Origin of the sequence: Leptolyngbya cf. ectocarpi LEGE 11479 (assembly GCF_015207065.1) — a bacterium.
GTDB classification, from domain to species: Bacteria; Cyanobacteriota; Cyanobacteriia; order Phormidesmidales; family Phormidesmidaceae; genus Leptothoe; species Leptothoe ectocarpi.
The window spans coordinates 1-55,988 of the sequence record NZ_JADEXP010000002.1; the positions used below are offsets into that span (position 1 = coordinate 1).

Consider the following 55,988-nt stretch of genomic DNA (forward strand, 5'->3'; position numbering starts at 1 on the left):
ACATAGCCCCATGTCAGAAACTGGCAGCCCTAGACTGCAGCCAGTTCAGGGGTAGGACGCTTACTGTTACGAATACTGCTAACAGCTTCAGCATAGTCTGGAGCATTAAATACAGCAGAGCCCGCAACAATTGCATTAGCGCCTGCTTCTAGTACTTGCCAAGTATTATGTGCTTTTAAACCACCATCAACCTCAATCCATGGATCGAGACCTCGCTCATCACACATCTGACGGAGCTGACGAATCTTAGGTAGGACTGCCGGAATAAATTTTTGTCCGCCAAAGCCAGGATTGACACTCATAATCAGTACGAGATCACAAAGCTCCAACACATAGTCGATTAGCTCTAAAGGTGTCGAAGGATTAAGCACTACACCCGCTTGCTTACCCATATCGCGAATCCGGCTTAGGGTACTGTGTAAATGGGGTGAAGCGTTATGCTCAGCATGGACAGAGATAATATCAGCTCCCGCCTCAGCAAATGATTCGATATACTTCTCTGGCTCGACAATCATCAAATGGACATCGAGGGGCTTTTGTGTGAGTGGTCGAATAGCTTTAACAATTAATGGACCAATGGTGATGTTGGGTACAAATCGACCATCCATTACATCAACATGAATCCAATCCGCACCAGCAGCATCTGCTGCCCGAATTTCATCCCCCAATCGACTAAAATCAGCCGATAAGATAGATGGGGAAATAACAACAGATTTTTTTGATTGCGTCATGGGAAGCCTCTCGTAATCACCATTCATAGTGACTATCGTAACAAAAACTTAGTATCAAAATCGTTACAAACTGCTCTAGCTGATGCTATTCATCGTCTCAACGTACTTTTTATGGGAGTTTTTATGGGGATTTTTCAGCAACTATCAGGTAGAGCTTGTGCCCTCGGCAACACTCAGGTAAAGCATCTATTGTCTCCCATCGCCCTAGTAGCAGGATTTATAAGTGGGATTCCAGCCCTTGCACTTTCTGTGTCTGTTGGAGCAGATGGCATTGATGCTCGACGTTTACATGAGGCACCTTTTAATCTCACAGGTAAAAAAATTGCCATTGGCCAAGTTGAAGGTGGACGCCCAGGGTTATTTGGCCTAGACAAATTGTCCACCGCGAACAATCCGGTCACCGTCAACCAGGTTCTACAGCTTGACGGCCCTGCTGTCGCCGATGATTTTGTAGATAATCATGCTAATCATGTAGCAAGCGTCATGATTAGCCAGGATAAACGATTAATCGGTGTAGCACCCGATGCCACTCTGTTTTCTGCCGCAATCGGCCCCCTGACAAGCGAGTTGAGCGGTCAGCCTCAAGAATGTGTCACCACCCAGCACATAGCCCTTCGCAACAGCGGGGATGTGCGCGCCATCAACTTTAGCTTTGGTGAACCTCTAGTAAGCGATCCTCGCCCCAATGCCAGCCTCGATGGCAATGCATTACTCACCCAATGTGTCGACTGGTCTAGCATCGTCCATGATGCCCTGTACGTGATTGCTGGCAACCAGGGGGGAGGTGGAATTCCTATCCCTACTGATAACTTTAATGGCATTAATGTCGCCTACTCCACTCAGGTAGAGGGCCGCTTTGCCAAAATTGACTATGCAAACGCGGGTAGTGAGCCTACATTTAATCCTCGTGGAACAGCAAGCCCTGAATCCAACGATGGACCTCGGCGCTCGATTAGTTTAGTCGCACCCGGAGATGACATCAGCCTGCTAAATCCTAATGGTCAAGAGGCCTTTAGCAGTGGCTCTAGCTTTGCGGCTCCTCACGTAGCAGCAACAGTTGCTTTACTGCAGGAGTGGAGCGATCGACAAATTCGCTCAGGGCAGCCTCGCTGGAGCTTAGATGCCCGTGACCCGATGGTAATGAAAGCGGTATTGCTAAATGCCGCCGATAAAATCCTGGATACAGGGGACGGTCAAAATTTAGGGATGGCACGAACCTTATTAGATGAAGCTAATCGTACTTGGATTGAATCGGATGCTTATAGCAATCAGCAAATACCTCTACACAATGAGCTAGGTACAGGACATCTCAACGCCTTTCGAGCTTACGAACAATTTAATGGCGGTCAGTGGGCACCTGGAAATGTAGCGATTCAAGGTTGGGACTATAACTCTCTGCCAATGGCCACCCCATCTGAAAATGGCGGCCCTACTTATGTCGAATATATTATTGAGCAGCCCCTCAAATCAGACAGCTATTTTGCCGCAACCCTAACGTGGGAGCGCCAAGTTTACTTGGCAGACGATAATAACAATGGTTTGTATGATAGCGGTGAAAGCTTTAGTAATAGTGGTCTTAATGATCTCAACCTGTACCTGATGCCGATCGATGAAGATGACATATCCAAAAGCATTTGGTCCTCAGTCAGTGAAGTAGACAGTGTTGAACATATCTTTCACAAAATCCCCCAGGCTGGTCGATATAAGCTGAGGGTTGTTTATCAACAGCGAGTAACCTCTGAAACGCCTCAAAGTTACGGTTTAGCTTGGTGGGGTGTGGGTACGTCAGCAGAAACCATCAGCAACGCACAGCCATGAATGCTATCCAAGTTACACATCACCCCCATCAGTCTGATCTAGAGGCCATGGGAGTCTTTTCATGGCCCATATGGCAAAAAGAAACGTCAGAATTTCCCTGGCATTATGATGAGCCAGAAACCTGCTACTTTTTGGCTGGGGCGGTTACCGTCACGCCAGACGATGGGGAGCCCATATCCATAGGGCAAGGCGATTTGGTCAGGTTTCCTGCAGGAATGAGCTGTACTTGGCGCATAGACACTGCTGTCAGAAAGCACTATTCGTTTGGCTAGCGAATTCCTAAACGTTCAATATCTCTAGTATCAAATATTTAACAAAGTTTGGTGCCTGTAAAAATGCCCCTCTAACGTTGCGCTGCGAAGGGGCATTTTTCGTTACTACCACAACCATATCAAGCATTCTTGAGTAAATGCTTCACCAGATTGTCCTTAACCATCATCTGGCGCATGACCTCGAGTACATAGTTCTGCGCATCCTCGTGGGAAAGATTACGTACTTGCTCTTTTAAGACCTGCAGCTGGAACTGCTGCTCTAATGTCAACTGACCGGGCATATCCATTGGTCACTCCTCCAGAAATCACTATCGATAACAGCCGTGTTAGTCCGCTGTTGTTATGGTGATCTTAGCCACGCACTAGTTAACCGTCAACCTGTCAAGCAATAAATAATCAAAGAAATATTTATTTACAAAGACAGTTGCGTTTTGGTAGTGAAATAGGCAGAAACACCTTGTAGTTTATTGGAGCTTGAGTAAATCTACAGGCGGTTTCTTAGAATTTTCAAATACGTTCTCATAAAAGGTGCAACCATAGCTGGGGCTGATAAACAGGCTTTATAAAGCTGATTGTTTTTAATTATCTAGCAAGAGAATATTTTCAGGCATTCCTTTTTAGCCGGACTTCGACTCCGCTCAGTCCTCTACTTGTACCGTTGAGGAATATGAATTTTATTGAGTCCTCTGTCCTTAGCTAGGAGCCTTATCCAAATAGAAGAAAGCTTGGAAGACTTACAAGAAAAATAATTAATTAGACGAGCTATCTACAATTCCTATATTGTTAGACAAAAGTTGTTCTTTACTCAACGAAAAAGCTTCATCGCACACATTCTGAAGTTCTCTGGGCACTGGACGGAAAAGCGATAATACACCGGTCTGACAACCCAAATCCTGTACCCGTTCAATGACTGGCACAAACTCCTGGTCGGTCGTCACTATCAGCGCATAATCATAGTTCTTCATCGCTGCGTGATACACCATATCTGATACGAGATGCACATCAACTCCCTTCTCGCTATAGTTGCCACCACCGATAGGAATTGCAAATCCTAGGATAACTTTTGAGGTTTGTAATATGTCCTGTTCGTGCTCATTTTCAAACCATGCTAAATGAGGCTCACAGGTATAGAAAAACGTCCTGATTAACTGACGTCCTTCCAGAAACATTTCACCGATCCAATGAATCGGTTTGATAATTTTAATTTCGGCTCCATTAATGCAATATCGAAAGTTGGTGCCATCGATAAATACCATCGCTTTTTGAGCCTGCAGCTCAGCTGTTTGCAGTCTTATACTGCTGCCGTAGGATTTAGACATAGGGATGATTCCTGAGGTATCAAGGTATCAGAACTTGTTACCGGTAGTAGACATAATTGAGAAGCAGGCTGATATCTGACTGAGATCCAGGCTTCAATAAGAGGCGAAGTACTGGGTGGGAATTCATCTGCGATCGCACTTAGGTTTGGTCGTTTTCGTTGTAGATGCTGTAGTAACAACCAAACTGCTTCCACTGATCCAGCATGTTCCATGTCCCACTTTCTGTACGAGTGGTTCCTATATAGACCAGGCTGGCCTCTATGAGGCCAGGCCGGATAGAAAGACGGCATGAGGGAGCATTGTCGCTGCACCCTTTAGCTTCTGTAAAGTCGTATAGAAGCATCTCTGTCTCTTATCAGAGAGGTAAATTCCAGATATATCAACTTGAATAATTAGCCCCAGCGCTCTCTAATTATTCAGCCCACCTGGAAGGTATCTGGTCAGCTATTAAGGGATAAAGGATTTTTACGCGAAAGCGTACGCTATGACGGCCCTGAAGAAATCCTCGATGACGCGATCCCGTTTGAAGGTGCGATCTCACGTCTACTCAGTCGGTGCCTCGTCAGGAGTGAAGACCATGACGAACTGAACCTTGCCTTTGGTCCAGTTACCACCGGGAGACAGCACCTCGCATGGTGTTCCTGGGTCAGTCCATGGCTTCAACTGCTGTTGTTTGCTCATTACTGAACCCATAACCTGAGCTGCTTGGGCACCCATAAAAGTTTGACCAATATCAGGTGCCAGGTTTTTATCATTGAGCCTGACCACGGTGTCTGGCTGAACAATCTTGGGCTTATTTTGAGGTTCACTCATAAACGCTAGAAGCCTTATGTGATAAAGCCTTCAACGAGAATTGAACTCGTGACCTCTCCCTTACCAAGGGAGTGCTCTACCGCTGAGCTATGAAGGCTGGTGGTGGGCCGTGTTGGATTCGAACCAACGTAGGCGTAGCCAGCGGATTTACAGTCCGCCCCCATTAACCACTCGGGCAACGACCCACAATGCCGGATTATCCGGCGATGCCAGGAGGCGGACTTGAACCGCCGACACGAGGATTTTCAGTGCTGTCTGCCGCTATTGCCTTCATAGAAAGGATTCAGCTTATAGCTTCCTAGTTCTGACACGCGATTCGGCGCTTCATCCGGAATACTTTCGCTATTTGCGATCGCGCTCTATTTCCCAGATAGCTCGCTGGGCACACCACTCCAGGCTTCTGTTTGGATGCCTCGTTTTGACACCCTGAATTAGGCGTTGAGTGGTAGCAGAGTCGCGAGTTAAGACGTTTAGCTGCTGCATTGAATAATCACTGGCTCCATCTTTGATGCCAGGATTGTGAACCGCACGATTAACGCGTCTACCCCTTTGTTTGCGTTGATGTGCCCTCCCAAGGCTAAAAAACGGACGTCCTTCCCGCTCACACTTTTCCCATTGGATGCAAAGAAAACTAATTGATGCAGCAATCAAGCCAGGTAGCAAAAAACGCATTTTGATTTTTAGTGCGGTTTCTTTTTATTCACCCTAATTGTTCACGGACTGGGCATTGTTGGGCTCAAATTCATATACTTCAAGGTACGAAGTTCTAGAACATTGAACTTGCCTACAAAAAAACAGGAGCGGAGCTATGTTGTTTCAAGCGTCACATATTCCATCTGATATCGATACTTATGAAAAGCTAACGTGTTGGGCATGCACGATTCTGAATGCCCATGGCTACGCTCTTGACTACAATGAGCGGCCTGCATCAGTCGTTACTGGTGATAGTGGCATTCAACCAATATTTGAGCGCAATGGCCCGATTGTCAGTCACCAGAAAGACCAGCGGTTAATCTTTCGCCTTTCATTTGCACTTGAAGATGACCACAGCGGTGGTTCCTACTCTATGGAGTACCAAGCAGCCAAAGAAATTCTTACCACACCTGTAAACGTTGATTACATCGCTTAAATATGCCAGTCCCAACAACAACGTCTGGTGCTAGGGAAATGCTGGGGGCTGCCTATAATGCCCCTTCGGCCAGCCCTGCTAGTGCGATGACTGCCAGTCAAGCCAAGCAAATAGGGCAACTAAACAAAGCAGCTGGATTTAATCAGCCGTCCAACTTTAGGCCACTAGCTAGGGCACTAACTCCGAGTCCTAGGCCACTGGCAAATACACCTACTGGTCGAGCTGCTATCAACGGTGCTGCATCGGGGTTAGCCAAAGTTCAAGCTAGTGCTCCTGTCGCTGGAGCACTGAGAGCTACAGCCCCTGTCGCTAAAGCCGCTGGCAGATTCATTGGTCCTGCTGCTGGTGGTGGTGTTATCACAGCAGGGCTGTCTCTAGCTAATGGTTTAGCTGACCCGAGCACATCTGCAGGTGCAGCCGCCACTGGTGCAACCGGTGCAGGTGCAGGTGCGTATGCTGGTGCATTGCTTGGCTCACTTGGTGGCCCAGCTGGCGCAGTTATTGGCTCTATAGCTGGTGGCGCAATAGGGCAATGGGCAGGTGATAGATTGGGTCAGTCACTATTCCCCCAAAGAAGTGGACCCGCAGATGACTACGACACTAAAGCTTCTCCGTTCACTGGTGGCCAAGAGGGCGGGATAAGGTACAGGTTTCAGGCACGAGGAGTAATTGATGGCAACCCTAGCAATTGGGCAACATTGACAGGCTTTGGCCCTATTGCAATTCGTTACTTTGGGAATGTCCAGGGTGGCACGAACTACGAAATTACTGGCAATGGTAGCCGTATTACTGGAGGCGGTGCAGGTGACCCTGATGTGATCGTAACAGCCCAAATCCGCAACATGGAAAGGCTGGACGGTGAACCAGATACAGGTGGCAACCCTATCCCAGTGACATCACCTGTGCCTGGTGCTACACCGACTGGTCAGCCTAACCCCATAGAGGAAGGTAACCCCAACTTCCCTGGTTATTTAATTCCTGGTGCTGTTGGCCTAGGTGGGGCAGCGTTAGGCGGCGCTCTAGCCGGTGCTGGTGCCAATAGCCCCACAAAAAGCCCTAGCCTTGCTCCTAGTTTTGGCGCTGGCCCTGCCAATGCACCTAGACCTGCCAATAGCCCTCGTAAAACCCCAGGGCTAGGTAGTACCCCAAGGGCCGCCGGTTCAGCTGGCGCAACTGGGGGTGGAACAGTAGGTGGCAATACCAGAACGAAACCTAAGCCTAAGTGCCCATGCAACAAAGGCTTACTTGGTAGTATTGGCAACCTCCTAACCGGCAATGTTGGTCAAGGCGCACAGCTGGGGTTGCTGGGAAAGATTGACGCGACCACCACGGCCACCAATGTCACCACCGCTGCCAATGCCGGTCAACTCGGTGCGATCGCAACCAAGCTCCAAACCATGCAAGCGTTCGCCGAGAAGGCGTGGAGGAACACACACGCCGACAAACTTATCAACCTGCTGACCCTAACCACGGTCATTCACAATGGGGCGATGATCAGTCGTGACATTGGCGAAACTCTGGGCTACGTGGTGAGCAACGGCCTGGCTGTAGTCGGTGTTAAGGACGAGGAAGGTAACGCCCTGGACATTAATGGACTGGTTGGTTCAAGTGTTTCGAACTTCATCAAGTCAGTGGTGGGAGAGGATGTTTACAACGACACTCGTACCGCATGGCAAAAGGCAAACAGAGTGCTTCAAGCCGGGTCTAACATCATCTGGACAATCCGAAATATCAATGACGCCACTCAAGATGTACTGGAATGGACCGCCGAAAACACGGGCAAGATTGGCAATGCCTTGATAAAGTACGGCGTTGTAGGAGACCGTGCCTATCCATTCATGTCTGAACGGGTTAAGGCTCAGGACTTCTACCGACGCAAATTCAGCCGGGTATTTGACGGCCTGGAGTCTGCTGAAAATACAGCAAGCAGCTTGGCGGTCGTTACGTCCAACGTTCGCGAAATTCAGGAAGAAGTGAACGAACTGGGCGAGGCTAGGACTCGGTTCACTGATGCGGTGAGCGACTTTGGCCCTGAAGATATCCCAGGGTTACCCCCTGAAAATCAGTTATCTAGTAGCTCACCTGAAAACCAACCTATTGCAACAGCAGAGGCTGCAGCGGAGGCTGCTAGCCAGAGTCCTGATGTTGCGATCTCAACCGACGCTAACCGAGGAGACCCACCGGACGATGCCACTCCCTGATAACTTCAGTCCCGTAGAACATTTGCAGGACACCATTCGACGCACATTTAGCCGTGAGGTACGCGAATGGTTTCGCGATATCGATCTGGATGGTGACCTGGACATCGCCACGCCTCGCAGCAGCTTAGCCTTGGCCTGTGAGCATCGCGACGATGACAGCTTCAATATGACCATAGGGCGCATTCTCTTATTTGAAACGCTGCGTGGTAGGTTTGCCGATCGCCTGGTAAACGCTTCGAGTGGTGCTGGCTCTACCACTTACAGAACAGATGTTCGACGGCGGACACGCCCAAAAATCAGCCTTTACTTCATTGAGGATGCCAATGACGTTGAGACCGGGTATGCACCAGTAGACGGGACTATCAGCTTTCGATTGATGGATCACACACCTAGCAGCATTACCCCAGTGATCGCACAGACTTACGCCCAGCGAATTAAGTCAAACTTTGATATAGGCGGTGGTTTTGTCTGGAAGAAAGGAAAAAACATGTACTCATACAGCGACTGGCCCAACGGGTATCAGTTGCAGTTGCTGTGTAGGACTGACACCGAAGCACGACGGATTGTGGACGCAGTGCTGGATGTACAAAGCCACGTGCCTGACTGGTCGTACTTCAATGAAAAGATCAACGCGGAGCCAGCCTCGGCATTCCCAATTATTCCGGACATAGATCGTGCGTATGGGGAGCAGCGACGCCAGCCTAGGCGACGACCTGTGGCAGATGTTCGATTTCAGTATGCAACGCTCGAAGTCCTAGGTGTCGCCAATCCAGTTGTTTTAGTCGATCGCAGCGGAGTATTGCCAACAGCGCTAGTTAGTTGATTTTTTAGCACTATTGCCTAGGGTTGACAGGATAGGTTAAGCCCTTCCGGCTGAGTTTATCAACAAAAAAAGGGTGCTAAAACAGCGTTAGTTATAGCAAGGTAGGCTCCCTATGAGCAGATATAGCGACATTCGCCGAGGCGCACAACTGAAAGACGCCCAAGAGAAATATATTGCGCACATCAGCACCCCGCGAGAGCCAAACATCGGTTCCCGTGGTGCCCGTGAACCTCAAAAGGTTGTTTTTGTCGAGCCATTCGGATTTGACTTAGCTGTAGACCAGGTGGCTCAGGTCAACAATAACACCCAGGGTTACACGGATTTGAGTCCTCGAATTACTGCAGCTGACGGGGCACAGGTGACTGACGCTCTTGGTGCCAAGACAGCCGCTTTTGTTGTGGGTTTCAGGCCAGCTCGTGTGGTTTGGAACCGGGCTGCCGCTAAAACCTTGGTGAGGAAGGTTTCTGCGGTAACAGGCCAGGCTTACGGCGCATATGAAAACGTCAGTCGCAGTAGTTGTGCTTTCGGGCGCGCGGCAGCGACTGACGACATCCATGATGCTTTTAGCGCCATAAAAGAAGAAATTCTTACGGGTACCACAGGTTTAGCCCTCAACCGGGTAACCCTCACTCGTGAGCGCCGTAGTTACCGATAGGAGCAAAAAATGCAAGTTCAACACGACGTTATCGACCCATTCTTAACCTATCTAGACCAAAACCCGGAGTATGGCCAAAGCGATAAGGCTAAAGCTGTTGAGCAGCTGTCTGTTCGTCAGGGCCTAATCCAAGACTGGCTAGATGGAAAAGAATACGTTGACGCCGTGTTGGACTGCATTGAGGAGCATGGTTTAAATGCAGCCGGGTATGTTGAGGCTGTCACAGACGCTGTAGATCACTTCATCTGTAATGACGGTGCTTACTACATAACAAACGAGAGTGGGGTGCTGCTGCCCGCCCATATGAATCAATGACCTGGCGGCTCATCCAAGAGGTTAGTCCAGAGTTTGAGTGGACGAGGTTGGACCAGCCGATCAGCGGTGAAACAGCGCTCAAGATAGAGCAAGACTGGTCGTATGCCGGTTCATTCCCTGGCAAAGCTTATGTCCTACTGACCCAAAACTTTCCCGATGGCTCGTGCTATGGATTCAAAAAATTCTATCCATATCGGCACGGGCGGCTCTTCACCACCAGAATTCCAGACTTCTTAGAGACCGCAGGCTGGGGCACCTACTCTCTGTCGATCAAAGTAAATTCGTGGGGCCGGTGGCAGGATGATGCAAATTGGGTGGTGCGTATCTATGAGTGGATAGGAGAGACGGCTCCACCGACAGAGCCGGACCCAGGACCAGGTGAAAACGAACCAGAAACCCCAGATATAACTTATGACGGCGGGCAAGAAGTTTGATGTAGTCGTATTGGCTAGGCGAGTTGAGAACGCTGAGGAGCCTGCCGGAATAAAATACGGCGAGATAGTTTTCTGCCCAGACGCTGCAGAGGGTGTGGGGATAGTCTATATCGGTGGTAGGGACGGCACAGTTCGGGTTTTATCCATCTTGCCTCCCGTAGTTGATGGGGCTGGTGGGTTCCTAGATGCCTTCCCAGGGGGGAGCGTTTTTGCGTTGGAGCAAGTCTATACGCAAATTAAAGCCCCTTTTTACACCGAGAAAGATGGGGATGTGAACCTGATCATCGGTAGCCAGTACTACGGCCTACCTGGAGATGGAAAACTGTCCATAGCTAGTGGTGGCCTGATAGGGCAATACGAATATACTCATGTTGAGAGTTCCTCAAGCATAGAGGTCTCGGCAAACCGGCTTGTAATCGGGGTTTTGTCTATCTCCTCTACCTTTGGAGATGTGAGCGATCGCCTACAAGTCTGGCTTGATAGTGAGCGCATTTTTCAAGTCAATGCCGATAACACGATTGAAGTGTTTGCCCCCAGGGTTAACGGCAGTTATAGCGGGATTAATGTGGGCCTGGCTCCACCGGACGATCAGTTTTTTTGCTTTGCCACATTGGTTGAAGGAACCAGTGTTAAGTGCTGGATAAACGGCTTGCAAGTGGTGAACCAAGAGACACCAGAGGTCGCTAGTGCAATTGGGTTTTTGAAGGTTTATATGCGTGGCGGTTCCTGGAAATTCCTGGGGACTTGGAGTGATGAGGCTATCCCTGCTAGCCCGCAGCTCTGCATCAATGCCGTCGTGGCTCACTACGTATGAATCGCCTAGACCCGTTAATTAGAACTCTTCCCTATCAGCAATTTGTACTGGTGTGGCCGATTGCGGAGGCTAATCTTTGGGGAGTGATCACAATTGATGGTGACCGCAAGGATTACTTCATGGCTGAATCGGTGGAGTCGATTCAGCCCCATGACACGTTCTGTCAGACCATAGACCGGTTTAAGTTGATGGGTTTTTGTTATCCAGCCTGCAAGGCTGTGGCTCATGGGTTTAAGGCGATGGTGATCAGCATCACCGATATGAGTGAGCTGTACGAGGTGAAGTACCTGCCGCAGGGGTGGTCGGAGGGTGCAAATGCTTAAGCTGGTTGAGTGCAGGCCGGGAAAACCACAGATTGAGAAACCGATCGATCCATCTAATGGACCTGTGACGATCGGGCGTGGCAGTGTGGCAAACATTAGGGTGGCTTTGGGAGTAAACCCCAGCCTCCTTTACGTCCAAACTTTGTCTAAAATCCAGGCCACTGTATATGAGAAAGACGGCGCACTATTCATCAAGGACGGTGGTACAAAGCCCAGTTCTAACGGTATCTACTACAAAGGTCGAAGAACCTACGCACCAATTGAACTGTATCAAGGGATTGAAGTAGAGCTGTTTCCCTTGGCCGGTGGCTACCATTTATATGTTGCTTGGCCATTCAAAAAAGAGGGAATAGTTGAGGCCGACACTCTGATAATAGAGCGCGAGAATTTAGAAATTCAGCTCGAAGGCGCGGGAGAAGAAGTGACCCGCTTAACCTTGGTTGTGAGTGACCTTGAGACGAAACTAGACAAGACAGTTCAAGCCTCACATACGCTCAATAGACGGACACAAGTTATCTATGAAGAGCTGAGAAAGCAGCAAGAGTCTAAAAAGACCTTAAGCAAGCAATTAAGGCTTCTCAAAAAACTACTAATTATCTTCTGCGTAGTTAGCTTTATTGTTGCCTGGCTGATGCTAGGAGGCGACCAAGAGACATTAGCTGTTTTAGGTAAGGCGATAATAAGTGTCGCCAGTATTATTGGCTTTATTTTTGGCATTAAACCAGGGGATGTTGACGCCTAAAAAACAAAAATCTCTTTCTAATTAAAGTTCTTAAATATCGTTTGTGGACTTTTTGCGGACTTTTTGTGGACCGGTTGTGGACCTACGGTGGATTAGGGTCCACAGCGCTTTGTTTTGTAATTGCTACTCAAAAATCTTGTGGCCCGGTCCACAAACGGTATATCAATGGTTTTAGCGTTTTTGCGGACTTGTGGACCAGTCTCGGCCACACCTAAAACACCCCGAAAAAGGGGGGTGTTGCACCATCACCCTGGTGGAGTCCACAAAACCTTGAATTGAAGCTTGCTATGGTACTCACCTGAGTCAATTTGAATGACCTTTTTCAGTGACTTACTTGATAGCAACCTATACACATCTTGCACGGATAGGTCGTGGTTCTTCCGCAAGGAACTAGCTCCCCTATAAAAAGAGGAGACTGTATAAGTTGAACCAACTTGAAGCTCGAACAACTTCTTGGCACAGTAACGAAAAGCATCGGTACTTATACCGTCTGGAATATCCAGTTTGCTGATATCACTTTCTGGCTGAGGCTTTACTTTTTCAACCTCTTTTTGGCGCTGAGTTCGGCTGTACATCTTCCAGTAAAGAGCATGGGTAATAGGGTCTTCGTAGAACTCTCCATACCCACGTGTTTCAAGTACCTCTAAAGCCATCTCAAGCTGGCTCATGTTTGTAACAGCTGACCAGCATCTTAAAGGGACTCTTAAGTCTAGTAAACCAGTGCCATCACTGAGGATTTCCGAATTCTCTTTGAACCATGAGAAGAAGTCGATAGCCAGCTGTTTTTGTTCGGGGCTGTAGCAAGCGAGTGGATCATTTTGCCGAGTGGCATCAACAGGCAGGCCAGGCTGGATCTTAGGCACCTCCTCTACTTTGGTCGTATCTTCAAAGCCGTAGTCTTCATCTATGGCCGGGTTAACCACGCTGGGGGTAATCGACTGAACGTCCCAGCTTTGAGGGAGTACGATCAGCCGCCACTGGCCACCGATATTGGTTAGTGCTAAGACCACATTCACCGGAGAGCCATTAGCGTTGTGCTGCTTCAGGTACTTGCCATACTCCTCTTTGAGAGCCTCGCGGGTGTCCTTCAGTGTGATGTAACGATTGTCAGACAGTAGTTTTTCAATCGAGCCGTAAATGCCATTACGCCCTAGGGCAATGGTGTAATTTTGGTTGCGGATCTCGGCGGTAATTCCTGACTTGTTGGTGGTCATGTGGCCAAACACCACGCCACGAACACCCTTGCTACGGCCATCAACAATGAGAGTCTCAATGAAGTCTGAATAATCCTCTTGCCAGGTGGGTTTGTCCGGCTTCACTGGCTTACCCCGGTCATCTTGCGTGGTGTTCATCTCAACATAGCGGCGAGCGGCTTTACCCAGTGCCTTGGTGCCCTCGTTACCCTCGTCAATCAGTACGAACGACGGGACCAGTGACCCAGCTTCAAGTAGTGCCTCTAGGGTATTGACCCTAGACATTAGGCGAACGGTCGCATCAATCAGTTTCTGACCCTGCATTGTATTGGTGACGGTGTAAAAATCCTGGGTCTTTTCTAGACCCGCCATGGTGACCGTCTCCCCACGAGCTGCATTGCCAGATTTGTGGGTCACGGTCACAAAGTCTGTGGACTCATCCTTCTGGTAGGCCGCGCTAATGATGGCTTCCAGGAACGCTGACTTACCCACACCGGTCGTGCCATACCCCAACAGACTCCGATCATCTGCCAGGAACCGGGGAATGGGATTCTCAATCGGTACGCCACACCACTTGCGTTTGCCTTTCAGGCTGACACACTGCTCTGTGGCTTTGGTGGTTGAGTTTTTGCGAGTCGTGAACTCGAACCCGTTGATATTGCCCTTTCTAAACCCCCTAGTTTTGGTAGTGGTGGTATCGCCATCACCATCGGTAGCACCCATAAGAGCTTTAAATTCTTCCAGCTCCTTACGCTGTGCGATCGCAGGGTCAACTAGCCCCGGTTCCTTCATGTGGGCAGGCAGATTGGCATTGTTTTCCAACTTGATCTCAGACACCGCTGTGTATAAGCGGCTGACTTCGGTGTCTTGGTACGCCTGGCGTTTGAGTTGATGGACGAATTGGTGATCATCCTCGGCCTCGTTCAGCTCGTTCTGATAAAAAGTCAACCCAGCCTGGGCAGCAGCAATCAGCGTTAGACCCGTGCTGGCCGCCAATAGTCCTAGTGCTGGTGGCCAGCGATAGCTAAGCCCCTCATCGGAGTAATACCCTCGCTCCACTGGGGCAAATACTAGAAATGCCCCTGCGATCGCACTTCCATATAGCAGTAGCGCACGTTTCGGAATGACTTCCCAAGCTTTACCCAGCAGAGAGCCTGATGCGTGGGCCAAGCGGTTACGGACGGCGGGTGAGAGTAGGTCGATGTCTAGAAAATTGCTATCCATGTAACAAGGCCTCCCATGATAACGGCAGTGACGACGGAGCTAAATTGCAAAATGCCAACGGTGCTGGCTTCAAACGTGAGGCGCTGCGCCCAAGAGCGACTGCCCAGGATGCCCTGAAACTGTAGTGCGAACAGGCCGACAAACATTAAGAATGCGATTACGGCCGTAACGATTAATGCAATCTTGAGCGGCTGCCACAGGGCCGCAAGCTGAACGACGGCGGACGATGCGCAGGTAATAAATAGGAACCTAGCGGCTTGAGCCCCTGTGTGGTGGTTAAGGTTCATGGCAATTCAAAAGGGGGCAGTGCCCCCTGGTGCAACGACAACGTTTAGATCATGGGAAGGAATCGCCGTTCTAGGTGAGATCCTTCGTGTGTTCCACGACGGCTCAGGTCGGTACTGGACTGCAGTTTGTGCCGAAGTCCACGGTCAAACTGGGCATAGGCGATGTTGGCCTGCTCGACGTCGGAGGCGTGTTGCAACCCAGCTTCTTTACGCTTGAGATTGAGCGTGTGATTTAACGTCTGGTACTGGGCAAACGCTTCCTCAATCGTTATCTCCAGCCTGTGAACCTTTTGCCGTAGTTTTTGCAGTGCGACTTGGTAGGCCTGCTGGCAGTCAATGTAGTGACTGCTGGCCTCGATGGCCCTGGTTGCTTGAACCAAGGCCTCAGACTCTTTTGTGATTTCATCAATGAACTTATCGGCGGCAGCTTCAGTGCCACATTCCGTGATGAAATTCTCAGGCAGTCTACGAACCTCGGTGAACTTCAAACGCTCCAGGTTACTGGGGTTGATCTTCTCGTCGGTTAGTGACGATTTGGCCCCGAGGGCCTGCTCTAAGTTGCCAGTTAGGTTAAATGCCATATTGCTTGCGTAAGTAAAAGGACTCATCGATGATCATGGAAATGCTTGCGTGTACTGCACATCACCTCCCTACGTAGTCGCGGTTTTCAAGGTAGAAGTCTCGTAGTGGAAGCACCCGATAGTGGCTGTGGATGGTGGAGAGGGCGATCGCACCGGCAAGCGTTAGCAATACCAGGTGGGTTAGCGTCAGTCGAAACTGTTTCAGCCGATTCAACTGCTTATCCTGACTGGCTTGTTCAAGGGTCAGGCGGTTGACGTGGCTTTGGTTGCAGTCAACCAGGTCCCCCAGCTGGTTGAACGAACCCTTGAGGGACTCAATGTCTGACTGAGTTAACTTCTCGCCCGTCTCCAGTAGCCCCAGCTGCTTATTGATGGCCGCGATCGACCGCTTAATCTCAACCGTATTTGCCCGGCTTGTTTCCTGAAGATCTGAAACAGCGGCCCGGACATTGGCCAGGGCGATGCCGTGGCGTTCGACGGTTTTAGACAGAGCCGCGACCTTCTCCACCAGGGATAGATCTTCATCCGTTACTGGGTCAACGGGTTTTGTCTCGGGAGCTTCGTCCGTACTCAGCCAGCTTAGTGGGTCCTGTTTGGGGTCCATGGCTAGCTCCTTAATCCCAGAAGATTAAGGCGTCGAAGGCCCCAATTGTGCATTGATGCGCGGTAATCGCTGGTTGAGCGATGTCTCTGAGGACACCGCCCAGAACGATGAGAGCCGCAGACCAGATGACAAAAAGTTTTATCTTGTAAGCCATAATGAAGTCGTTCCATTTTGTGTTTGGGACGCAAGGGATAGGGCTTTTCCATGGCGACCTATCCCTTTTGCATGTGAGCTTTTAGAAGGTCATGTTTGAGTAGATGCCCTCTAACAGCCGGACCATTTGGGTGGCATCCAGCTGTATCTCCATGTGATCAAGCAGTCGCATGACTTCATCGTGGTCCTCAAACTCGAACTCATCGCGCGTTGCCAGAGAACAGAGAGAGGCATCAGCCAACAGAAGATTAAGACTGTCGGTTTCGAGATAAAGCAGGTGCTGTGCAACAGCCGAGGCAATGTTTAACCGTTCCTTATTGGTCAGGCCTTGCCAGTAGGAACCGTACTTATTACAGAGGCGATCAACGGCAGGGGTTTGGACGTAATACGTGATGGGCTTTGACATAGTGACTAACTCCAGTCGGTGAGTTGTGCAAATTCGTCGTCGATATCAGTGGGTTGAGTCGCCTGGGGCAGTGGAGCGAGCGGATGACCGCTTTGACTAGCGGCATAGATGCCAAGGATGTGATTTAAAGCCAGCTTGGGATCCTCTACCTGTATCTCTTCCATCACCTTGCGTATCAGGGGTTGGAACCCCTTCTCGATGGTGATTCTCACAGGCTTGCTACCTTGCGTAGTGCATAGGCGTATAACCCACGGGCATTGGCCCACTGAGGATCAGGAAGTACCTGGATGTTGCGCTGGGTCAGCAGACCTTTGATGCCAGGCAGGCAGGCACCCCCACCAATAGCCAGTAGAGCCGTGGCTGACGCCATGCGATCCTCTGTTGGGCGCACCATCGGTTTAAGTACTGTGTTCACCCAGACGGGAAGTTCCGCTTTGTAAGCCTCGTTAAATTTCCACTCTGGAAACTGGGTTCCATAGGTGAAGTTGCCAGACTCAATACCCGCTCGAATGAGATGGCGATCACCTTCCCTTTTTAGCTGTTGTCGCACCAAATCATTCTTTGCAATGGCATCAATAAAACTCTCTACTCCGCCGTTTTGGGAGTAGCTGCGACCGGTCATTGAGAGACCATTAAACGAACTAACAATGAGAGTTCCGTTGCCTAGGTCATAGACTAATGCGTTAGTGAAATCAGCCTTGTTGTTGTAGGCCAAAACCGCACCGGTTCCCTCTTCCAAAACACCATTAACAGTCACGGCAACAGTTGAACGCTTGCCATTCATAACAACAATATGAATGCCGGTTAATGCCTCTTTTAATCCCTTCCCAAGGGTCGCGCCGTCATGAACAGAAACGGTGATAGAGAGTAGCCATTCTGACCGGTGAGGTTGGAGAGACAGTGCGCTAAGCAACAGCTGTAAACCGAGGTCAATCTTGCCGGTTTTGTCGTCGGTGACGCGGTGCAATGCGCGAGGTGAATGGTAGTAGGCATTGATGCCGCCGATCCATTGTTTGCCTTCTAAATCACTGCGATCGCCCTCGACATATTCGACATATCCCTTGGTTTGACCCAGACTCAGGCGCTCGGTGAGGTAGGTCACATAGCTATCTAAGCGGTACTCACCGAGACCAGAAACCAGCTTTAAAGCCCCGTTGCCGATGTCTACACCCACCGGTTGGCAGTTCTGCCCGGATTTGGCAGATGTGACAGATTCGGTCAGTTTTGCCAATGTTTGAGTTGCCATGTGTTTATCTCTGTAGTTATTGATGTGTAATGATTTGATGCTGTTTGGAAGGGAAAAGCGCTTACTTTTGGGTGTGGCAAATGTGGCTCCTGGTGACTCAATTGGTCAGATTTGCCACGAAAAATAGACACAACAAAAGCCCGTGGGAAAGTTCACGGGCTTGTTATGCGTTCAGGTACTCGGCTGAACGGTGGGGCGTGTGTCCGAAGCTCCTCTTAGCTCAGGCACTTCAATGAAATGGGAGACGCAATCACTAACTAGGTTCAACGCATAGAAATAGCAAGTGTCTCCAATATCTATGAGGCCACAGGGCTCAACTGGACTTTCTATATCAATAGCCCTGGCTACCAGCGTTCTTCCTGCTTGAAGTCGAAGCTTAGCCAGGACTTCAAGTCGTTCATTTAATTGAGTGATTTCGTCATCAATGCTCTTTAGCTCTTGAAATAGCTCGTCGGGAGTCAATCCCTGAGTTTGATCAGATACCATTAAAAAGTCTCCTTTTTCTGGGGGCTGCCCTGGGCTGCGGCGTCCAAACTACGGCCCAGGGCTATTACTCTACTTTTTAGTTTTTAACCAACGTCGAAGTGTTCAGGCTTCGACGTTTTTTTGTGAGATCGCATCCGCAAGAAAAGGAACTGGCTCAGAAGAACTGAGGCGATCGGGAAGAGCCGATATACCAACTCCAAAGTGCTCTGACAACAAGCGATCTATGTTTTTAGCCTCCTTAATTGTCCATCCAGGCTCAGCGCCGTTCTCACCGCGTTGAACCTTTCTGATTGAACAGTCAATAACCCTAGAAAGGGCTTCCTGAGAGAGGCCGAGAGCTTCACGCAACTGCTTGAGCACGACTTTATTTTCAACCTCAACATCATCCATGTTATAACATAACTAACCAAAATGGATACCAATTTTGGATATCCATTTTGGTTAGTTCCTTAAAGGTACATGCAAGGGGCAAGTTTGACGACCACCCCTTGCATGTCGATTATCTCAGCGCCCCCAGCGCCTTTGAAAGGGGCAACCCACCACATATCCATCTCTTCAAAAACACGGAAATTACGTAAATACCGATGTCACTTAAATCACTAAGTAGAATCTCTCACGATCTACGTACTTACGGATGGGGGGTCATCACCAACCACCCATGCCATCGCGAAACACGAATCGGAATAACTTGGCCCATAGAGGTCAAGCGGTGCGGTGTTCAAAAGGGCTTTTGCCTAAGGGCCTGGCTCCAGTGGCCAGAGCTGCACATATTGAACGCCTTTGAATTGGAATCGGACTGCCTAAATAAAAGACATGGGGAAGCAAATGCAGGTTGATTCACTGGCTATGTACGTCACCCTGCTGGCGGCTGCACACCGAGAACAGCGGTTCTATCAATTACGGTTCATGTGGACTGCGATCGCAGCGTTCGAAGAGATGGGACTACCAGCCGACCGGCTGGAGGAACTACGCGGCCTGTACCAGGGATTCGCCGAGGGTGTCCTATTCGATCAGCACATCAATAGCCAACAAAAAGGAGCCGACCCAGAGAGTCCGCCCCAAAGCTAGTACTGCTATTCGTCAACGTATCCGGGGTCGCCTTCGGCCCAAAGCCACTACCCATACACATTATGTCAAAGATAGCTCAGGAAGCCCGTACGGGAGTCGCCTGTCCTTTGTGTGGTCGGGAAAAATATTGTTTTCTCATTGGTGAGCCATCTAACCCAAACATGGTTCTATGCCAATGGACGGAACCCAACAGACCACCAAACGGCTGGACTTACCAGGGACTTGCCAAAGATAATCGTCCAAAGTTTCTCAGAGATGGAGCCAAGCGCCGACGCAGCCGTAAATACCCTGAACTGGTCCGGCTGCAGTCTAAGGAGTTCTCCGAAAAATCACCCAAGTGGGTACTAGACAAACCCAACCCAACCATTGCACCAGGCGATCTAATTGTTGCCTCAGATGGCGTAACCCCTGGCATTCATGAGGTGAAGCGTCGCAAAAAGAAAACACTGATGTGCTCACCCCCCGGTGGCACGCAGATATTTTTAGAGATAGCGGAGAAAGATGCTAAGCCGTGCGTTGAGGATCCAGATACCGGTGACCAGCTGCAGCGGATTGAATATCTATATCCAGACCCGCTTAACCCAGCAAAGAATATCGGTAAGGTGGTGCGTCGCCAGTGGAGCGATCGCAGGCCGTGGTTTGAGAGTTACACCAAAACGAAGGAGGTCCGGCCCTGGTTCTGGAATGAAGATGCAGGTGACTGGGCCATGGGTCGTGGTCAACGCAGCTGGCCACTGTACCGAGAGAACGAAGCCAAGGAAGCGATCACCCGTGGCGAGGTGCTGTTTCTGGTTGCCGGTGAGCAGGCCGTCGAGGTTTACCGCTCCCTGGGACTAACTGCCACCACATGCCAAGGCGGTGAGGCCAGGTATGCCGATATCCCTGACAGACTATCGGGGGCCTGGGCCATGGCCCAAGACTCAGGGCTAAAGCCTCTAATCGCCATACACCCGGACTTTGACCTAACTGGCGACACCAAATTTGTGGCCGGTTTAACCAAGGAATGCCGGAAAGAGGGCATCGCAGCGGTGGCACTCAATCCGTTAGCCATTTGGTCAGATATGCCCCACGGGGGTGACATCAAAGATGTAGTCGATGGACTTGCGATCGCACCGGATGAGCTATTGCTCCGGCTAGAGAACGCCATTGATGAAGCCATCGACCTAGCCGAGATGGCCGAGCGGAATATCAAGCGACGGCTACGGTGGGGTGCTCCGGACTCAGTAGAGGGGGAACTGGGCTACTGGCGTAAGAACGACGATAGTGAGGATGACTACAGCGTTTTCAGACCACTGACTAATTTTGATTTGCAGATAGAAAAAGAAGTGGCTAGCTCTGACGGCGGCGGCTTCATTCTGCAGCTGAAGCGCAGTGGTGATCATCACCAGCACCGGTTGTTCCTGCCAAGCCTCGACTTTACCAGCGTCAGTAAATTCGAGGACACCCTTAAGAAGTCACTGGGCGGTGCCCTCATCTGCCGGTTAAATAATCACCAGATGAAAGCCCTATTGAGGGTGCGACTGGATGAATATCACAGCCGGGGCGGCAAGATGTACCGACTGGCTGAGCGAGTGGGGCAGCAGGCCGATGGTTACTGGATATTCCCCAGTAACCAGTTAACCCCCAGTGGTGAAGCCACCAGCGAGGAAAACAGCCGGTGGATATGGAACGACGGCATTACCGGGCAGGCTGACACACTGCCGGTGCCTCAGTACAATCCCACGTCATCTGATGCCATGGCCAACCTGGTGGAGTCGATGATCGGGTTCTACGGGCCGGTCAATATTTACCCCGCACTGTTAACCCTGGGCTATGGTGCTGCCGCTGTTCATTATCAGTCTTTTATCGAGCAGACCGGCAATTTCCCAATCCTGAACCTCATCGGTGACGGCGGCGGCGGTAAAACCACAGCGGGAGCCTGTGCCCTGTCTATCTCTGGAATGCACACCGATAAAGCCGGTGGGATGCTCAAAGACGTATCAGTGTCAGCAGCCTACGAACGCTTAAAGCTGATCGGTGGCCTCGTCCACTGTTGGGATGACCCCACTAGGACGCCTGAACTAGACGAGTTCCTTAAAGGACTCTACAACGGTAAGCCCAGGCTGGTGAGAGGGGGAGACGCTGGAAAGTTCAATTCCCAGAAGCCTCACAGCGCACTGATGGTAGCCTCTAACTTCGCCGCCGGTGAGACAAATGCAGCCACAATGAGCCGGTTGATTCTGCTGTGGTTTGACTGCAGCGACAAGTGTGGAGGGAAAAACGACTGGCTCAAGATGAAACGGGCGATGGACAAGGCCAGTGGGGCACTACCTGGGGTTATAAAGCTGGGCCTGGATCTTGATCAAATAGGCGACTGTGAGGAGCAGCTAGAGCCCTATCTGCCTCATGCCCACTCAAGGATGGCTCGAAACTTAGCCATCATTCTCCAATACGGCAATGCCGTCTTAGATATGGCGGGTGTCCGAAATCAGTTCGACTTACTAAGCTATCTCAGAGACAAGGTCTGCTCCATGGCCAACGATGCGGACGCCAGCACCGACAGCCTTCGCGACTTTGTCGAGCGCTTATCTATGTTCCGATCTCAGGCAAAGCTGGGGGAATGGAATATGCGTTTCACCACTGAGCACAACTCTGACGTAGTCAAGGCTTTATCCATCCGCCTGAAGGAGGTTTGGGATGTGGTGGATAAAAACTCGAATCTGGCCTACAACAAGCAGATTCTTAAGAACCTACTCAAAGCGAGAGGAGCAAAGCTCAACGACAAGCAACGGTTTCATGGCAATGAGGACGTCTCTAAGGCGTTCGATCGCAAGGCCACCGACGACCCTATATGGAGAAATCAGCGGTGCGTTTCTATTCCTATCGACATCATCCGTGAGTACATCGAAATTGATGAACGCTTGGAAAACATGTCAACTGCGTCAACTGACCCTTCTGATCACACTCAAAACCTTGTCAGTCCTGAGGAATCTCAGTTGACGTCTATATGTCAACTGAATGTCAACTGGAATAAAAAACGTCAACTGACAAGTGAGGAGGCTGATCAGCAAAATCTTGCAACTGGCACACACCAAGAATCTCAGTTGACGGTTTCCAGTTGTCAACTGAGCACCCCAGTTGACGGTAAAATGTCAACTGACCAAAACCATACACAGCATGACTTAGAGGGTGATTTTGAACCTCAGTTGACGCAGTTGACATCAGAAAGGGTGCCTACATATTTCCGCGACGAAGAACGTGCGTTTGAGGCACCTGTCGTAGATACGGATTCTTGTCTCACAAACGCTGTATCTCATGCGGGAGAATCAAAACCAGCTGTCTCAGCCGTCTTAACCCAAGATTCACCCCCTACAACACCTGTCGATCGGGTCGAATTGCAACTGGCACAGTCAAGTTTGCAAACTAAGCCGATTGCACCGGGTGACGTCGTGATTCCAACAAGTGCCACAGTTTGGTACCGAAAGGGGAGTGCGCGGTTACCAAAAGGCAGTCTGCCCTATGGGATGGGAAAGGAACCCAGCGTTCATCTTGCGGCAATGGAGATAGAGGGCCTAGACGCATTGCAGGCCCCGTCGCTGGTGCTGTCCGTCTCCCAGGATGGCTACAAACTCAGAATCAGAAACCAAGAGACAGGTCGGACCAGCATCGTCAGCACGGCTGGCACTAAGCAGATGCCCAAAAGAGGGGGCGATGGATCGAGAGATAACACCTAGGGAGCTTTGGTACGTATGGCTCGCTTACGTCGAATACAAAACACCGTACGTGGCCCCTAGCACCGTTGTTAGAGACTACGCCAAATTTGAAAAACGGATACTCAAGATGATGAAAGAACGACCAGATATCAAGGATGCTCGCGATATGCGGGCATGGTTGCTAGAAAACTTTTCCCTTGAAACAGTCAGGCGCACTGTGCAGCAGTTCAACGCGGCCTGTAAGTTTGCCGTCGCCATGGACGAGCTGCCGTTTAACCCGTTTGATGGCCTAACTCGCTACTGGGGCAAGCGAAGGCAGGTGGCTGAGGGTAACTACACGGCATTCACGCCTGACGAGCGCAGCGCCATAATCGCAGCGTTTGAACAGGATGATCCGTACTATGCGGACTGGGTGAAATTCCTGTTCCTAAGCGGCTGTCGCCCTGAAGAAGCGAGCGCCCTTAGGTGGAGCGATGTAAGGGCGAACTTTGATGAAATCCTCATTGATAAGGCGTTGCCGGTTGATACCAGAATTGAGCAACCCACCAAGACGTATCGGTCCACCCGCTTCCCTTGCAACACCCAGATGAAACAGTTTCTAAAGGACCTGTGGTTTAAGCAGGCTGATGAAAGTTGGGACTTAGGTACCCATGATGGCTGGCTGTTGCCATCGGTAAAGGGTGGGCCATTCGACTACAAAAACTTCCAGAGCCGGCACTGGAAGCCACTAGTTGAGAAGTTGGTGCGCGATCGCAAGGTGGCGTTCTACTTCTCGGAGTACCACGCACGTCACACCTTCATTACTGAGCTGGTGAAGAAGGGGATTGATGAGCAGGACATCTCTTATATATGTCGAACTAGCGTGGCCATGATTCAGAGGTGCTACGCCAGCCAAAGTCGAAATGTAACCGTACCGGAGATTTAAAGATGAGACAGCTATCTAACTTCAATCAATCAGTTCGTTCAATCCTGGGAATGAAGCCAGTTGGGTGCTACGGCAAACACTGTGGCTGTGAACCTGGTCACACTTTTGAGTGTGATATCTGCGGCTACCTCCGCCCATGGTGTCGTGGAGCATCCGATGATATGCCGGACAGCTGTGACTATTGTTGGACAAAGGCTCACAGAGAAGCTAACGAAACACTTGAGAATGCACTCAGGCCACTAGCTTGATGCACTGCCTGTCACGCAACTACTCAACGGTGGGTCAGGGTTTACAGCAGTTCACCCCAACCAAGGAGTCAGGGTTTTGGGTGTGTGCCAGTTGGGCAATTTAGGCCCGTTTTAGTCCAAGTGAATTATTGAGAATTGAGCGCAAATTTAATTCGACGATTAGTTTCTGTTTTTTGAATTGGAATTTAGAGGTGATTTTTCCAATTCATATAAATGAAGTGGAGTTTTTGGCTATGCCGATGGATAGAAGCTTGTATCCCGATAATTGGGATGCGATCGCAAAAAATATAAAGGATGAGGCTAACTGGACTTGCACCGAATGCGGTAGACCTTGCCGAAAGCCTGGGGAGCGTGAGCACGAATTGCTTGAGCGCTTACCACCTGTGTGGCAGGTCGATTGGTATGACTTGGTTGACTCTGAAGAGTTTGGGGATGTTGAGATCGAGAAACCCGGACGATTCATCTTGACGGTGGCGCATCTTGACCACAGGCCTGAAAATTGCGATCGCACCAACCTCAAAGCGCTGTGTGCTCCATGCCATTGCCGCTATGACTTGCAGCCGTCATCAATGTTTGTGAAACGGCAGCTAAAGCTAGAACGGAAAGGTCAATTAACCCTGCTCTGAGGTGCGATCGCACGTCTACTCAGTCGGTACCTCGTCAGGCGTGAAGACCATGACAAACTTGACTCTGCCAGTGGTCCATTCACCGCCTGGAGATAGAACCTGACATGTTGCACCTGAGCCAGTCCATTGAGTTAGTTGCTGCTGCTTGGTCATAACTGAGCCCATAACCTGAGGGGCTTGATAACCCATGAAGGTTTGCCCAATATCAGGGGCTGTGACATCTTTACCGAGCCTGACTACGGTGTCTGACTGAACAATCTTGGGCTTATTTTGAGGTTCACTCATAAACGCTAGAAGCCTTATGTGATAAAGCCTTCAACGAGAATTGAACTCGTGACCTCTCCCTTACCAAGGGAGTGCTCTACCGCTGAGCTATGAAGGCTGGTGGTGGGCCGTGTTGGATTCGAACCAACGTAGGCGTAGCCAGCGGATTTACAGTCCGCCCCCATTAACCACTCGGGCAACGACCCACAATGCCGGATTATCCGGCGATGCCAGGAGGCGGACTTGAACCGCCGACACGAGGATTTTCAGTCCACTGCTCTACCAACTGAGCTATCCCGGCAACAAGCGGCATGACTGCCTTTGCTTGTGCGCCTAAACAAGTTAGCAAAAGAGTGGAACCCTTAGCAAGCTAAAACTTGGGATCTTTTTGCCCTCAACTGCCACACCCTGGCAAAGAGACGGTGGGCAGCGCTTTTCGACAGGACATTCCCCTGCACATAGTTCATCCTCTATTCAATCTCCCGTAGTCGGGCTAGTTTTAGATAGAAGGCCCCTACACCTTGGCCCGCATAGGACCTTACTCGCACGGTGTACTGACCAGATTTAGAAATACGGGCAAACAGCAGGGAGTTGGTCGACCCGTCGGGACCATCATCGTTTTCACTAACGGTTGTGCCGTCATCGCCCAAGAGGCTGACTAGTGTATCAAACTCTTCGGAAATGACATCAATGGTTATCTGGTCACCCTCAAATAGCTCAATACTGTAGTCTCTGGCAAAACCACCGACTCCAGTGGGAATATCGCTCTCGGTGAGCGTATCGTTCACCTCACGCCCTCCTGCTAGCTCGATGGGATTATAAATTTGAGCCACAGCCCCACTAGCGCTCAGTATTCCAAGCGTTAACAGCGTTGCGGGCACCAGCATCGCCTGGCGTAGAATTTTCCTAGATTGCTTCATATGTTGGCAAAGGATGGGTGACTTAGATGGTGACATTATGCCCCAAGTTCAGGATGTCGCCTTACCACTCAATCAGCTTGTAACGTTCGTTAGCTCGCTCAGGTGCCCTAGAGCATACTCAACCAACTCTGTAATCTAAGTTCAGGCTGAAGAATAAAGGTGCCACCTGATGTTGTAAGCCTGTATCATCCCAATGACGTGCAAGTCGGTAGCTGCCCACTATGCCCCGTTCTGATTCCAAACATACTTTGTCACAAAATAATGATCATCCTGTTTTACAGCGCTTGCGCGGCATAAGTCACGTTTTGGATAATGCGATCGCAATTCCCGGACTCGGCTACCGAGTCGGCCTAGATCCTCTAATCGGGCTACTGCCGGGTGGAGGCGATCTGATGACCGGTCTAATTTCAGTCTATATCGTTGCTGAAGCCGCTCGTTTAGGGGTGCCAGCAGCCACCCTAGGTCGGATGGGTCTCAACATTTTTCTAGAGCTGCTCGTTGGCACTGTGCCGATGGTCGGAGACCTGTTTGATGTGGTCTGGAAAGCCAATGCTCAAAACGTCGCCCTGTTAGAACGTCATATTCAGCATCCCCGCCCCAGCCGTCGCGCTGACAAGGTATTTGCCATCATCTTAATCACATTGCTACTGGCCCTGGTAATCGGCATAGCCACCCTATCCCTAATGATTGTGCGCTGGGTCCTGCAGCTGTAACATAGAAGGCCGACACCCATTCCAGGGCCAAACTGTTCGATAGCAGAGCGACAGTCCTGAATGTGAATACGCTGATAAAAGAGCCCCCGGATAGAGGAATTACATGGTTGGAGCAGCCGATTTTGTCGCCGACATTACCCAAGGCGGCACAGACCAAGACGTAACGCTCGACTTTAAGGTTCCTGATCCCAACGATACCAATATCTCTGAGCACGATTTTAACCACCAGATCGACGTTGCCTGGCAGGTGTGCGATCGCTTTGATTTGCAAACCGATATTTGGCGTGGTCGTATTCTTCGAGCCATTCGCGATCGCGAAAAGCAAGGTGGTGACGGTCGTGGCACCGGCTTTCTTAATTGGTTAAAGGATCGAGAAATCAGTAAAAGTCAAGCCTACGCGCTAATCGAGCTGGGCAACAGCGCAGACGACCTGCTTCAAGAGGGGCTCTTAGACGAACAGTCCGTCAACCAATTTAGCAAACGAGCTTTTGTAGAAACGGCCCAGGCCGCCCCAGAAGTGCAACAAATGGTCACCGAAGCTGCCCGCCGAGGCGAACAAGTCACCCGCAAAGAGGTCAAACAGCTAACCGATGAATGGACAGCCATGACTTCTGACCTAGTACCAGAGACCGTCCGAGAAAAAGTTGCTAACAACACCATTCCGACCCGCTATCTGACACCACTGGTCAAGGAAATGGAAAAACTGCCCCCCAGTCATCAAGAAACCTTGCGCACCGAAGCCGCTCGAAATCCAGATGTCGATACCCTCAAGCAAATCACATCCGAAGCCCGCTACCTGTCTAAATATATCGCTGCCGCCAGCCAGGTACAAACTATCGATCCAGATATCGTAAATTTAGAACAAGCCCTGGAAGAAGCCTTGCGTACGGGCTGCTTAAACTCCACAGCAGACCTAGTCAACCAAGCAACCCAGCTAGAACAGGCCACCGCAAAGCTCTACACAGCCTGGCGACGACTCAACAAGCTGGCAGAGCGCGTCTATGTTGACAGTGGCGAAAGCACTCCCCAGCTGCGTGCCCTGCTCAGCGCCCTAGCTCCCCTTACCAACGAACTGATTGAAATCCAGATAGGGAACGCTAGTAGCCCCTCCACCAAAACCATCCGTCTACAAATCCTAGGGGAAGCGGACTAAACACCACAAATTCGTGTCAATCCAATAGATAAAAATTCTAAATAGATCAACCTAGAATACTTGCACGCCAATAGTGTGACAACACTTCAACTGTATTTACAAACATTCTTGCAATACTAATAGGGTGTAAAGTGTGAAATCAGATGTCAATATTTAAGTTAACCGCAGCAGTTGTGCTAGGCCATGGCTTAGATAGAGGCAACAAGTGGTTATTGTAATGCAGGAATTGGTACAGATATGCCACAGCTTGAGGCCAGCCCAGCGCTCGACTTCCAAAGTGAAGCGTACAAGGATGCATACAGTCGCATCAACGCAATTGTAATTGAAGGAGAATTGGAGGCTAACGATAACTATAAGAAGTTGGCTGAACACCTCAGCGAGCATAAGGACGACTTGATTAAACTAGCTCGCATGGAAAATCGTCACATGAAAGGCTTCCAGGCCTGTGGCAAGAACCTAAATGTGACACCTGATATGGAGTTTGCCAAAGTATTCTTTGCTAAGCTCCACGATAATTTTAAGGAAGCCTGGGATGAAGGAAAGGTTGTCACCTGCTTACTGATTCAGTCGCTAATCATTGAAACCTTTGCCATTTCTGCGTACAACATCTACATCCCCGTTGCAGATGATTTCGCACGGAAAATTACCGAAGGTGTCGTCAAGGACGAATATATGCACCTGAATTTTGGTGAAGAATGGCTCAAAGCTAATTTTGAGACTGCTAAAGCTGAATTAGAAGAGGCAAATCGTCAGAATTTGCCCCTAGTCTGGCAGATGCTTAACCAAGTAGCCGAGGACGCAGCTGTCCTGGGAATGGAAAAAGATGCCCTAGTTGAAGACTTTATGATTACTTATGGTGAAGCCTTAGGTAACATTGGGTTTACTAGCCGCGAGGTTATGAAGCTTTCGGCTCAGGGTTTAGCTATGGCCTAGGTATATCAGTTTGTAAAAGAGGCTGATCGGGTGATCAGCCTCTTTTTTCATTGCCGCTCGTACGGCCAACACCCCCCATGACTGTAACGTTTTGTTGTAGTCTGATTTTCTAAGGTTAATTTAATTTTTTATACAAGCGTCCCCAATGTTTGGCTTAATCGGACATCTCACTAATTTAGAGCACGCCCAATCGGTCGCCCGTGATTTGGGATATCCAGAATATGGAAGCCAAGGCTTGGATTTTTGGTGCAGTGCGCCTCCCTTTGTAGTGGAAGACATCAAAGTTACTAGCGCAACTGGCCAGGTCATTGAAGGGCGCTACGTAGAATCCTGCTTTCTGCCGGAAATGTTGGCGACACGACGCATTAAGGCAGCTACTCGTAAGATCCTGAATGCAATGGCCCACGCTCAAAAGCTAGACATCAATATTACGGCTTTGGGTGGGTTTTCCTCAATCATTTTTGAAAACTTTAAACTTGAACAAATTCGCCGCATTCGCAACTTAGAGCTTGATTTCCACCGATTTACCACAGGCAATACGCACACGGCCTATATCATTTGCCAGCAAGTTGAACAGGCCGCGCCCCAATACGGCATTGATCTATCCAAGGCAACGGTAGCCGTTTGTGGAGCCACAGGCGATATTGGCAGTGCCGTTTGTCGCTGGCTGAGCCAACATACGGGCGTTAAAGACTTATTGCTTGTCGCTCGTAATAGAGAGCGTTTGGATAATCTCAAGGACGAGATTGGCATGGGCCAAATCATGGGTTTGGAAGAAGCATTACCCCAAGCCGATGTAGTCGTTTGGGTCGCTAGTATGCCTAAAGGGATTGACATCGACCCTAGCAAATTAAAGCAAACTTGCTTAATGGTTGATGGCGGCTATCCCAAAAATATTGGCAGCCAGTTTAGCCACCCTGGTATTCACGTTCTCAAGGGCGGTATTGTTGAGCACACCCTCGATATAGACTGGCGCATCATGCACATTGTTGCCATGGATGTTCCTGCTCGACAGTTATTTGCCTGTTTCGCTGAATCAATGCTGTTGGAATTTGAAAAATGGCATACTAATTTCTCTTGGGGGAGAAATCAAATCACCTTAGAGAAAATGGAGAAAATTGGTGCAGCCTCTGTCAAGCACGGTTTTCGTCCCTTGCTAACAACCTAGTTTTTTAATACCTAGTTACACTTATCCTTCCTGGCTGACACCATCAGTGCATTTTAAGGGGCAGTTTGCGATAGGGTGGAATTATTGCTGGAGTACCTAGAGCTGTTATGGCGACAACAGAAAAAAGGCCCATTTTGCTAGACTTTGAAAAGCCGTTGGCTGAGTTAGAGTCGCGTATTCTGCAAATACAAGCATTGGCCGAAGACAACGATGTTGACGTCTCGGCGCAAATTCAGCAACTAGAGTCACGAGCCCAGCAGTTAAGGCAAGAGATTTTTACGAGCCTGACACCAGCTCAGCGTATTCAGGTAGCACGTCATCCTCGTCGACCTAGCACATTGGACTATATTCAAGCCATTTCTGAGGAATGGATTGAACTGCACGGCGATCGGCGCTCTGGAAAAGATGACCTAGCTCTAGTAGGTGGCATTGCCCGTTTTCATGGCCACTCAGTTGTCATGATCGGTCATCAAAAAGGGCGGGATACCAAAGATAATGTCGCCCGCAATTTTGGTATGGCCTCTCCCGGAGGCTACCGCAAGGCAATGCGGCTAATGGAACACGCCAACCGTTTCAAGATGCCGATCTTTACCTTCATCGATACACCTGGCGCTTGGGCTGGTTTAGAAGCAGAAGAAATGGGACAAGGAGAAGCCATTGCCCATAATCTTCGAGAAATGTTCCGTCTAGATAGCCCAATTATTTGCACAGTGATTGGAGAAGGGGGCTCTGGAGGAGCATTGGGTATCGGTGTTGGTGATCGCCTCCTAATGTTTGAGCATTCCGTCTATACAGTTGCCAGCCCTGAAGCTTGTGCAGCCATTTTATGGAAGGACGCCTCCCGTGCATCGCAAGCGGCTGAAGCCTTGAAGATAACGGCTTGGGACTTAAAAAATCTAGGAATTTTAGATCATCTATTGCCGGAGCCCACTGGAGGAGCCCATGCAAACCCAATTAAGGCCGCTGAGGGCCTGGAAGCAGCACTTTTAGAAAACCTTGAGTCCCTACTTGCGATACCACCCGAACAACGACGGCAAGAACGATATCGTAAGTTTCGTCAGATTGGTGTTTTTTCAGAAGCAGCCTAGGGTTAGCGCATTGTTGCCGCATAGAGTTGGACTATCTCTCCCTTAGAAATTTCAGAAATAACAATATGGAATTTACGAGCTATCGTTCTCAGGTTTGATGCAGTCCCGCTCAAACCTGAGAACGATTAATGTGTGTAGCCAGTTGTTGTATGAGGGGTGAATCACCCATAAAGCACTGATTTAAGACCATTGTGAAAACTCTCTTGGCATAAAATCGACACAACTCTCGTAACATTTGTTAATATTAAAGACACGCGTAGATTTCTTGCTCTGCTCTCCATGGATGCTCATTGATGAACACTGTCCTTAACCGCCGCGCATTAATTACAGGTGCTAGCACTGGTATTGGTCGCGCCACAGCTCTAGCTTTTGCCAAAGCTGGGTTTGATGTCGTACTGGTGAGTCGATCAGCAGATAAGCTTCAGGCTCTAGTAGATGAAATTGTTGCGACATCAGCGGTCCAGGCCCAAAGTTTTCCCATGGATTTAGGTGTCATTGAGCAGGTCAAACCCCAAATCGAAAGTATCCTCGAAACAGTGGGTCCCGTCGATGTACTGGTCAACAATGCTGGCATGGGCTATACCGGAGCACTCAATCAGATGCCATTGGCTGATTGGTGTCAAATCCTTAACTTAAATGTAACCAGTGTCTTTCAATGTATTCAGGCAATCCTTCCAGGAATGCGTCAGTGTAGCAGTGGCATGATTATTAATGTAGCTTCGATTGCAGCGCGACAAGCCTTTCCCGAATGGGGAGCTTACGGCATTAGTAAAGCAGCCGTTGTCGCCCTATCAAAGGCTATCTCAGTTGAAGAACGGGAGCACGGCATTCGAGTAGTGACCATTTTACCTGGCGCTGTCAACACTCCCCTGTGGGATACGGACACTGTTCAATCCGACTTTGATCGCTCTGGCATGCTTACCCCTGAGCTAGTCGCAAACGCCATTCTACAAACTGCACTGCTCCCAGATGGGGCAGTGGTTGAAGAGCTAACCATCATGCCCAGTGGAGGAGCCCTGTGATTCCCTGAAGCATGTTTTCTCTGGTCAAAGCAGTGGCCAACTTTCGTCTTAATGAGACGAACCAACTTTTTGCTGATTATCTAAAACTTCACTTACCCACACCATGGTTATTTCCACAAACGGTTCTAACGCTAACGGTCTGCTCAATAGTAAATCGTTAGAAAGTGTCGTACGCCCTGATCGAGCCAAAACTCAAGGACATGACGCGCTGCTACATGAGCCTTCTGCCGATAATGAAAAACTCATGCAAGCGGTGCACACCATGCTGGCTGAGTTAGGTGAAGACCCTGAGCGGGAAGGATTGCTCAAAACACCTAAGCGGGTGGCTGAAGCCATGCGTTTTCTCACTCAAGGCTACACTCAGTCGTTGGAGACCATCGTCAATAATGCCATTTTTGATGAAGGTCATAATGAGATGGTCTTAGTGCGAGATATCAATTTCTTTAGCCTGTGCGAGCACCACATGCTGCCGTTTATGGGGCGAGCCCACGTTGCTTATATCCCCAACCAAAAGGTGGTCGGTCTGAGTAAGTTAGCCCGCATTGTTGAAATGTATTCCCGCCGACTGCAGGTACAAGAGCGGCTGACACGACAGGTCGCTGAGGCCATCAGCGAGGTATTGGAGCCTCAAGGAGTAGCTGTAGTGATGGAAGCCAGTCACATGTGTATGGCGATGAGAGGCGTCCAAAAGCCAGGCTCTTGGACAGTGACTAGCGCCATGCTTGGTGTCTTTCAGGATGAGCAAAAAACACGCGAAGAGTTCTTAAGCCTTATTCGTCATCAACCAGCATTCTCCAACTACTAAACTGATCTTAACGAACGGTCTAGATTCAAGGTCTGTGGAGAAATCTGAAAAAATAACTGACTAGGCCGTTCTCTGGGAAAAGCAACGATAGAGTTGAGATTCATATCGTCGGCAGGAACTCATCCCCGCCGACGATATTCTAGTGAAACCATATGTTGCCGATGGCAGCTTGTCATTTTCACCCACTAGATCGTGATTTATATAGGAGTAAGTGGAGCCCATGAGTCCCCTGAATGTTGAAACTGCTGGTGAAATCATTAGCGCTGGTACTGAAAGCTTTCAAGCTAGCCATGTAGACGTCATCGAAACTGTCATTGCCAGCCTGGAACAGGGGGGCAATGCCATGGTCAGCCGCGATGATGAAGATGGCTATCTTTGGAAATTTACCTACGGCAGTGTGACGGTGTATGTCCAACTGACAGGAACGGATGATGAAGATACTCTCACGGTCTGGTCCCCTCTATTGAAGCTGCCAGTGGCTAATCAAACAGCTTTAATGCAAGAGCTGTTGGCTATGAACTGCGGTGAAACCTTAGAAGCCTGTTTTGGTATTTCTAATCAAGAGGTTCTGGTCTTGGCAAGCCGCATCATGGCGGATATCAATCCTGGCGAAATTTCTAGACTCATGACCATTGTGGCGACTATCGCCGATGACATGGATGATATTCTCCAGGAGAAGTATCCGGCTACGTAGACAGTATCTGACTGCATAGACAATGAACAGGATATGGCGGCTGATTCCCCCGATGGAGGCCTCCGGTGTGCTTCAAATGGCTATTGATGAGTGGTTATTAGAACAGCACCGTTTGGGTAACGGACTACCCTGCTTAAGGTTTTATACATGGTTCCCCATCGCTATTTCCCTGGGCTATCATCAACGCCACTATCCAGAGCACTGGCGTACTATGCAATGGCAAGGTCAGTCAATAGACCTAGTGCGGCGGCCCAGCGGTGGGCGAGCGGTGCTTCACCAGGGAGACTTGACCTACAGTATCGTTACATCCGGATACCACGGCCGACGGCGAGATATCTACACTGAGCTTTGCCAGTTCTTGATTGAGGGCTGGCAACGTTTGGGAATTTCTCTGCATTTAGGAACCGATCAGCGTAGCTATCAGCGCTCTGCAAACTGCTTTGGTACGGCTACTGCAGCCGATCTAGTTATGGACACTGGCTATAAGGTGATTGGCAGCGCTCAGCTTTACCGTGATAGCTGTATTTTGCAACATGGATCCATCAGACTGGCGCCAGATCCAGATCTAGCAGCAGCGGTATTTGGTGGTACTCCGATTACTCCCCCTAATGTCTTCAGAACTATGAAGCCAACGGCTGTAATTGCAGCACTGACCGCTGCAGCACAGCATATTTTTGATATTAGTCTCAAGCTGCAGCCCCTATCATTACAAGAACAGCAGCAGGTAACCCTCTGGGCTCAAGACAGGGAAATGCCTCTGTAACTAATTGTCTCTTCTCTAGCTCCAAATTTAGCCTGTCTATTCCGCATTTCTGGCGATCGCAGCTAGCTGTAATCCCGATGGATAAGCCCCCTCTTCCTTAATACGATCAATAATCGCCTCTGAAATCGGAAAGTTTAATCGCTTGGCCAAGGCCCGGACGACATCGCCCCGGTCAATAGTCCCAGCAACGGCATCAGCAGGGGACAGTACCGTGATCCGTCGCAGTTCATTTTCTTCGAGATCGGTAATCACTTTAGACAGCGGTGTTTCTTCACGCACATGGGGGACATCTAAAAGCGGGTGGGCAACCTGGGCCAGGGTCATGGATTCCCATTGACCACGTTCAATCTGACGTAGATCATCCAGGGACACCATGCCCCGATAGCGACCGTTGGAGGCGGCAAAATAGACAACAGCCTTATCCTCATGCAGCAGCTGATTATCGGCAAATTCCCGTAGCGTCATGGTGCCATCAACCACCTTAAATTCGCGTACACTCGCATCCTTGGCTTTGAGACTGCTAATGGCATCCTGCAAATCGCTGACCCGGTTATAAGCCCCTGCATTGCGCACAGCAAACCATCCCAGAAGCGAGAGCCAGAGCCATTCAAACTGTTGGGTAGACAGATATACATAGATACCCACCGTAATCGCCGTCCACCCTAGCAACTGACCAACCCTGGCCGCCCAGCGCACCCCTTGAGCCCGGCTACCGGTTATTTTCCACACGGCAGCTTTGAGCACCTGACCACCATCTAAAGGTAAACCTGGAATCAAATTAAACAGGGTAAGTACCAGATTGATTTGGGCAATCCGGCTCGTTACCAGCGAGGCTATCGTCTGCTCCGGGACAATCAGGGCTACCAACCCCAGGGATACAAACAGAAAAAAGCTGACTAAGGGGCCTGCGATCGCAACTTGAAATGCCTGCCCTGGAGTTTTTGACTCCTTGTCAATAGACGCAATCCCCCCAAACAAAAATAACGTGATCGAGTTGACCTGAATCCCCTGACGTCGAGCTACCAGGCTATGCCCCAACTCATGGAGTAGTACAGAGCCAAACAAAAGTAGTGCCATCACCAGACCCACTACAGCTGCCACCGGCAAGGTGAATCCATCGTCAGATAGATCGCTGCCATAGGCAAACGTCATTAGCAGGACAATAAAAAACCACGATGTATCAACAAATAGGGGGATACCGAAAATTGCGCCAACGCGCCAACCGGATTGCATAGTGATATACCTTTGATAGGCCGATGGATAATAGGGACAGAACGATTAGTATGGCCCTACTAAAAAGTCATACTAAAACACACCTGCATTCAGAACCGTCAGTTTTTATCTAAGAACTGCCTCTATTTTAATGAGGGGGTTTACCAATAGCTTTACTGGATCTCCGAATCTTTTCGAATTATTATCTATGCGTATTAAGATTTGCGGCCTAACCCAGCCGGACCAGGCGGTTGCGATCGCCACCATGGGAGCCTCCGTACTGGGATTTATCTGCGTTAAACAATCCCCGCGCTACGTAGCCCCCGAAACTATTCAGACCATTGTGCAGGCACTCCCCCCTATTGACCGCTTTGGGGTTTTCGCCAATGCATCGCTGGAGCAAATTAAGCAGACCGTAGCTCTAGGACAGCTCAGCGGTGTGCAGCTCCATGGACAAGAATCCATCGCCTACTGTCAGACAGTTCGCACAACCTTACCTGACGTAGAACTGATCAAAGCCCTACGCATTCGTGATTTAAAAGATTTAGACCAGGTAGAAACCTATGCTCCCTATGTGGACACATTTTTACTAGATGCTTATCATCCCCAGCATCTGGGGGGCACCGGCCACACCCTAGACTGGAAAACCCTACAAACCTTTCGCCCTGAACGCCCCTGGTTTTTAGCCGGTGGCCTCCGTCCTGACAATGTTGCCCAAGCCCTATCGCTGCTTTCTCCAGATGGTATTGACCTCTCCAGCGGTGTAGAACAGTCTCCTGGAGACAAGAATCTGATTAAGGTGGCTCAGCTACTGCAGGCCGTTAAAAAAGGTGAAACACTCTCCCTCTAATCACCCCGTATTTGTAACAAAACATCTCTGAGCCTAAATCTTGATTACAGAATATCCCCCTTGCTTCATATGGTCTAAGTACTGATGATAGTTTGAGCCTAGTCGTCCATGCTTAGTCTCCCTAGCTACGCCATATGTACAACGTCCAAAAAGATTGGTTAGGTGCATTGATGATGGCTGCCCTCGGTGCAGGTATCATTACGTCCTTTGCCGTGAGCCAAGGTCAAAATCCCTTTGTTGGTCTGGGTATTACTGCTTTTGCATCTATTGTCGCTGTGCTCTTTGACCATTTTTGCTAGTGAGAAAGGCGATTTCCTGTTCCAGCGATTACTCCTGTCCAGCCAGCGGCTATCACTGCTGGCTTTTTCTTGTGTAAACGCCGGCCAGCCGTCGATAATTTAATAGATCATCTTGTGCATTTCTAAAGACAACATAAAACAGCCGGTAAGACGAAAACATTACCGGCTGTTTTATTGCTGTTTTGTGGCTGTTTTGATAATCTATCGGCGGTTCTGATGTCGGGAGAGCGCATCAGCAGGAGGCCAGTACCCCTAACCCAAAGCTTCTAGATAATCACGAATACGATTACGGCGTTTAGGTTGCCGTAGCTTTTGTAATGCTTTGGACTCAATCTGTCGAACCCGCTCACGGGATAGCTCTAGTGTGCGCCCAATCTCGGCTAAGGAGTAAGGCACTCCATCACCTAAGCCAAAGCGGAGGCGAATGACTTCCTGCTCACGAGTGGTGAGGTCAGCTAGGAGCTGATGCAAATCGCGCCGTAGGGCATCCCGTACAGCTAACTCTTCAGGGGAAAGGGCATCGGTTTCCAGCAGATCGCCTAATTCCGTATCCCGCTCTTTACCAACTTTGGTTTCAAGGGAAATTGACCGGGGTACCTTGAGCAGGACTTCTCGCACCTGGGCTGCGGTCATGTTGAGTTCGCGGGCGATGTCTTCGACGGTGGCGGTCCGGCCTTTAGTCTGGGAAATCTTGCGCTGAGCTTTCTTGATTTTGTTGAGCTTTTCAGTAATGTGGACCGGCAGACGAATGGTGCGACTCTGGGTTGCGATCGCACGGGTAATGCCCTGACGAATCCACCAGTAGGCATAGGTGCTAAAGCGATAGCCCTTAGTGGGGTCAAATTTCTCGACCGCTCGCTCTAGACCAAGGGTGCCTTCCTGGATCAAATCCAGCAGCTCCAGGCCACGGTTCTGATACTTTTTAGCCACCGACACCACCAAGCGCAGGTTCGCCTTGATCATGTGCTCTTTGGCTCGCACACCCTCAGTACAGGCTTCATCTAAATCCTGCACCGACATACCCACCAGCTCAGCCCACTGCCGCTTCCCGGCCTGCAAGCTGGGCTTGAGTTCGGTAGCCTCAATGCCGCAGGCTTTGGCCAGACGCTCCAGCGAGGGGCGATGACCTAGCTGGGCTGTCATGCGATCGCGAGTCTCTAGTAACAAGACGTACGTAGACAGAATTCCAGAATCGGCCTCAGCAGCCTGTTTGCGCTGCTCCAAAAGCTGCATATAGCTTTGAACCAGCTGGGCTTCTGCCACCTCTTCGTCTCTCTCTAACAGACGAACCCGTCCAATTTCTTGTAAATAGAGACGAACCAAATCGGTGGTACGACGCCCAGGGGCAACCGCCAATTTATCAACGTCCAAATTGTTTACCGTGTCATCATCATCTTTCGACAGCAGCTTTTTTATATCGTTGTCGCTCGGCTCCTCCTTGACATTGCCAGATTGAGCCGTAGCGAGAGCAACAGAGCTGGGGGCTACCACATCAGCATCTGCAGTGGGTTGATAAGACGTTGCATCCATAACCATGGGCGGTGTAGCTTTAAGAACAGTCAAGGCCGTCTAGCCCTCGTAGATGTAGTGTTCCCGGCCTAAGAAAGCGAGGAACAAACTGCAAACTCGGGAGGCTTGCTCTAGGCAAATGTAAATCTGATGAGCTAGACTTATGCACCCATACTTAGCGTAGAGTGCTGCTGTCAAAGCCCAAGTGACTCACATCAGGGTGATATAAGGATCTACATCACTCAGCAAGCCTATTCCCGATGAACCGCATTCTCTAAACGATTACGTCAGTGATTGCGTCGAGGACCGTATCTAACTAAATATCAACTAGGGTCAGCCACCTTGATCAGGATTAGTCCAGGTTTTTCAGTGGCACAGGTTTAGAAGAAATATCCTGATACCTTCAGACGTTAGAACGGTCCATGTCCTTTAACAGTGAGTACTTTCAGAAAGCCCTGGGGACCGGGGTATGGCGACTAACTCCCGACAATCGTTACCAGGAATTCATCATCTAGGGCTACGTTCTTACATTTGCTTTAAGGATAGCCAGTTAAACTAGCTGCCCTTGCTCAAAAAGGTTAGCTTTCGTCAATCACAGCCTTACGATCCAGGAGTAGCAGCTCGCGCAACTGATCCGTATCTAGCTCGGTCAACCACTGCTCACCCGCGCCGACAACCTGCTCTGCCAAAGCTTTTTTACTTTCAATCATGTCGTTGATGCGCTCTTCTAGGGTGCCGCTACAGACAAACTTGTGTACCTGAACATTGCGGGTTTGCCCAATGCGAAAGGCCCGGTCAGTGGCCTGGTTTTCCACAGCAGGGTTCCACCAGCGGTCAAAGTGAAAGACATGGTTGGCCCGAGTCAGATTAAGACCTACTCCCCCGGCCTTAAGCGAGAGAATAAATAGCTTGGGTCCATTGGGATCTTGCTGAAACCGATCCACCATCGCCTCACGAGCTGGCTGGGAGGTGCTGCCATAAAGAAATAGGGCATCTTCTCCTAGATGTTCTTTTAAGTGAGACTGCAACAGATTTCCCCACTCAGCAAACTGGGTAAAAATCAGAGCCCGATCGCCCTCTGAAATCACCTCTTCGAGCATCTCGTTAAGCCGTTGCAGTTTTGCCGAACGTCGCTGCTTGCCTAAAGATGCTTGCTTGAGATACTGGGCTGGATGGTTACAAATTTGCTTGAGTTTGACCAATAACCCCAGAATCATGCCCCGGCGTTTGACACCATCGGCCTCATCAATGTTGGCCAGCGCTTCATCCACGGCTTTTTGATACAGTCGGCCCTGTTCCGCAGATAGGCCGCAGAAAACCGTCATCTCCTGCTTTTCGGGCAAATCTTGAATAATGGTGCGATCGGTTTTCAGACGTCTAAGGATAAAGGGCTGCACCAAACCTCGCAGGGTGCGCAAAGAATCGGTGTCGCCGTAGCGTTCGATCGGTGTGGCAAAACGGCGCTGAAAGAAATTTTTGGGACCCAAATAGTTTGGATTTAAAAAATCCATAATGGACCACAGTTCGCTCAAGCGGTTCTCCACTGGAGTACCGGTCAGGGCAATCCGAAAATCGCTTTCTAGCTCCCGTACAGCCTTGGATTGTTTAGCATCAGAGTTCTTAATATTTTGAGCTTCGTCCAACACTAGACCTTGCCAATCCACGCGTTTTAATTCTTTGAGGTCCCGATAAACAAGGGTATAGCTGGTGACAATCAGATTAGTTTCTCGGGCCTGCTTGACAAAAGTTGCACCCTTAGGCCGCTTATCTCCGTGATAGACCAGGGTGGTTAGCTCAGGACCAAATCGCTTAACCTCTCGCTGCCAGTTACTCAACACCGATGTGGGACAGACTAGCAATACGGGTTTACTCAATACAGCTTCCTGCTTGAGGTTGAGCAAGAAAGCAATCAGCTGGATCGTTTTACCCAAACCCATGTCGTCAGCTAGGCAAGCCCCCAACCCCCACTGCTCTAAAAATGTCAGCCAGGATACGCCCCGTGCTTGATAAGGACGCAGCTTCCCTTCAAATCCATCGGGCTCTTCCATCTCTTCAAGGCTCTGGTTGCCTGTAGTCAGGGTGGTAATCAGCTCATCTAATTTGCCCGAAGCGTGGAACGCGACCACCGGTAACTTGTCGATCAGTTGGCCATCACCGCTGCTGATGCGCAATACTTCTTCGACAGATAGCTTATTTTTAGTTTGACGACTGGTAAAAAATGACTGAGCTGCTTTTACATCCTGAGGTCGCAGCTCCACCCACTGACCATTGACTTCCACCAGCGGCGTCTGTTGCGCAATTAACTGCTCAAATTCACGCTGACTCACATTCTGACCGCCGATGGAAAGCTCCCACTCAAAGTTCAGTAAACTCTGTAATCCCAGGCGCTGCTGTTTACGCGGTGGTGTCATGGCCTTGACGCTCAATCCCAGGCGACTGGCACTGGACTTCGTCGGATCGACTAGATTCTCGGGCAGGGTCACGCCAAACCCATTATCCTGCAAGCGATTTGCAGTGGCTTTAATAAACTCAAAGGCTTGAATCGGATCTAGGCTACAACCACTGGGGCTGGATTCGCTCAGAGTAGTCTTAATGGGCTCGCACAGACGGGCAGCACGCCCTAACCCTGCTAACAATTTTTCCTGGGGCGCATCTACGGTACGACCACGATAGTCCAACTGGTCTACAGGATGCTGCCAAATGGTTTGAGCATCAAGGCAAAAAACATCATCATCGGAGGCTTCTAAACCATAGTGCAGGGTCCAGTTGAGTTCGCCACTAGGAGGAGGCATCAGGTGAAAGCCCACGTGCAACGCATCAAGGGCATCGGTCGCTAAGTTCTGCAGCGGCGCTGTCCAGGTATGAAGGGCTTCATTGAGCCGCACTAACCCAGCAGGACTCGATTCAAAGCGTTTTTTCTTTTCCTGGGTTAGGGCTCCTACCCATTCACGCAGGGGTAAGTCTTTACTCAGGGGAGCTGTAGCTGGCAAGGGTTGAACCTTGGCTAAATCGCAAACTTTAGCTGATACAACACTGGCTACAAAGTCTTGCAGCAATGGCGGTGCCTGGCTTGGTAAATCAATGGCGAGTAGATCACCTGAAAACTCAACCGTGCCTGCTTTAGATGTTTTTGACTGGGTTGTTTTGGATTTGGTTGTTTTGGATTTAGCGGCTTTTGTTTTGGCAGTTTTGGTGTTTTTTTTGGCCGCTGCAGTTTTGCGGGTGGGTGCTTTGAGGGCTTGATACAGCTGACAAACCAGGGGCATACGGTCGGAAAACTGACGCAGTCGCGCTTGGTCCACAGCACTGTTGAGTAATAACTGCCAGGTTGCGATCGCACCACCCCTATCAGCACTCACCGCCGGCACAAACTTACCCCGCGCCATTAAATCTAAACTCCAGCGAGCCATATGGGACCAATAGCGCAGATCTCCTCCAACCACGCTAGCTTCAGATCCCAAAGGCAACCCCGTCAGCAAGTTTAATGCCACCGCCGTTGGCAACATTACCCCAGACACACGCCACGGATAAAGAACGACATCTGCAACATGGGGCTGTCCTGACAGCTGTGGACAAACCGACTTTTCTGTCAATACCGTTGGCAGCGCCACAACATACTCACGCCAGCGTGCCTGAAACCGATCAACTAGCAGCCCCAAATCCAGCTGGTCTACTGTTGTCGGCAATGCTTGAAACTCCTCAGCACTCAAACAGTAAGGATGCAACTCCATACACAGATCAGCTGGCGCAACCTCTTCTAGTCTGCGCCAGGTTTCAGCCCAAACAAAAAATCGCTGCTGTGCCGGAAGCCAACTTCCATGGAGAATTGTCATAATAAATGCCGCCTTCAGTACCGCCCAAAACCCATCATCCAAGGATTCAGAATACCGCTTAGTCGAGGAGGAATACCTCGCTACATCTCATATTGCTCATAGGCCGCCACAATCCGCTGCACCAGCGGATGACGAACAACATCAGCTTTAGTGAGCTCAGAAAATGCGATCCCATCCACACCTTTCAGCACCTTGACCGCCATGGACAAACCAGACTGTCGCTGATTAGGCAAATCCGTTTGCGTAACATCGCCTGTCACCACCATCCTCGACTTAAATCCCAACCGCGTTAGCACCATTTTCATTTGGGCAGGGGTTGTATTTTGTGCCTCATCCAAAATCACAAATGCATTGCTCAACGTTCGTCCACGCATGTAGGCCAGAGGGGCCACCTCAATAATGCCGCGCTCCATCAAACTAGGGATACGCTCCGGATCAATTAGCTCATGCAAGGCATCATATAGGGGCCGCAGATAGGGATCTACCTTTTGCTGTAAATCACCTGGCAAAAAGCCCAAGCTCTCCCCCGCTTCCACAGCAGGCCGAGTCAAAATCAACCGCTCATACTGCTGCTCCAGAATCGCCTGCACAGCCACCATCGCTGCCAAAAACGTCTTACCCGTTCCAGCTGGTCCCGTGCAAAAAACTAAATCTCGAGTCCGCAAGGCATTAACATACTTGCGCTGACGAAACGTCTTGGCTCGAATGGTCTCACCGCGACGGGTACGAGCAATTACATCCCCATGAAGCTGCCCCAGATCGTCCTCTTGGTTGGTATCTAGGGCATGGATAGCAGTCATCACTTCGGCGACCGACACAGATTGCCCCTGGGACCAAATTGACTCTAAAGAGGTGACCAAACGCTTAGAACGTTCTACTTGCTTTGGTGTACCCGACATCAACAAAGTCGTGCCACGCATCACCAACTTGGCCCCAGTTTGCTGAGACAGTCGCTTGATAGCCTCTTCCTGGTAACCAGCCATTGCCATTGCTTGCTCAGCTGAATTAAATTCAAATGCGACGGCACCTTCCATACAACGGCTTAATCCTGCCACCACAGATGTCTAATACTGGAATCTACCATCCGAGAACCTTTGCATTGTCAACCCACGTTCTTTTGGCTATCGCTCCAAATAACTCAGACTAGAAGAGCATTATCTCAACTTTGAGGGCGCCTGGATGGCTTACTAGGGCCTGGTCGACCACTCCCTCCACGTCGCGACCGACCGCCACCACGACCACCACGAGGACGGGAACGATCAGATCCATCGCCTGAATCTTGAGATGACTCACCATACACATCAAGGTGCACCGAACAATTATGCAATGCCCCTGTTGCCTTCAGAACCTTACGAATCGCTTGAATGTTGCGACCGCCTCTCCCAAAAACTCGGCCCTTATCCTCACTATCAAAGGCAACACGAATCCAAAGCCGCTGACCGTCTGACAGCGGCTCAAAATCTAATCTCAACGCATCAGGAGACTCTAAAAAAGGAGTCACCAAAAATCGCACTAAGGTTTCAAAGTCAGGCACATTAGCCACCTTACTAACATCTAGTAGCAAGCCAAGCATAATAGATATGACACTTGAAGCAACTATCTAGAGCCAAAGGATGCAATGGAAAACGCTCCAGGTTTAGTAGTTTAGGCTTCAAGAATTATCGTGACTTGAACATTGCAAACTAAGCTTTGAGCTGCTCGTATACGTTTGCTTTCTCAAGGATATGTTGCACAGTCTTCGTTGGCTGAGCCCCTTCCTTAAGGCGCTTGACAATCGCAGGCACTTCCAACCGAGTCTCATCCGTCCGAGGGTTGTAAAAGCCCAACTCCTCCAGCGGGCGACCATCACGGCGATCTCGGCTATTCATAGCCACAATCCGATAGCTCACCTCACGTTTTTTGCCGTAACGCTTTAGTCGCAGTTTGATCATAGTTGTCTTGAAAAGGTCTGTTCGTTTTTTTACAAAAGCCGCACCTGCGAAGAGCACGCTTACGAAGCTTCAACTGAGCAACGTTCGACTTTGATTAAGCAGGCTCTACCTAGAGCACCTAATTCTATCACTCCCATGCAAGATTGCACGGGAGCTTCATCGGTGCAGATGAGCAACGGATTAATCTGGCTAGAGATCGGCCATGGATTTCAGTTGACGGCCACCGTTGCCATGCCACCCCCCATTAGGACTATTAATCTTCGTGATCATCAAAGGGATCAGCGAGTTGCTTGGATGGGGGACCAAAAGCTGTGTAAACAGCAAGGCCAGTAAACGCGATAACAATGGCGCCCACTGAAATAATAAGAACTGTTGCAGAATCCATAGGATCGTTTAAGACTTAGAGGATGTAAAATCTATGATATTACAGAATATAAAGTGACCTTAAGGTAAATACGCCCATGGCACAGCAAACTCGGTTGGGAAACCTGCTTAAACCTCTAAACTCCGAATACGGTAAAGTTACCCCCGGCTGGGGAACTACTCGCCTAATGGGAGTGTTTATGGTTCTTTTCCTTGTATTTCTCTTGATCATCCTGCAGATTTACAACAACTCCCTTCAAATTCAAGGGGTTGATGTCGATTGGCGTAGCCTTAGTTTCTAGGGGTAGGCTTTCGAGCATCTTTCTTTGACGGGTGTTTGAACTGCCACTCACAGTAGGCATCGCCTATGCAGTATGTTGGCAATTAGATGACTGGTGGAGGGGATAGACTCATGGGTCTGTCCCCTTTGCCACTAATGTGGTTGATAGTTAGCAATAGTCAACGTCGGCGGGAGATTTCCCTGTAATGAATATTTTTGGCATTGGCCTGCCAGAGATGGCCCTGATTATGATGGTGGCCTTATTGGTCTTTGGCCCCAAGAAATTACCTGAGATTGGTCGCAGTCTGGGCAAGGCTATTAAAGGTTTTCAAGACGCTTCTAAAGAATTTGAAGATGAGTTCAAGAAAGAAGCCGCCCGGATCGAAAAAACTGTGACGGAACCGATCAAAGCCACCCTAGAAACGCCAGAGCCCAAAGCCCTCAAACCGGATTCTGAGGCGACCGATCAGAACTCAGCGTCAGCGGATACTGACACAGCCAAGTTGGCAAATGAGGTGGCGAGCGAAGAATCAGCTTAGGGAAATGACACGTTGTAAGCAATCTAATGGCGACCATGGTGACCACAGACGTGTCTTCTCTACAGACACCCAAACTACTGGTTGGACTAGGTAATCCTGGACAAAAGTATGCACGGACGCGTCACAATATCGGCTTTGAGGTCATTGATGAGCTAGCCCAGCGTTGGTCTGTCAAATTCACTGACAATAAGCGATTCCAAGGTCATGTGGGGGAATCTCGAGCGCCCTCTGGCGACCGTCTTATTTTGCTCAAACCTACTACCTACATGAATCGATCCGGACAATCGGTACGGGCGCTACTCGACTGGTATAAGCTATCGCCCAGCGATGTGCTGGTGATCTACGACGATATGGACCTGCCAATTGGCAAATTGCGCCTGCGACTATCAGGGTCAGCTGGTGGTCATAATGGCATGAAGTCGCTCATTTCTCACCTAGGTACCCAAACCTTCCCCAGACTGCGCTTAGGCATTAGTCGTGCTGATGATCCGGAAAATCCGACGAACCGAGCTGTGGTCGGTCACGTTCTTGGTAAGTTTGCCACCGATGAGCGCAAAGTGATGGATGCAGCCGTGCATCTCGCAGGTGAAGCCATAGAGTGCAGCCTAGGCAAAGGCATTGAGCGCACCATGAGTCTTTACAATGGAAAAGAAGCAACCGTTTAGATGCGGGCAAACTCATCTGTCCTAACGGTAAACAGCTAGAAATTAGGGTCCTATTGCTGTCGTGAGTCGTGGCTAAGGTAAAAGAAAAGCAACCCCCGCCCAAAATCCTAGTTATTTTGAATGGCAAGGGAGGCGTCGGCAAAACAACCACCGCTGTTAATCTAGCTGCGATTTTTGCAGAAGAGCGGCGAGTTTTATTAATAGATAGCGATCTCCAGCGATCGGCAACCTGGTGGCTTGAACGAGTCCATCAGGTTTTTGACTTTTCCCACGAAACCGATATCGAGATGCTGAAGCAGCTCAAGGTGCTTGACAACTACGAGCTAATTGTTGTCGATACGCCTCCAGCGTTACACTCTAAGTCCTTAGGTACTGTATTAACGGTGGCAGACTATCTGTTGCTGCCCACCCCTCCAGCACCGATGGATGTCACAGCTTTAATCAACACTGTCAAAAACATCGTTCAACCCTCTGGGGTTTTTCATCGGGTATTGCTGACAAAGGTTGATTCCCGTAGTTTAAAGGAAGCGCAAGAAGCTCAAACCATGCTGGAAAAGTTGGATATTTCCGCTTTTCAAACCTATATACGAAGTTATAAAGCCCACGAACGAGCTGCCATGGAAGGTTGCGCTATCAGTCAATGGAAAGGGCCCAACGCTCATGAGGCGCAGGCCGACTATTACCGAGTTGCCGCTGAAGTCCTAAGGGACTGGAAAAGATTATGACGAAAAAACGCATTGCCGACCTGCTCAAAGAAGAAGTCGAGAAAACTAGCGAAGCCGAGCCAGCTCCAGCAAAGGACGTATCTGAGGAAACTCGCTCAGATACTGAAGCAACTAAAAAAGCATCCTCAGGTACAGGCCGGACAAGAAAGCGTGCAAGTAAACCCGCAACCACTACAGCGAAGCAAACCAGTAAAGAGAGCAATAATACAGCGGCCCTTGAAAAGCAAATAGGTGAACTAGAAACCTCCCTTAAACAAGCACAGGCACAGATCGCTGGGTTGCAGGACGATATTAAAACTCACCAAACTCGAATTTTTGAACTTAAAGATGAGTTAGACGCTTCACAAAAAGACACAGTCAAGCAGTCTGAAGCACTGACTAAAACCACTGAAGAGCTAGAAACTGCCAAAGAAACGATCCGAAAAATTACAGCCACTCAACAGGAAGCAGCTGCTAAGCCAAAGGAGTCTGCTCCAAAAGTTATCCATGGTGCTGATTTAGCCACTCGACAAATGACAGTGGCCCAGCAGGACAACAAGGCTTCTAGCCCAGAAGAGCCTGCTCCAAACGTCATCCATGGCGCTGATTTAGCTACGAATCGCAGTACGCTAACTTTACGAAATCGTCCTAGCAGCTATAAGGCTATCCCCGAGTATGCGATTCAGCGTGGTGAACCGACCAACAGCATGCTTTCTGACGATGACATTGGCTGGGTTGATTAGGAGTTCAACCAACGCATAAACTCTCGTGGCATTTCTTTACAGTTGGATAACGAATTGATCTAGCATTAGCCATATCCCTTACTCTGACAGATGGATTACGCAGAGAAATAGGTTTATGGATGTTAGAGCCGCCGTTGCTCATGAGGCTGGACAGCCCCTAACAATAGAGACCCTGACCCTAGATGGCCCTAGGTCGGGGGAAGTGCTGGTGGAGATTAAAGCCACAGGCGTATGCCACACTGACGCTTATACCCTGTCAGGGAAAGATCCAGAAGGCCTATTTCCATCTGTTTTGGGGCATGAAGGTGCCGGCGTCGTGGTAGAGACAGGAGCAGATGTGAAAAGCCTTCGGCCTGGGGATCATGTCATTCCTTTGTATGTGCCTGAGTGCCGTGCCTGTGAGTACTGTCTCAGTGGTAAAACTAATCTGTGTCAGGCCATCCGCAGTACACAAGGGCGCGGGCTGATGCCCGATGGCACCCATCGTTTTGAACTCAATAACCAGCCCATCTATCACTACATGGGCACGTCAACATTTGCCAACTATACGGTTGTACCGGAGATCGCCCTAGCCAAAATTCGAGAGGATGCTCCATTTGATAAGGTTTGCTATGTCGGCTGTGGAGTCACCACAGGGATAGGTGCTGTGATCAATACAGCCAAAGTTGAACCAGGTGCCAATGTGATTGTGTTTGGCCTCGGTGGGATTGGATTAAATGTGATTCAAGGCTGTCAGCTAGTGGGAGCAAACATGATTGTCGGGGTGGACCTCAACCCTGGGAAAAAGGCCTTAGCAGAAAAGTTTGGCATGACCCATTTTGTTAACCCCCAGGACGTCGGAGGGGATTTGGTTCCCTACCTGGTGGACTTAACTAAGGGCGGCGCTGACTATACCTTTGAGTGTATTGGCAATGTGCAAGTAATGCGCCAGGCTCTGGAATGCTGCCACAAGGGCTGGGGTGAAAGTATCATCATTGGTGTGGCTGCATCAGGTCAGGAAATCTCCACTCGTCCCTTTCAATTGGTGACGGGACGGGTATGGAAAGGAACAGCATTCGGTGGAGCTAAAGGTCGTACCGATGTACCCAAAATTGTGGATTGGTATATGGATGGAAAAATCAACATTGATGATTTGATCACCCACACGTTTCCTCTAGAGCAAATCAATGATGCCTTTGATGTTATGCATGAGGGCAAGTCAATTCGTAGCGTTGTCAACTTTAGCTAGCCTTGAAAACCTATACACAGCGCTTTAGATCTGATTAGTCGAAAACGTATTGCACTGCTCAATATCACCAGTTGCTAAGCCTTGCTTAAACCAACGCATCCGTTGGGCAGAGCTACCGTGGGTAAATGATTCAGGTACTACAAAGCCACGGGACTGTTCCTGCAAGCGGTCATCGCCAATCTGACTAGCCGCGTTGAGCGCTTCCTCGATATCACCGCGCTCCAAAATATCACGGGCCTTGTCAGCACGATTAGCCCAAACACCCGCAAAACAGTCGGCCTGCAGCTCTAACCGCACAGAGAGCTGATTGGCTTCAGCTTTGCTTGCACGACTTTGCAGCTGTCGAACCTGGTTAGAAATACCTAGAATATTCTGCACATGGTGGCCCACCTCATGGGCAATAACATAGGCCTGGGCAAAATCACCGGGAGCTTGATGACGAGTTTTTAGCTCGTTGTAAAAACTGAGGTCGATGTAGACCTTTTGATCTGCCGGGCAGTAAAAAGGCCCCATGGCGGACTGGGCTGAGCCACAACCAGACTGCACTGCCCCTGAAAACAGCACCAAATTGGGCTCCTGGTATGGCTGACCAATTTCTTCTTGAAAAATTTTGTTCCACGTATCTTCGGTATCAGCTAACACAACAGAGGTAAAGGCCGCTAGCTCTTCCTCAGCAGGCGATATCTGACGTTGCTGTGTGGATTGAGACGGTGGGGCTGCAACCTGGTCTAAGATGATGCTGGGGTCTCCCCCTAACATAGTTACCACCAGGGCTAAAACCAAAGCCCCTAATCCACCACCACCGACCACAAGAGAACTCGTGGCACCACGGCGATCTTCGATATTGCTACTGCGACGCCCCGTTTTTTTCATGGCTGCCCTTCTGTGTGTCGTATCCGTGCGTTGTCAACGCTGAGGTGTTCATACTCCAGAGATAAACTCTGTACTCACACGGAATATACCATTGCCCCAGATGGCAACAAATAATCCCATGGATCTCTTAGCATTCGATGACCGTTAACTCTATTGGTCCACCCGTTTGGTCAATGCAGCAATATAGCGATCAATGCGGTGGTCCTGAAGACTGCCTGAAAAAATTCGCCAGCTGAGCCGGGAACCCAATCGGATACGTTGATCCACATGGCGATAGGATTGCCAGCGGCGGGGTAGCCCACTAACGACATCGTTGCCATTTACAAACCGCCAGGAATTGGGAACACGGCGATTATAGGACTCTGTAAACGCCTTATTACCCACACGAGGTGCTCCAAACGAATACACCTCAACTGAGATTTTGGGTGAAAAGTTGTACTGTAAATCCACAGCACATAGCTTTGCCAATGCTCCGCCCAAGCTATGTCCGGTCATCACCCAGCGTGTCATCGGACTTTTGCGAACAACTCCATGAATTTCAGAACGAACGGCTAGATATGCTTTGGTAAAACCTGAGTGCATCTGTACACCAGACTTTGATTCACCGTAAACCTCTGGATAATCTAGCTGCTTGTCATCTAAAACAGCATCTGCAACCGCAGACCAGCGGGAAAAATCTAAATTGGTTAGCCAATCGCGATCGGCATCGCTACCTCGAAAAACAATGTATCCGCATCGGGTATCAGGATCTTCTAACAAAGCCACTTGCGTGTCAGTGCGTCGGACATCAAACAACTTGGGTGTCAACGCCGGACGCAGACTAAAGCGCAGCTTATCAGTGAAGGCTCTGTAGACCTCATTGGATAGATGGGCACAGCGTAAAGCGATTCTATAATCTAGTTCCATCGATTGTCCTTAATCCCATATGGGTCAGTGTGCCGTAGAGTCTGGCAATCTCTATCAGAGAATGATAAAAATTTAAGTCTTTAAGCACTAACTAAGGGAGCGGCCTTAGCTTTAAAGTCGGCGGCTTTGAGGGCGGAAACAGCTTCATCAGGATCTTTAACCCGGAATTGAGACCCCAGCCGCACGACCTGACGATGTCCCTGATGGGTAATCATGGCCACCACAGGGATTTTTGCTTCACGCTTGTCTTCGCCTTGCTGATTTTGAATCACATTGCGTAGACGGTGTTGCTGCTCAATATCGCCCGCGATCGATGGAGGCAGTTCAACGGTTACTAAGCGTACATCTTCGATGGGTTCGGCATCATCAACTATAAATTGGACCTGATCATCTCGGCGGTCTGCTTTGCCCCAAATCATGAGTCGGGCATCGGGTTTGATGTGCATACCGATGCGGGCATAGGAGCGAGGAAAAACGACGGCTTCGGCCTGACCGCTGAGGTCTTCGATCTGTAAGATTGCCATGCTGTCACCCTTTTTGGTGGTGATGGGTTTCATGGCACTGATCATGACAATAGCGCTAAGGATAAGCTTTTCAGGCTGCTCGGACAGCTCGGCTAAGCTAATGGGAGCCAAAATTCGAGCCGGACGCTGCACTGACTTGAGGGGATGGTCGGAGATATAGAATCCCAGCAGCTCTTTTTCTAGGCGCAGTCGTTCTTGAGGGTCGTAGTCTTCCATGGGGGGTGCTTTGGGTGCGGCTTCGTAGGCACCGGCATGATTGGTCTTTTCATTGGATGTGGCAGCTGTCTCGCCACCGCCTAACATCATGTCAAAGATATTGCCCTGACCGATTTCGCGATCTTTGGCGCGGGATTGAGCCCAGTCAACGGCGAATTCTAAGTCGGAGAATAGCTGACGACGGTTGTTGTTGAGGCCGTCAAGGGCTCCGGAATGGATCAGGGCTTCTAGGGCACGGCGGTTGACGGCGCGGAGATCGATGCGATCGCAAAGCTCAGGCAACGACGTAAACGGCCCCTCTTCCGTACGACTCTGGATCAGCGTCTCAATCGCCCCCAGACCCACATTACGTACCGCCGACAGACCAAACAAAATGCAGTTATTCTCCGGAGTAAAATCCACACCCGAACGATTCACATCCGGTGGCAGCACTTCAATGCCCATGCTGACGCAATTCGCAATATGCATCTGCACCTTATCCTGGTCGCCGCTAATCGCCGTCAGCAGCGCCGCCATATACTCCACCGGATAATTGGCCTTTAGATATGCCGTCTGATAAGTGACATAACCATAGGCCATCGAATGGCTTTTATTGAAGCAGTTAGATGCAACTAAGCCATCCAACGTCAGAAAGTTATGGTCCTTTTCTACGCCAATATCGTAAACAGGTTGGATATATAAAGACCGACGGCTAAGAATTTTAACCATATCCATAACTCCTTATCAATCGGACAAACAACGAATACTCGTAACAATGAACAGAGATGTGATTTGCTTTGAAGCACTTCTAAGCGCGTTTTACATAGGGTTCATCAATCAAGGTGGGAAAAATTTGATTTGCTTTGAAGCACTTCTAAGCCCAAAACGGTAAATAACGCGCATAGCGAGTAGAGGCAGAATCAGAAGTATCTGATTGAATCAGCCCAACATCTTTAGTAGCTCGAATTATGTTGGATACAGCACCTGCCTGAGATGACGCCAAACGAAATCGCTCTCTCAATGTTTTATTGGACATCTGCTTATTACTGACATACAACAAGCAACAATGCTGATAACACGCTCGAATACGATCTGATTTACTCATACCAGCAAAATTCTGATGCGCAAAAAGGACTACAGTTGTGCGAATATTACCAATCCGAAAATCTGGAGCTGGTAGCTGAAAAAATTCAGCAGCATGGATAACTTTATCGATACCACTCCCTTTTTCTTCACAGATACCGAAACGGCGCATTACATCAGCTAGTTGCTCGTTGCGGGAATGATATTCGTCAATGAAGCGTTCAGCTTTAATAGGAGGAATACCAGGATTAGAGATTTCCACTCGATCGCTATACATTTCGATCATTACTGAACTTCCCGCTACTTGAAAGTCCTGATGAATTAGGGCGTTAGCAATTAACTCTCGCAATGCTTGCTTGGGAAACATCTTGACTTCTTCGCGAACAATTTCCTCAATAAAGCGATTTTGTGGAGCAGCAGAATGAACAAAATCTACTAGTCCTGAAAATCCAACCGCGTAGCCACGCTTACCAGTAACTTCATCTCGGGTATTTTGCTTATTAACTCCCTCGTAAATAACAAAACGAGGTGCCTTGCGAGCTAGAGACAAAGGAAAACTACTGAGCTTCTTTGCCAAAAGAATTGCAGCTAAATTAGTGATGGTCCACCCATTACCAGTTGATCGAATAAAACGTTCACTTTGTAACCGATCAAGCACTGCATCTCGACTAGTAGGATACGGCCTTTGCAATAAGTCAAAATAAGCCTGGGTATCCAGCAAAGCAATAACATCTTCAGACTTAGCGTCTGCATGCGCAGGTAGAGCAAACCAATCTTGCTGATCTTCGCTAAAGATTAGCTTGAGTCGGTCTTCGGTCATGCCAGTTGTACCTTCACCTCCACGCATCAGGTACTTTCCATCAACGGCTCTAGCTTGTCCTAAAGGACGAGGTGGCATTTCAAAAACTAATACGCGACCATCCTCATGCTGCAGCTCAAATACATCTACACGGAAACCGAGCTTATCAATAATGAGTGCTTTAATAGCATTCAGGCTCTGAGTGGAGGAAAACGCTTGAGTACCTATAACTTGCCGGGGCAGCTTATCAGTCACACCTAGCACCAGATGCCCCCCACCTTCATTGGATAATGCTACGCAGTAACGTAGCAAATTATCCTTGCCATATTGCGTTTTAGCTTCTTTAAACTCCAATTGCTCTGTTTCAGGGGATTGAAGCCAATGATTCAGCGTTTCTAGATCAACTGCCATAGATCAGCCCTCGCTCAGCTAGCAACAGGAAGTCGACATGGCTGTCCCACAAGCTTTAGGTCTAATCCCTGAGAGAAAATTTCATCAATTGACCACATCTCACCTTGTTCAGTCATAAATTTGTGGTCTTTAGTTGCCCGAATCACACTGCCGTTATCTAGTTGATACTCAAACACTTCTTGCTGCCCTCGGTTATGCCACTGAGCAATAGGCTGGGTATACACAAAACCGTTTTTATCAACGCTGTACACATGGCAACGAATCCGCTTTTCAACGATTTTGCCAATGGCTAAGGGGCCGTACTCTACGGTCAGCAGCTCGGTATCGTAGCTCAGACAATATTGCGCGAAGTTCACCATCTGATCCCAGAGGGCTTCGACCGTCTTTTGGGGCACACCATTGGCCACCGAGCCCTCAATAAACTTGCCCCGGTGCATATCCATGGCCGACTGCTTTTTCTTACCCATGGCCCGCCGCAACAGGTCCGCTTCACCCAGGGAGTAGCCCGCCATATCCTGGGCAATTTTCATGATCTGCTCCTGGAAAATCATGATGCCGTAGGTCTCTTCTAAAATTGGCTGGATCAGCTCATGGGGGTAATCAATCTGCTCGCGACCGTGCTTACGATTAATAAATTTAGGAATCAATCCCGCATCCAGGGGACCAGGTCGATATAGAGCCAGCACCGACGAAATATCATCAAGACCGTCGGGTTTGAGATCGCGCACAATCTGACGCATCCCCGAAGACTCCAGCTGGAAAACGCCGCCCAATTCACCACGACTCAGCAGCTTATAGGTTTCTGAATCGTTATAGGCCACCTTATCCATATCGAGGGTTGTGCCCCGAGTCTGCTCCACATAGTCCACCGCCTTTTGGATCATAGTGAGGTTACGCAGCCCCAAAAAGTCCATTTTCAGCAGGCCAACCGCTTCTACATCCTCCATGTAGTACTGGGTGATCACCGCGCCATCATTGTTGCGCTGTAGCGGCACCAGCTCATCTAGCGGCTTGGCTGAAATCACGACTCCAGCAGCATGCATACCAAAGGTTTTGTTCGTGCCCTCAATGGTGATGGCCATATCCAGCCAGCGGCGATAGGTAACCGCCGTACCTGGCACTAAATCCCCGCTTTCATACTTTTCTTGAAACGCTTTCTCAGGCGTTTTGTCAGGATCAATCATCACCTTGAGCTTGGCGGGTTTACCCCGAGCGACCGGGATCATCTTCGCCATCTTGTCGGACTCGCCGTAGGGAATATCCAACACGCGAGCTACATCCTTGAGCACCGCTTTCGAAGTCATGCGGTTAAAGGTAATGATCTGAGCCACGTGGTCCTTGCCGTACTTCTCGGTGACGTACTCGATCACCTTCTCCCGCTTTTCGATGCAGAAATCGGTATCCACGTCAGGCATGGACTTACGTTCAGGATTTAGGAATCGCTCGAACAGCAGGCCGTGGTGCACCGGATCAATGTTGGTAATACCCATGCAATAGGCAACTAGAGACCCAGCCGCCGAACCTCGACCTGGCCCCACTGGAATCTTGGTATCACGAGCAAATTTGATGTAGTCCCACACCACCAAGAAATAGGTAGCAAAGCCCATCTGGTGCATCATCTGAATTTCGTATTCCAGCCGTGCTTGATATTCCGGTGGAGCTTCATCGTAGGAGGCAAGGTTTAAGCGCTCGAGCAAGCCATCACGGGAAACCTTAGCCATATAAGTTTCACCAGTATGGCCCTCGGGCACGGGAAAGTTAGGGATTTGAGGATTACCCAGAATCTCGTAGGGTTCAATTTTTTCCGCTACTTCCAAGGTGGTCACAACCGCTTCGTCAATCACGTCTTGAGTGAGGTGATCGCGGAAGAGTCGGCGCATTTCGTCAGCTGACTTTAGATACTCGGTACCGCTGTAGCGCAGGCGTTTATCTTCGGTAACGAGCTTTCCGGTTTGAATACACAGCAATGCATCGTGGGCCTCGACATCCACACAGGAAATAAAGTGGGAGTCGTTGGTGGCAATAATTTTGATATCTAGCTCGCGGGCAATGCGAACAATTTCCACATTGACGATGCGGTCTTCAGGTGAGCCGTGGTCTTGGATTTCTAAGTAGTAGTCTTCACCAAACAGGTCTTTGTACCACTTGGCGACGCGATAGGCGACATCCAGACGATTTTGCATAATCGCCTGGGGTACTTCACCACCGAGACAGGCGCTGGTGACGATCAGGCCCTCATGATATTGCTCCAGCAGATCCTTATTAATGCAGGGGCGCGAAAAGATGCCGCGACCTTGCACACCGTCTAGGTGAGATTTGGTGGTGAGTTTTACCAGGTTTTTGTAGCCCTGGGTGTTTTTGGCGAGAATGACCTGGTGGTAGCGGGGGCG

At 49.6% G+C, this 55,988-nt stretch carries 59 protein-coding genes and 5 tRNA genes (1 of these 64 running past the window's edge); 32 read left to right on the forward strand and 32 right to left on the reverse strand.

All coding sequences use genetic code 11. The annotated features are described in order from the left end of the window. Positions 1 to 29: 29 nt before the first annotated feature. Entirely contained in the window at positions 30 to 731 is a 702-nt protein-coding gene (gene rpe / locus IQ260_RS00450) for a ribulose-phosphate 3-epimerase (RefSeq protein WP_193989817.1), read from the reverse strand. Between the two features lie 249 nt (positions 732 to 980). Between rpe and IQ260_RS00455 the strand changes: the two genes are divergently transcribed. Beyond that, positions 981 to 2,549 carry a S8 family serine peptidase gene (locus IQ260_RS00455; protein ID WP_322744863.1) on the forward strand — a complete coding sequence of 523 codons (1,569 nt, stop codon included), beginning with the start codon at positions 981 to 983 and terminating at the stop codon, positions 2,547 to 2,549. Then, entirely contained in the window at positions 2,546 to 2,821 is a 276-nt protein-coding gene (locus IQ260_RS00460; protein WP_193989821.1) for a cupin domain-containing protein, read from the forward strand. Before IQ260_RS00455 ends, IQ260_RS00460 begins: the two co-directional genes overlap by 4 nt. Before the next feature lie 119 nt (positions 2,822 to 2,940). Here IQ260_RS00460 and IQ260_RS00465 read toward each other — a convergent pair whose 3' ends face one another. The 5 genes from IQ260_RS00465 to IQ260_RS00485 all read right to left on the reverse strand — a co-directional run bounded on the left by IQ260_RS00465 (position 2,941) and on the right by IQ260_RS00485 (position 5,138). After that, positions 2,941 to 3,108 carry an NblA/ycf18 family protein gene (locus IQ260_RS00465; RefSeq protein WP_006516719.1) on the reverse strand — a complete coding sequence of 56 codons (168 nt, stop codon included), beginning with the start codon at positions 3,106 to 3,108 and terminating at the stop codon, positions 2,941 to 2,943. 462 nt (positions 3,109 to 3,570) lie between these two features. Next, positions 3,571 to 4,140 (reverse strand): NYN domain-containing protein, encoded by a 570-nt coding sequence (locus IQ260_RS00470; RefSeq protein ID WP_193989823.1) that lies wholly within the window; start codon positions 4,138 to 4,140, stop codon positions 3,571 to 3,573. A 543-nt stretch (positions 4,141 to 4,683) separates the two neighbouring features. Next, a complete protein-coding gene (locus tag IQ260_RS00475; protein ID WP_193989825.1) occupies positions 4,684 to 4,953 on the reverse strand; it encodes a hypothetical protein in 270 nt (89 codons plus the stop codon). Positions 4,954 to 4,978: 25 nt separating this feature from the next. Further along, a tRNA-Thr gene (locus tag IQ260_RS00480) sits at positions 4,979 to 5,050 on the reverse strand. A gap of 3 nt (positions 5,051 to 5,053) precedes the next feature. Further along, positions 5,054 to 5,138, reverse strand: a tRNA-Tyr gene (locus IQ260_RS00485). Positions 5,139 to 5,761: 623 nt separating this feature from the next. Here IQ260_RS00485 and IQ260_RS00490 point away from each other — a divergent pair. The 9 genes from IQ260_RS00490 (at position 5,762) to IQ260_RS00530 (ending at position 12,389) form a co-directional block, all read left to right on the forward strand. Next, on the forward strand, positions 5,762 to 6,082 hold the full coding sequence (locus tag IQ260_RS00490; RefSeq protein WP_193989827.1) for a hypothetical protein: 321 nt from the start codon (positions 5,762 to 5,764) through the stop codon (positions 6,080 to 6,082). Between the two features lie 2 nt (positions 6,083 to 6,084). Continuing rightward, positions 6,085 to 8,283 carry a hypothetical protein gene (locus IQ260_RS00495; RefSeq protein ID WP_193989829.1) on the forward strand — a complete coding sequence of 733 codons (2,199 nt, stop codon included), beginning with the start codon at positions 6,085 to 6,087 and terminating at the stop codon, positions 8,281 to 8,283. Further along, complete coding sequence (locus IQ260_RS00500; protein ID WP_228015314.1) at positions 8,225 to 9,106, forward strand: hypothetical protein; 882 nt, start codon at positions 8,225 to 8,227, stop codon at positions 9,104 to 9,106. Before IQ260_RS00495 ends, IQ260_RS00500 begins: the two co-directional genes overlap by 59 nt. Before the next feature lie 112 nt (positions 9,107 to 9,218). Beyond that, positions 9,219 to 9,761, forward strand: a complete 543-nt coding sequence (locus IQ260_RS00505; RefSeq protein ID WP_193989833.1) for a hypothetical protein — start codon at positions 9,219 to 9,221, stop codon at positions 9,759 to 9,761. 9 nt (positions 9,762 to 9,770) lie between these two features. Beyond that, entirely contained in the window at positions 9,771 to 10,076 is a 306-nt protein-coding gene (locus IQ260_RS00510; RefSeq protein ID WP_193989835.1) for a hypothetical protein, read from the forward strand. Further along, on the forward strand, positions 10,073 to 10,510 hold the full coding sequence (locus IQ260_RS00515; protein WP_193989837.1) for a hypothetical protein: 438 nt from the start codon (positions 10,073 to 10,075) through the stop codon (positions 10,508 to 10,510). The genes IQ260_RS00510 and IQ260_RS00515 overlap by 4 nt, the downstream gene beginning before the upstream one ends. Beyond that, positions 10,488 to 11,324: a hypothetical protein gene (locus tag IQ260_RS00520; protein ID WP_193989838.1), complete on the forward strand. Its 837-nt coding sequence runs from the start codon at positions 10,488 to 10,490 to the stop codon at positions 11,322 to 11,324. Before IQ260_RS00515 ends, IQ260_RS00520 begins: the two co-directional genes overlap by 23 nt. Next, on the forward strand, positions 11,321 to 11,647 hold the full coding sequence (locus IQ260_RS00525; RefSeq protein ID WP_193989840.1) for a hypothetical protein: 327 nt from the start codon (positions 11,321 to 11,323) through the stop codon (positions 11,645 to 11,647). The genes IQ260_RS00520 and IQ260_RS00525 overlap by 4 nt, the downstream gene beginning before the upstream one ends. Then, a complete protein-coding gene (locus IQ260_RS00530) occupies positions 11,640 to 12,389 on the forward strand; it encodes an FHA domain-containing protein (RefSeq protein WP_193989842.1) in 750 nt (249 codons plus the stop codon). The genes IQ260_RS00525 and IQ260_RS00530 overlap by 8 nt, the downstream gene beginning before the upstream one ends. 245 nt (positions 12,390 to 12,634) lie before the next feature. Here IQ260_RS00530 and IQ260_RS00535 read toward each other — a convergent pair whose 3' ends face one another. The 9 genes from IQ260_RS00535 to IQ260_RS00575 all read right to left on the reverse strand — a co-directional run bounded on the left by IQ260_RS00535 (position 12,635) and on the right by IQ260_RS00575 (position 18,959). Further along, positions 12,635 to 14,806 (reverse strand): hypothetical protein, encoded by a 2,172-nt coding sequence (locus IQ260_RS00535; RefSeq protein WP_193989844.1) that lies wholly within the window; start codon positions 14,804 to 14,806, stop codon positions 12,635 to 12,637. Further along, positions 14,788 to 15,093, reverse strand: a complete 306-nt coding sequence (locus IQ260_RS00540; RefSeq protein WP_193989846.1) for a hypothetical protein — start codon at positions 15,091 to 15,093, stop codon at positions 14,788 to 14,790. Before IQ260_RS00540 ends, IQ260_RS00535 begins: the two co-directional genes overlap by 19 nt. A 44-nt stretch (positions 15,094 to 15,137) precedes the next feature. Beyond that, on the reverse strand, positions 15,138 to 15,674 hold the full coding sequence (locus IQ260_RS00545) for a hypothetical protein (protein ID WP_193989848.1): 537 nt from the start codon (positions 15,672 to 15,674) through the stop codon (positions 15,138 to 15,140). A 61-nt stretch (positions 15,675 to 15,735) separates the two neighbouring features. Beyond that, entirely contained in the window at positions 15,736 to 16,278 is a 543-nt protein-coding gene (locus IQ260_RS00550; protein ID WP_193989850.1) for a hypothetical protein, read from the reverse strand. A gap of 235 nt (positions 16,279 to 16,513) precedes the next feature. Beyond that, a complete protein-coding gene (locus IQ260_RS00555; protein WP_193989852.1) occupies positions 16,514 to 16,837 on the reverse strand; it encodes a hypothetical protein in 324 nt (107 codons plus the stop codon). A 5-nt stretch (positions 16,838 to 16,842) separates the two neighbouring features. Continuing rightward, positions 16,843 to 17,049, reverse strand: a complete 207-nt coding sequence (locus IQ260_RS00560; RefSeq protein WP_193989854.1) for a hypothetical protein — start codon at positions 17,047 to 17,049, stop codon at positions 16,843 to 16,845. Then, positions 17,046 to 18,083, reverse strand: a complete 1,038-nt coding sequence (locus IQ260_RS00565) for a ParM/StbA family protein (protein WP_193989856.1) — start codon at positions 18,081 to 18,083, stop codon at positions 17,046 to 17,048. The genes IQ260_RS00560 and IQ260_RS00565 overlap by 4 nt, the downstream gene beginning before the upstream one ends. Positions 18,084 to 18,254: 171 nt before the next feature. Continuing rightward, entirely contained in the window at positions 18,255 to 18,569 is a 315-nt protein-coding gene (locus tag IQ260_RS00570) for a hypothetical protein (RefSeq protein ID WP_193989858.1), read from the reverse strand. A gap of 102 nt (positions 18,570 to 18,671) precedes the next feature. Beyond that, positions 18,672 to 18,959 (reverse strand): helix-turn-helix domain-containing protein, encoded by a 288-nt coding sequence (locus IQ260_RS00575; RefSeq protein ID WP_193989860.1) that lies wholly within the window; start codon positions 18,957 to 18,959, stop codon positions 18,672 to 18,674. Positions 18,960 to 19,382: 423 nt separating this feature from the next. On the opposite strand from IQ260_RS00575, the gene IQ260_RS00580 reads away from it, so the two are divergent. From IQ260_RS00580 to IQ260_RS00595, 4 genes are all read left to right on the forward strand, one after another. Beyond that, positions 19,383 to 19,637: a hypothetical protein gene (locus IQ260_RS00580; RefSeq protein WP_193989862.1), complete on the forward strand. Its 255-nt coding sequence runs from the start codon at positions 19,383 to 19,385 to the stop codon at positions 19,635 to 19,637. Between the two features lie 62 nt (positions 19,638 to 19,699). After that, the gene (locus IQ260_RS00585; protein WP_193989864.1) at positions 19,700 to 23,350 is read left to right on the forward strand and encodes a hypothetical protein; all 3,651 of its coding nucleotides are present in this window, start codon (positions 19,700 to 19,702) and stop codon (positions 23,348 to 23,350) included. Beyond that, entirely contained in the window at positions 23,328 to 24,254 is a 927-nt protein-coding gene (locus IQ260_RS00590; RefSeq protein ID WP_193989866.1) for a tyrosine-type recombinase/integrase, read from the forward strand. Before IQ260_RS00585 ends, IQ260_RS00590 begins: the two co-directional genes overlap by 23 nt. Positions 24,255 to 24,741: 487 nt before the next feature. Continuing rightward, on the forward strand, positions 24,742 to 25,128 hold the full coding sequence (locus IQ260_RS00595) for an HNH endonuclease (RefSeq protein WP_228015316.1): 387 nt from the start codon (positions 24,742 to 24,744) through the stop codon (positions 25,126 to 25,128). Positions 25,129 to 25,143: 15 nt separating this feature from the next. Here the strand turns inward: IQ260_RS00595 and IQ260_RS00600 are convergent, their stop codons facing one another. The 5 genes from IQ260_RS00600 to IQ260_RS00620 all read right to left on the reverse strand — a co-directional run bounded on the left by IQ260_RS00600 (position 25,144) and on the right by IQ260_RS00620 (position 26,312). Then, on the reverse strand, positions 25,144 to 25,413 hold the full coding sequence (locus IQ260_RS00600; protein WP_193989868.1) for a hypothetical protein: 270 nt from the start codon (positions 25,411 to 25,413) through the stop codon (positions 25,144 to 25,146). Between the two features lie 25 nt (positions 25,414 to 25,438). Next, positions 25,439 to 25,510 (reverse strand) — tRNA-Thr (locus IQ260_RS00605). A gap of 3 nt (positions 25,511 to 25,513) precedes the next feature. Beyond that, positions 25,514 to 25,598: transfer RNA gene (locus IQ260_RS00610), tRNA-Tyr, on the reverse strand. Positions 25,599 to 25,620: 22 nt separating this feature from the next. Next, positions 25,621 to 25,693, reverse strand: a tRNA-Phe gene (locus IQ260_RS00615). A 169-nt stretch (positions 25,694 to 25,862) separates the two neighbouring features. Then, positions 25,863 to 26,312 (reverse strand): PPC domain-containing protein, encoded by a 450-nt coding sequence (locus IQ260_RS00620; protein WP_193989870.1) that lies wholly within the window; start codon positions 26,310 to 26,312, stop codon positions 25,863 to 25,865. A 221-nt stretch (positions 26,313 to 26,533) separates the two neighbouring features. Here IQ260_RS00620 and IQ260_RS00625 point away from each other — a divergent pair, with 221 nt between their 5' ends. The 9 genes from IQ260_RS00625 (at position 26,534) to IQ260_RS00665 (ending at position 34,651) form a co-directional block, all read left to right on the forward strand. Beyond that, a complete protein-coding gene (locus tag IQ260_RS00625; protein WP_193989872.1) occupies positions 26,534 to 27,025 on the forward strand; it encodes a DUF4112 domain-containing protein in 492 nt (163 codons plus the stop codon). Between the two features lie 103 nt (positions 27,026 to 27,128). After that, positions 27,129 to 28,178: a hypothetical protein gene (locus tag IQ260_RS00630; RefSeq protein ID WP_193989873.1), complete on the forward strand. Its 1,050-nt coding sequence runs from the start codon at positions 27,129 to 27,131 to the stop codon at positions 28,176 to 28,178. A 237-nt stretch (positions 28,179 to 28,415) separates the two neighbouring features. Further along, positions 28,416 to 29,111 (forward strand): aldehyde oxygenase (deformylating), encoded by a 696-nt coding sequence (locus tag IQ260_RS00635; RefSeq protein ID WP_193989874.1) that lies wholly within the window; start codon positions 28,416 to 28,418, stop codon positions 29,109 to 29,111. A 145-nt stretch (positions 29,112 to 29,256) separates the two neighbouring features. Beyond that, positions 29,257 to 30,279, forward strand: a complete 1,023-nt coding sequence (locus IQ260_RS00640) for a long-chain acyl-[acyl-carrier-protein] reductase (protein WP_193989875.1) — start codon at positions 29,257 to 29,259, stop codon at positions 30,277 to 30,279. A gap of 107 nt (positions 30,280 to 30,386) precedes the next feature. Continuing rightward, the gene (locus IQ260_RS00645) at positions 30,387 to 31,367 is read left to right on the forward strand and encodes an acetyl-CoA carboxylase carboxyltransferase subunit alpha (RefSeq protein ID WP_193989876.1); all 981 of its coding nucleotides are present in this window, start codon (positions 30,387 to 30,389) and stop codon (positions 31,365 to 31,367) included. Between the two features lie 293 nt (positions 31,368 to 31,660). Continuing rightward, complete coding sequence (locus tag IQ260_RS00650) at positions 31,661 to 32,389, forward strand: SDR family oxidoreductase (RefSeq protein WP_193989877.1); 729 nt, start codon at positions 31,661 to 31,663, stop codon at positions 32,387 to 32,389. Between the two features lie 103 nt (positions 32,390 to 32,492). Continuing rightward, positions 32,493 to 33,194: a GTP cyclohydrolase I FolE gene (folE, locus tag IQ260_RS00655; RefSeq protein ID WP_193989878.1), complete on the forward strand. Its 702-nt coding sequence runs from the start codon at positions 32,493 to 32,495 to the stop codon at positions 33,192 to 33,194. A 220-nt stretch (positions 33,195 to 33,414) separates the two neighbouring features. Beyond that, positions 33,415 to 33,888 carry a YbjN domain-containing protein gene (locus IQ260_RS00660; protein WP_193989880.1) on the forward strand — a complete coding sequence of 158 codons (474 nt, stop codon included), beginning with the start codon at positions 33,415 to 33,417 and terminating at the stop codon, positions 33,886 to 33,888. 22 nt (positions 33,889 to 33,910) lie between these two features. Continuing rightward, a complete protein-coding gene (locus IQ260_RS00665; protein ID WP_193989882.1) occupies positions 33,911 to 34,651 on the forward strand; it encodes a lipoate--protein ligase family protein in 741 nt (246 codons plus the stop codon). Positions 34,652 to 34,687: 36 nt separating this feature from the next. Here the strand turns inward: IQ260_RS00665 and IQ260_RS00670 are convergent, their stop codons facing one another. Beyond that, a complete protein-coding gene (locus IQ260_RS00670; protein ID WP_193989884.1) occupies positions 34,688 to 35,884 on the reverse strand; it encodes a site-2 protease family protein in 1,197 nt (398 codons plus the stop codon). Positions 35,885 to 36,071: 187 nt separating this feature from the next. Between IQ260_RS00670 and IQ260_RS00675 the strand changes: the two genes are divergently transcribed. Then, a complete protein-coding gene (locus IQ260_RS00675; protein ID WP_193989886.1) occupies positions 36,072 to 36,713 on the forward strand; it encodes a phosphoribosylanthranilate isomerase in 642 nt (213 codons plus the stop codon). A gap of 134 nt (positions 36,714 to 36,847) precedes the next feature. Continuing rightward, a complete protein-coding gene (locus tag IQ260_RS00680) occupies positions 36,848 to 37,012 on the forward strand; it encodes a hypothetical protein (protein WP_193989888.1) in 165 nt (54 codons plus the stop codon). 252 nt (positions 37,013 to 37,264) lie between these two features. Here IQ260_RS00680 and sigC read toward each other — a convergent pair whose 3' ends face one another. The 6 genes from sigC to psbN all read right to left on the reverse strand — a co-directional run bounded on the left by sigC (position 37,265) and on the right by psbN (position 44,670). Continuing rightward, positions 37,265 to 38,575, reverse strand: coding sequence for an RNA polymerase sigma factor SigC (gene sigC, locus IQ260_RS00685; protein WP_228015318.1), 1,311 nt, complete (start codon positions 38,573 to 38,575; stop codon positions 37,265 to 37,267). A gap of 524 nt (positions 38,576 to 39,099) precedes the next feature. Beyond that, positions 39,100 to 42,354, reverse strand: coding sequence for a DEAD/DEAH box helicase (locus tag IQ260_RS00690; RefSeq protein ID WP_193989890.1), 3,255 nt, complete (start codon positions 42,352 to 42,354; stop codon positions 39,100 to 39,102). Positions 42,355 to 42,434: 80 nt separating this feature from the next. Continuing rightward, the gene (locus tag IQ260_RS00695) at positions 42,435 to 43,388 is read right to left on the reverse strand and encodes a PhoH family protein (RefSeq protein WP_193989892.1); all 954 of its coding nucleotides are present in this window, start codon (positions 43,386 to 43,388) and stop codon (positions 42,435 to 42,437) included. A 125-nt stretch (positions 43,389 to 43,513) separates the two neighbouring features. Beyond that, positions 43,514 to 43,927, reverse strand: coding sequence for a KH domain-containing protein (locus IQ260_RS00700; RefSeq protein WP_193989894.1), 414 nt, complete (start codon positions 43,925 to 43,927; stop codon positions 43,514 to 43,516). A 109-nt stretch (positions 43,928 to 44,036) separates the two neighbouring features. Continuing rightward, positions 44,037 to 44,285: a 30S ribosomal protein S16 gene (gene rpsP, locus IQ260_RS00705; protein ID WP_193989896.1), complete on the reverse strand. Its 249-nt coding sequence runs from the start codon at positions 44,283 to 44,285 to the stop codon at positions 44,037 to 44,039. 253 nt (positions 44,286 to 44,538) lie between these two features. Further along, complete coding sequence (gene psbN / locus IQ260_RS00710; RefSeq protein WP_193989898.1) at positions 44,539 to 44,670, reverse strand: photosystem II reaction center protein PsbN; 132 nt, start codon at positions 44,668 to 44,670, stop codon at positions 44,539 to 44,541. Between the two features lie 76 nt (positions 44,671 to 44,746). On the opposite strand from psbN, the gene psbH reads away from it, so the two are divergent. From psbH to IQ260_RS00740, 6 genes are all read left to right on the forward strand, one after another. After that, positions 44,747 to 44,950 (forward strand): photosystem II reaction center phosphoprotein PsbH, encoded by a 204-nt coding sequence (gene psbH / locus IQ260_RS00715; RefSeq protein ID WP_193989899.1) that lies wholly within the window; start codon positions 44,747 to 44,749, stop codon positions 44,948 to 44,950. 184 nt (positions 44,951 to 45,134) lie between these two features. Beyond that, entirely contained in the window at positions 45,135 to 45,467 is a 333-nt protein-coding gene (locus tag IQ260_RS00720; protein WP_193989900.1) for a TatA/E family twin arginine-targeting protein translocase, read from the forward strand. A gap of 35 nt (positions 45,468 to 45,502) precedes the next feature. Then, entirely contained in the window at positions 45,503 to 46,132 is a 630-nt protein-coding gene (pth, locus tag IQ260_RS00725) for an aminoacyl-tRNA hydrolase (protein WP_193989901.1), read from the forward strand. Between the two features lie 68 nt (positions 46,133 to 46,200). Beyond that, positions 46,201 to 46,857, forward strand: coding sequence for a ParA family protein (locus tag IQ260_RS00730; RefSeq protein ID WP_193989902.1), 657 nt, complete (start codon positions 46,201 to 46,203; stop codon positions 46,855 to 46,857). After that, positions 46,854 to 47,579: a hypothetical protein gene (locus IQ260_RS00735; protein ID WP_193989903.1), complete on the forward strand. Its 726-nt coding sequence runs from the start codon at positions 46,854 to 46,856 to the stop codon at positions 47,577 to 47,579. The genes IQ260_RS00730 and IQ260_RS00735 overlap by 4 nt, the downstream gene beginning before the upstream one ends. A gap of 115 nt (positions 47,580 to 47,694) precedes the next feature. Beyond that, positions 47,695 to 48,807 carry an S-(hydroxymethyl)glutathione dehydrogenase/class III alcohol dehydrogenase gene (locus IQ260_RS00740; RefSeq protein WP_193989904.1) on the forward strand — a complete coding sequence of 371 codons (1,113 nt, stop codon included), beginning with the start codon at positions 47,695 to 47,697 and terminating at the stop codon, positions 48,805 to 48,807. A 24-nt stretch (positions 48,808 to 48,831) separates the two neighbouring features. Here IQ260_RS00740 and ypfJ read toward each other — a convergent pair whose 3' ends face one another. From ypfJ to IQ260_RS00765, 5 genes are all read right to left on the reverse strand, one after another. Further along, positions 48,832 to 49,680 carry a KPN_02809 family neutral zinc metallopeptidase gene (gene ypfJ / locus IQ260_RS00745; RefSeq protein WP_193989905.1) on the reverse strand — a complete coding sequence of 283 codons (849 nt, stop codon included), beginning with the start codon at positions 49,678 to 49,680 and terminating at the stop codon, positions 48,832 to 48,834. A gap of 150 nt (positions 49,681 to 49,830) precedes the next feature. Next, on the reverse strand, positions 49,831 to 50,586 hold the full coding sequence (locus tag IQ260_RS00750; RefSeq protein WP_193989907.1) for a lipase family protein: 756 nt from the start codon (positions 50,584 to 50,586) through the stop codon (positions 49,831 to 49,833). Between the two features lie 80 nt (positions 50,587 to 50,666). Further along, entirely contained in the window at positions 50,667 to 52,034 is a 1,368-nt protein-coding gene (locus IQ260_RS00755) for a helix-hairpin-helix domain-containing protein (protein ID WP_193989908.1), read from the reverse strand. 145 nt (positions 52,035 to 52,179) lie between these two features. Next, positions 52,180 to 53,598, reverse strand: a complete 1,419-nt coding sequence (locus IQ260_RS00760) for an ATP-binding protein (protein WP_193989909.1) — start codon at positions 53,596 to 53,598, stop codon at positions 52,180 to 52,182. Positions 53,599 to 53,612: 14 nt separating this feature from the next. Then, positions 53,613 to 55,988 carry the 3' portion of a DNA polymerase III subunit alpha gene (locus IQ260_RS00765; RefSeq protein ID WP_193989910.1) on the reverse strand. It continues 237 nt past the right edge of the window, so only the last 2,376 of its 2,613 coding nucleotides appear in the window; its start codon lies off the right edge, out of view; it ends in the stop codon at positions 53,613 to 53,615.

Excerpts from the sequence above, each read along its gene's own strand:
- rpe (WP_193989817.1), bottom strand. The coding sequence starts at position 731 with ATGACGCAATCAAAAAAATCTGTTGTTATTTCCCCATCTATCTTATCG.
- IQ260_RS00460 (WP_193989821.1), top strand. The coding sequence starts at position 2,546 with ATGAATGCTATCCAAGTTACACATCACCCCCATCAGTCTGATCTAGAG.
- IQ260_RS00465 (WP_006516719.1), bottom strand. The coding sequence starts at position 3,108 with ATGGATATGCCCGGTCAGTTGACATTAGAGCAGCAGTTCCAGCTGCAG.
- IQ260_RS00470 (WP_193989823.1), bottom strand. The coding sequence starts at position 4,140 with ATGTCTAAATCCTACGGCAGCAGTATAAGACTGCAAACAGCTGAGCTG.
- IQ260_RS00475 (WP_193989825.1), bottom strand. The coding sequence starts at position 4,953 with ATGAGTGAACCTCAAAATAAGCCCAAGATTGTTCAGCCAGACACCGTG.
- IQ260_RS00490 (WP_193989827.1), top strand. The coding sequence starts at position 5,762 with ATGTTGTTTCAAGCGTCACATATTCCATCTGATATCGATACTTATGAA.
- IQ260_RS00495 (WP_193989829.1), top strand. The coding sequence starts at position 6,085 with ATGCCAGTCCCAACAACAACGTCTGGTGCTAGGGAAATGCTGGGGGCT.
- IQ260_RS00500 (WP_228015314.1), top strand. The coding sequence starts at position 8,225 with ATGTTGCGATCTCAACCGACGCTAACCGAGGAGACCCACCGGACGATG.
- IQ260_RS00505 (WP_193989833.1), top strand. The coding sequence starts at position 9,219 with ATGAGCAGATATAGCGACATTCGCCGAGGCGCACAACTGAAAGACGCC.
- IQ260_RS00510 (WP_193989835.1), top strand. The coding sequence starts at position 9,771 with ATGCAAGTTCAACACGACGTTATCGACCCATTCTTAACCTATCTAGAC.
- IQ260_RS00515 (WP_193989837.1), top strand. The coding sequence starts at position 10,073 with ATGACCTGGCGGCTCATCCAAGAGGTTAGTCCAGAGTTTGAGTGGACG.
- IQ260_RS00520 (WP_193989838.1), top strand. The coding sequence starts at position 10,488 with ATGACGGCGGGCAAGAAGTTTGATGTAGTCGTATTGGCTAGGCGAGTT.
- IQ260_RS00525 (WP_193989840.1), top strand. The coding sequence starts at position 11,321 with ATGAATCGCCTAGACCCGTTAATTAGAACTCTTCCCTATCAGCAATTT.
- IQ260_RS00530 (WP_193989842.1), top strand. The coding sequence starts at position 11,640 with ATGCTTAAGCTGGTTGAGTGCAGGCCGGGAAAACCACAGATTGAGAAA.
- IQ260_RS00535 (WP_193989844.1), bottom strand. The coding sequence starts at position 14,806 with ATGGATAGCAATTTTCTAGACATCGACCTACTCTCACCCGCCGTCCGT.
- IQ260_RS00540 (WP_193989846.1), bottom strand. The coding sequence starts at position 15,093 with ATGAACCTTAACCACCACACAGGGGCTCAAGCCGCTAGGTTCCTATTT.
- IQ260_RS00545 (WP_193989848.1), bottom strand. The coding sequence starts at position 15,674 with ATGGCATTTAACCTAACTGGCAACTTAGAGCAGGCCCTCGGGGCCAAA.
- IQ260_RS00550 (WP_193989850.1), bottom strand. The coding sequence starts at position 16,278 with ATGGACCCCAAACAGGACCCACTAAGCTGGCTGAGTACGGACGAAGCT.
- IQ260_RS00555 (WP_193989852.1), bottom strand. The coding sequence starts at position 16,837 with ATGTCAAAGCCCATCACGTATTACGTCCAAACCCCTGCCGTTGATCGC.
- IQ260_RS00565 (WP_193989856.1), bottom strand. The coding sequence starts at position 18,083 with ATGGCAACTCAAACATTGGCAAAACTGACCGAATCTGTCACATCTGCC.
- IQ260_RS00570 (WP_193989858.1), bottom strand. The coding sequence starts at position 18,569 with ATGGTATCTGATCAAACTCAGGGATTGACTCCCGACGAGCTATTTCAA.
- IQ260_RS00575 (WP_193989860.1), bottom strand. The coding sequence starts at position 18,959 with ATGGATGATGTTGAGGTTGAAAATAAAGTCGTGCTCAAGCAGTTGCGT.
- IQ260_RS00580 (WP_193989862.1), top strand. The coding sequence starts at position 19,383 with ATGGGGAAGCAAATGCAGGTTGATTCACTGGCTATGTACGTCACCCTG.
- IQ260_RS00585 (WP_193989864.1), top strand. The coding sequence starts at position 19,700 with ATGTCAAAGATAGCTCAGGAAGCCCGTACGGGAGTCGCCTGTCCTTTG.
- IQ260_RS00590 (WP_193989866.1), top strand. The coding sequence starts at position 23,328 with ATGGATCGAGAGATAACACCTAGGGAGCTTTGGTACGTATGGCTCGCT.
- IQ260_RS00595 (WP_228015316.1), top strand. The coding sequence starts at position 24,742 with ATGGATAGAAGCTTGTATCCCGATAATTGGGATGCGATCGCAAAAAAT.
- IQ260_RS00600 (WP_193989868.1), bottom strand. The coding sequence starts at position 25,413 with ATGAGTGAACCTCAAAATAAGCCCAAGATTGTTCAGTCAGACACCGTA.
- IQ260_RS00620 (WP_193989870.1), bottom strand. The coding sequence starts at position 26,312 with ATGAAGCAATCTAGGAAAATTCTACGCCAGGCGATGCTGGTGCCCGCA.
- IQ260_RS00625 (WP_193989872.1), top strand. The coding sequence starts at position 26,534 with ATGCCCCGTTCTGATTCCAAACATACTTTGTCACAAAATAATGATCAT.
- IQ260_RS00630 (WP_193989873.1), top strand. The coding sequence starts at position 27,129 with ATGGTTGGAGCAGCCGATTTTGTCGCCGACATTACCCAAGGCGGCACA.
- IQ260_RS00635 (WP_193989874.1), top strand. The coding sequence starts at position 28,416 with ATGCCACAGCTTGAGGCCAGCCCAGCGCTCGACTTCCAAAGTGAAGCG.
- IQ260_RS00640 (WP_193989875.1), top strand. The coding sequence starts at position 29,257 with ATGTTTGGCTTAATCGGACATCTCACTAATTTAGAGCACGCCCAATCG.
- IQ260_RS00645 (WP_193989876.1), top strand. The coding sequence starts at position 30,387 with ATGGCGACAACAGAAAAAAGGCCCATTTTGCTAGACTTTGAAAAGCCG.
- IQ260_RS00650 (WP_193989877.1), top strand. The coding sequence starts at position 31,661 with ATGAACACTGTCCTTAACCGCCGCGCATTAATTACAGGTGCTAGCACT.
- folE (WP_193989878.1), top strand. The coding sequence starts at position 32,493 with ATGGTTATTTCCACAAACGGTTCTAACGCTAACGGTCTGCTCAATAGT.
- IQ260_RS00660 (WP_193989880.1), top strand. The coding sequence starts at position 33,415 with ATGAGTCCCCTGAATGTTGAAACTGCTGGTGAAATCATTAGCGCTGGT.
- IQ260_RS00665 (WP_193989882.1), top strand. The coding sequence starts at position 33,911 with ATGAACAGGATATGGCGGCTGATTCCCCCGATGGAGGCCTCCGGTGTG.
- IQ260_RS00670 (WP_193989884.1), bottom strand. The coding sequence starts at position 35,884 with ATGCAATCCGGTTGGCGCGTTGGCGCAATTTTCGGTATCCCCCTATTT.
- IQ260_RS00675 (WP_193989886.1), top strand. The coding sequence starts at position 36,072 with ATGCGTATTAAGATTTGCGGCCTAACCCAGCCGGACCAGGCGGTTGCG.
- IQ260_RS00680 (WP_193989888.1), top strand. The coding sequence starts at position 36,848 with ATGTACAACGTCCAAAAAGATTGGTTAGGTGCATTGATGATGGCTGCC.
- IQ260_RS00690 (WP_193989890.1), bottom strand. The coding sequence starts at position 42,354 with ATGACAATTCTCCATGGAAGTTGGCTTCCGGCACAGCAGCGATTTTTT.
- IQ260_RS00695 (WP_193989892.1), bottom strand. The coding sequence starts at position 43,388 with ATGGAAGGTGCCGTCGCATTTGAATTTAATTCAGCTGAGCAAGCAATG.
- IQ260_RS00700 (WP_193989894.1), bottom strand. The coding sequence starts at position 43,927 with ATGCTTGGCTTGCTACTAGATGTTAGTAAGGTGGCTAATGTGCCTGAC.
- rpsP (WP_193989896.1), bottom strand. The coding sequence starts at position 44,285 with ATGATCAAACTGCGACTAAAGCGTTACGGCAAAAAACGTGAGGTGAGC.
- psbN (WP_193989898.1), bottom strand. The coding sequence starts at position 44,670 with ATGGATTCTGCAACAGTTCTTATTATTTCAGTGGGCGCCATTGTTATC.
- psbH (WP_193989899.1), top strand. The coding sequence starts at position 44,747 with ATGGCACAGCAAACTCGGTTGGGAAACCTGCTTAAACCTCTAAACTCC.
- IQ260_RS00720 (WP_193989900.1), top strand. The coding sequence starts at position 45,135 with ATGAATATTTTTGGCATTGGCCTGCCAGAGATGGCCCTGATTATGATG.
- pth (WP_193989901.1), top strand. The coding sequence starts at position 45,503 with ATGGTGACCACAGACGTGTCTTCTCTACAGACACCCAAACTACTGGTT.
- IQ260_RS00735 (WP_193989903.1), top strand. The coding sequence starts at position 46,854 with ATGACGAAAAAACGCATTGCCGACCTGCTCAAAGAAGAAGTCGAGAAA.
- IQ260_RS00740 (WP_193989904.1), top strand. The coding sequence starts at position 47,695 with ATGGATGTTAGAGCCGCCGTTGCTCATGAGGCTGGACAGCCCCTAACA.
- ypfJ (WP_193989905.1), bottom strand. The coding sequence starts at position 49,680 with ATGAAAAAAACGGGGCGTCGCAGTAGCAATATCGAAGATCGCCGTGGT.
- IQ260_RS00750 (WP_193989907.1), bottom strand. The coding sequence starts at position 50,586 with ATGGAACTAGATTATAGAATCGCTTTACGCTGTGCCCATCTATCCAAT.
- IQ260_RS00755 (WP_193989908.1), bottom strand. The coding sequence starts at position 52,034 with ATGGTTAAAATTCTTAGCCGTCGGTCTTTATATATCCAACCTGTTTAC.
- IQ260_RS00760 (WP_193989909.1), bottom strand. The coding sequence starts at position 53,598 with ATGGCAGTTGATCTAGAAACGCTGAATCATTGGCTTCAATCCCCTGAA.